The sequence below is a fragment of the Rhodoplanes sp. genome, assembly GCF_013377085.1.
In the GTDB taxonomy this organism is placed as follows: domain Bacteria; phylum Pseudomonadota; class Alphaproteobacteria; order Rhizobiales; family Xanthobacteraceae; genus Rhodoplanes.
The window spans coordinates 1-56,423 of the sequence record NZ_JACAAX010000037.1 but is presented as its reverse complement, the minus strand read 5'-3'; the positions used below and the strand labels follow the sequence as shown (position 1 = coordinate 56,423).

51 protein-coding genes and 1 tRNA gene (1 of these 52 running past the window's edge) are annotated in these 56,423 nt (G+C 68.2%); 13 read left to right on the top strand and 39 right to left on the bottom strand.

What is annotated here, in order from left to right:
• The 17 genes from HXX10_RS22125 to HXX10_RS22045 form a co-directional block, all read right to left on the bottom strand.
• A protein-coding gene (locus HXX10_RS22125; RefSeq protein WP_296525311.1) for a nitrogen fixation protein NifQ crosses the window boundary here: on the bottom strand, positions 1 to 270 show its 5' end (the start). The gene continues 435 nt to the left of window position 1, outside the view; 270 of the gene's 705 nt are visible here — the first part of the coding sequence; the start codon lies at positions 268 to 270; the stop codon falls past the left edge of the window.
• Positions 271 to 274: 4 nt separating this feature from the next.
• Entirely contained in the window at positions 275 to 583 is a 309-nt protein-coding gene (gene fdxB / locus HXX10_RS22120) for a ferredoxin III, nif-specific (protein WP_296525310.1), read from the bottom strand.
• A gap of 41 nt (positions 584 to 624) precedes the next feature.
• Entirely contained in the window at positions 625 to 1,113 is a 489-nt protein-coding gene (locus HXX10_RS22115) for a NifX-associated nitrogen fixation protein (protein WP_296525309.1), read from the bottom strand.
• 14 nt (positions 1,114 to 1,127) lie between these two features.
• Positions 1,128 to 1,616: a nitrogen fixation protein NifX gene (nifX, locus tag HXX10_RS22110; RefSeq protein WP_296525308.1), complete on the bottom strand. Its 489-nt coding sequence runs from the start codon at positions 1,614 to 1,616 to the stop codon at positions 1,128 to 1,130.
• Positions 1,585 to 2,973: a nitrogenase iron-molybdenum cofactor biosynthesis protein NifN gene (nifN, locus tag HXX10_RS22105; protein WP_296525307.1), complete on the bottom strand. Its 1,389-nt coding sequence runs from the start codon at positions 2,971 to 2,973 to the stop codon at positions 1,585 to 1,587. The genes nifX and nifN overlap by 32 nt, the downstream gene beginning before the upstream one ends.
• 1 nt (position 2,974) lies before the next feature.
• Complete coding sequence (nifE, locus tag HXX10_RS22100; RefSeq protein ID WP_296525306.1) at positions 2,975 to 4,585, bottom strand: nitrogenase iron-molybdenum cofactor biosynthesis protein NifE; 1,611 nt, start codon at positions 4,583 to 4,585, stop codon at positions 2,975 to 2,977.
• Positions 4,586 to 4,649: 64 nt separating this feature from the next.
• Positions 4,650 to 6,188, bottom strand: coding sequence for a nitrogenase molybdenum-iron protein subunit beta (gene nifK / locus HXX10_RS22095; RefSeq protein ID WP_296525305.1), 1,539 nt, complete (start codon positions 6,186 to 6,188; stop codon positions 4,650 to 4,652).
• 226 nt (positions 6,189 to 6,414) lie between these two features.
• A complete protein-coding gene (gene nifD, locus HXX10_RS22090; protein ID WP_296525304.1) occupies positions 6,415 to 7,929 on the bottom strand; it encodes a nitrogenase molybdenum-iron protein alpha chain in 1,515 nt (504 codons plus the stop codon).
• 76 nt (positions 7,930 to 8,005) lie between these two features.
• The gene (gene nifH / locus HXX10_RS22085) at positions 8,006 to 8,902 is read right to left on the bottom strand and encodes a nitrogenase iron protein (RefSeq protein ID WP_296525303.1); all 897 of its coding nucleotides are present in this window, start codon (positions 8,900 to 8,902) and stop codon (positions 8,006 to 8,008) included.
• 525 nt (positions 8,903 to 9,427) lie between these two features.
• A complete protein-coding gene (locus tag HXX10_RS22080; RefSeq protein ID WP_296525302.1) occupies positions 9,428 to 10,318 on the bottom strand; it encodes an SIR2 family protein in 891 nt (296 codons plus the stop codon).
• Complete coding sequence (gene nifT / locus HXX10_RS22075) at positions 10,315 to 10,527, bottom strand: putative nitrogen fixation protein NifT (protein ID WP_296525301.1); 213 nt, start codon at positions 10,525 to 10,527, stop codon at positions 10,315 to 10,317. Before nifT ends, HXX10_RS22080 begins: the two co-directional genes overlap by 4 nt.
• Entirely contained in the window at positions 10,524 to 10,841 is a 318-nt protein-coding gene (locus tag HXX10_RS22070; RefSeq protein WP_296525300.1) for a nitrogen fixation protein NifZ, read from the bottom strand. Before HXX10_RS22070 ends, nifT begins: the two co-directional genes overlap by 4 nt.
• On the bottom strand, positions 10,825 to 11,628 hold the full coding sequence (locus HXX10_RS22065) for a 4Fe4S-binding leucine-rich repeat protein (protein ID WP_296525299.1): 804 nt from the start codon (positions 11,626 to 11,628) through the stop codon (positions 10,825 to 10,827). Before HXX10_RS22065 ends, HXX10_RS22070 begins: the two co-directional genes overlap by 17 nt.
• 10 nt (positions 11,629 to 11,638) lie before the next feature.
• The gene (locus tag HXX10_RS22060) at positions 11,639 to 11,827 is read right to left on the bottom strand and encodes a 4Fe-4S dicluster domain-containing protein (RefSeq protein ID WP_296525298.1); all 189 of its coding nucleotides are present in this window, start codon (positions 11,825 to 11,827) and stop codon (positions 11,639 to 11,641) included.
• Between the two features lie 36 nt (positions 11,828 to 11,863).
• Entirely contained in the window at positions 11,864 to 13,345 is a 1,482-nt protein-coding gene (gene nifB, locus HXX10_RS22055; protein ID WP_296525296.1) for a nitrogenase cofactor biosynthesis protein NifB, read from the bottom strand.
• A 270-nt stretch (positions 13,346 to 13,615) separates the two neighbouring features.
• Positions 13,616 to 15,388, bottom strand: a complete 1,773-nt coding sequence (gene nifA, locus HXX10_RS22050; RefSeq protein ID WP_296525294.1) for a nif-specific transcriptional activator NifA — start codon at positions 15,386 to 15,388, stop codon at positions 13,616 to 13,618.
• Between the two features lie 454 nt (positions 15,389 to 15,842).
• The gene (locus HXX10_RS22045) at positions 15,843 to 16,736 is read right to left on the bottom strand and encodes an SDR family NAD(P)-dependent oxidoreductase (RefSeq protein ID WP_296525293.1); all 894 of its coding nucleotides are present in this window, start codon (positions 16,734 to 16,736) and stop codon (positions 15,843 to 15,845) included.
• A 318-nt stretch (positions 16,737 to 17,054) separates the two neighbouring features.
• Between HXX10_RS22045 and HXX10_RS22040 the strand changes: the two genes are divergently transcribed.
• Positions 17,055 to 18,809, top strand: a complete 1,755-nt coding sequence (locus HXX10_RS22040; RefSeq protein WP_296525291.1) for a thiamine pyrophosphate-binding protein — start codon at positions 17,055 to 17,057, stop codon at positions 18,807 to 18,809.
• A gap of 212 nt (positions 18,810 to 19,021) precedes the next feature.
• Positions 19,022 to 20,587 (top strand): alpha/beta fold hydrolase, encoded by a 1,566-nt coding sequence (locus HXX10_RS22035; protein WP_296525289.1) that lies wholly within the window; start codon positions 19,022 to 19,024, stop codon positions 20,585 to 20,587.
• A gap of 141 nt (positions 20,588 to 20,728) precedes the next feature.
• Here HXX10_RS22035 and HXX10_RS22030 read toward each other — a convergent pair whose 3' ends face one another.
• From HXX10_RS22030 to HXX10_RS21980, 11 genes are all read right to left on the bottom strand, one after another.
• Positions 20,729 to 21,715 (bottom strand): isochorismatase family protein, encoded by a 987-nt coding sequence (locus HXX10_RS22030; protein WP_296525287.1) that lies wholly within the window; start codon positions 21,713 to 21,715, stop codon positions 20,729 to 20,731.
• Positions 21,716 to 22,399: a resolvase gene (locus HXX10_RS22025; protein WP_296525285.1), complete on the bottom strand. Its 684-nt coding sequence runs from the start codon at positions 22,397 to 22,399 to the stop codon at positions 21,716 to 21,718.
• 7 nt (positions 22,400 to 22,406) lie between these two features.
• The gene (locus HXX10_RS22020) at positions 22,407 to 23,750 is read right to left on the bottom strand and encodes an amidohydrolase family protein (RefSeq protein ID WP_296525283.1); all 1,344 of its coding nucleotides are present in this window, start codon (positions 23,748 to 23,750) and stop codon (positions 22,407 to 22,409) included.
• A gap of 226 nt (positions 23,751 to 23,976) precedes the next feature.
• Positions 23,977 to 24,786, bottom strand: a complete 810-nt coding sequence (locus HXX10_RS22015) for an ABC transporter ATP-binding protein (protein WP_296525280.1) — start codon at positions 24,784 to 24,786, stop codon at positions 23,977 to 23,979.
• The gene (locus HXX10_RS22010; protein ID WP_296525278.1) at positions 24,783 to 25,574 is read right to left on the bottom strand and encodes an ABC transporter permease; all 792 of its coding nucleotides are present in this window, start codon (positions 25,572 to 25,574) and stop codon (positions 24,783 to 24,785) included. The genes HXX10_RS22015 and HXX10_RS22010 overlap by 4 nt, the downstream gene beginning before the upstream one ends.
• 31 nt (positions 25,575 to 25,605) lie before the next feature.
• Positions 25,606 to 26,604, bottom strand: coding sequence for an ABC transporter substrate-binding protein (locus HXX10_RS22005; RefSeq protein WP_296525275.1), 999 nt, complete (start codon positions 26,602 to 26,604; stop codon positions 25,606 to 25,608).
• A gap of 256 nt (positions 26,605 to 26,860) precedes the next feature.
• On the bottom strand, positions 26,861 to 29,080 hold the full coding sequence (locus HXX10_RS22000) for a ferredoxin (protein ID WP_296525273.1): 2,220 nt from the start codon (positions 29,078 to 29,080) through the stop codon (positions 26,861 to 26,863).
• Between the two features lie 37 nt (positions 29,081 to 29,117).
• On the bottom strand, positions 29,118 to 30,110 hold the full coding sequence (locus HXX10_RS21995; RefSeq protein ID WP_296525270.1) for a thiamine pyrophosphate-dependent enzyme: 993 nt from the start codon (positions 30,108 to 30,110) through the stop codon (positions 29,118 to 29,120).
• Positions 30,111 to 30,123: 13 nt separating this feature from the next.
• Entirely contained in the window at positions 30,124 to 32,037 is a 1,914-nt protein-coding gene (locus tag HXX10_RS21990) for a 2-oxoacid:acceptor oxidoreductase subunit alpha (RefSeq protein ID WP_296525268.1), read from the bottom strand.
• A 52-nt stretch (positions 32,038 to 32,089) separates the two neighbouring features.
• Positions 32,090 to 33,589 (bottom strand): NADPH-dependent glutamate synthase, encoded by a 1,500-nt coding sequence (gltA, locus tag HXX10_RS21985; RefSeq protein ID WP_296525266.1) that lies wholly within the window; start codon positions 33,587 to 33,589, stop codon positions 32,090 to 32,092.
• 44 nt (positions 33,590 to 33,633) lie between these two features.
• On the bottom strand, positions 33,634 to 34,512 hold the full coding sequence (locus tag HXX10_RS21980) for a sulfide/dihydroorotate dehydrogenase-like FAD/NAD-binding protein (RefSeq protein ID WP_296525264.1): 879 nt from the start codon (positions 34,510 to 34,512) through the stop codon (positions 33,634 to 33,636).
• A 477-nt stretch (positions 34,513 to 34,989) separates the two neighbouring features.
• Here HXX10_RS21980 and HXX10_RS21975 point away from each other — a divergent pair, with 477 nt between their 5' ends.
• Positions 34,990 to 35,208 carry a ChaB family protein gene (locus HXX10_RS21975; protein WP_296525263.1) on the top strand — a complete coding sequence of 73 codons (219 nt, stop codon included), beginning with the start codon at positions 34,990 to 34,992 and terminating at the stop codon, positions 35,206 to 35,208.
• A gap of 128 nt (positions 35,209 to 35,336) precedes the next feature.
• On the opposite strand, the gene HXX10_RS21970 is transcribed toward HXX10_RS21975, so the two are convergent.
• From HXX10_RS21970 to HXX10_RS21960, 3 genes are all read right to left on the bottom strand, one after another.
• Positions 35,337 to 35,768 carry a hypothetical protein gene (locus tag HXX10_RS21970; protein ID WP_296525261.1) on the bottom strand — a complete coding sequence of 144 codons (432 nt, stop codon included), beginning with the start codon at positions 35,766 to 35,768 and terminating at the stop codon, positions 35,337 to 35,339.
• Between the two features lie 3 nt (positions 35,769 to 35,771).
• Positions 35,772 to 36,437 (bottom strand): hypothetical protein, encoded by a 666-nt coding sequence (locus HXX10_RS21965; protein WP_296525259.1) that lies wholly within the window; start codon positions 36,435 to 36,437, stop codon positions 35,772 to 35,774.
• Between the two features lie 253 nt (positions 36,438 to 36,690).
• Positions 36,691 to 37,728: an ABC transporter substrate-binding protein gene (locus tag HXX10_RS21960; protein ID WP_296525257.1), complete on the bottom strand. Its 1,038-nt coding sequence runs from the start codon at positions 37,726 to 37,728 to the stop codon at positions 36,691 to 36,693.
• Positions 37,729 to 37,953: 225 nt separating this feature from the next.
• On the opposite strand from HXX10_RS21960, the gene HXX10_RS21955 reads away from it, so the two are divergent.
• The 6 genes from HXX10_RS21955 (at position 37,954) to HXX10_RS21930 (ending at position 43,688) form a co-directional block, all read left to right on the top strand.
• Positions 37,954 to 38,748 carry a TetR/AcrR family transcriptional regulator gene (locus tag HXX10_RS21955; protein ID WP_296525255.1) on the top strand — a complete coding sequence of 265 codons (795 nt, stop codon included), beginning with the start codon at positions 37,954 to 37,956 and terminating at the stop codon, positions 38,746 to 38,748.
• A 102-nt stretch (positions 38,749 to 38,850) separates the two neighbouring features.
• On the top strand, positions 38,851 to 39,735 hold the full coding sequence (locus HXX10_RS21950; protein ID WP_296525253.1) for an ABC transporter permease: 885 nt from the start codon (positions 38,851 to 38,853) through the stop codon (positions 39,733 to 39,735).
• Positions 39,736 to 39,742: 7 nt separating this feature from the next.
• The gene (locus HXX10_RS21945) at positions 39,743 to 40,789 is read left to right on the top strand and encodes an NAD(P)-dependent oxidoreductase (protein ID WP_296525252.1); all 1,047 of its coding nucleotides are present in this window, start codon (positions 39,743 to 39,745) and stop codon (positions 40,787 to 40,789) included.
• Positions 40,776 to 41,621, top strand: coding sequence for a GNAT family N-acetyltransferase (locus HXX10_RS21940; protein WP_296525248.1), 846 nt, complete (start codon positions 40,776 to 40,778; stop codon positions 41,619 to 41,621). The genes HXX10_RS21945 and HXX10_RS21940 overlap by 14 nt, the downstream gene beginning before the upstream one ends.
• Positions 41,622 to 41,862: 241 nt before the next feature.
• Positions 41,863 to 42,918, top strand: coding sequence for a dihydrodipicolinate synthase family protein (locus tag HXX10_RS21935; RefSeq protein ID WP_367142015.1), 1,056 nt, complete (start codon positions 41,863 to 41,865; stop codon positions 42,916 to 42,918).
• Entirely contained in the window at positions 42,906 to 43,688 is a 783-nt protein-coding gene (locus HXX10_RS21930; protein WP_296525244.1) for an ABC transporter ATP-binding protein, read from the top strand. Before HXX10_RS21935 ends, HXX10_RS21930 begins: the two co-directional genes overlap by 13 nt.
• Here HXX10_RS21930 and HXX10_RS21925 read toward each other — a convergent pair.
• From HXX10_RS21925 to HXX10_RS21905, 5 genes are all read right to left on the bottom strand, one after another.
• Positions 43,675 to 44,790, bottom strand: a complete 1,116-nt coding sequence (locus HXX10_RS21925; RefSeq protein ID WP_296525242.1) for an FUSC family protein — start codon at positions 44,788 to 44,790, stop codon at positions 43,675 to 43,677. The genes HXX10_RS21930 and HXX10_RS21925 overlap by 14 nt on opposite strands.
• Before the next feature lie 292 nt (positions 44,791 to 45,082).
• Positions 45,083 to 46,486, bottom strand: a complete 1,404-nt coding sequence (locus HXX10_RS21920) for an ABC transporter substrate-binding protein (RefSeq protein ID WP_296525241.1) — start codon at positions 46,484 to 46,486, stop codon at positions 45,083 to 45,085.
• 143 nt (positions 46,487 to 46,629) lie between these two features.
• The gene (locus HXX10_RS21915; RefSeq protein ID WP_296525239.1) at positions 46,630 to 47,454 is read right to left on the bottom strand and encodes a sugar phosphate isomerase/epimerase; all 825 of its coding nucleotides are present in this window, start codon (positions 47,452 to 47,454) and stop codon (positions 46,630 to 46,632) included.
• Between the two features lie 28 nt (positions 47,455 to 47,482).
• Positions 47,483 to 48,310, bottom strand: coding sequence for a sugar phosphate isomerase/epimerase (locus HXX10_RS21910; protein WP_296525237.1), 828 nt, complete (start codon positions 48,308 to 48,310; stop codon positions 47,483 to 47,485).
• 58 nt (positions 48,311 to 48,368) lie between these two features.
• Positions 48,369 to 49,796, bottom strand: a complete 1,428-nt coding sequence (locus tag HXX10_RS21905) for a mandelate racemase (protein WP_296525235.1) — start codon at positions 49,794 to 49,796, stop codon at positions 48,369 to 48,371.
• Positions 49,797 to 49,978: 182 nt separating this feature from the next.
• On the opposite strand from HXX10_RS21905, the gene HXX10_RS21900 reads away from it, so the two are divergent.
• From HXX10_RS21900 to HXX10_RS21890, 3 genes are all read left to right on the top strand, one after another.
• Positions 49,979 to 50,770 (top strand): ABC transporter permease, encoded by a 792-nt coding sequence (locus HXX10_RS21900; protein ID WP_296525233.1) that lies wholly within the window; start codon positions 49,979 to 49,981, stop codon positions 50,768 to 50,770.
• A gap of 105 nt (positions 50,771 to 50,875) precedes the next feature.
• Positions 50,876 to 51,784, top strand: coding sequence for an ABC transporter substrate-binding protein (locus HXX10_RS21895; RefSeq protein ID WP_296525329.1), 909 nt, complete (start codon positions 50,876 to 50,878; stop codon positions 51,782 to 51,784).
• Positions 51,784 to 52,575 carry an ABC transporter ATP-binding protein gene (locus HXX10_RS21890; protein ID WP_296525232.1) on the top strand — a complete coding sequence of 264 codons (792 nt, stop codon included), beginning with the start codon at positions 51,784 to 51,786 and terminating at the stop codon, positions 52,573 to 52,575. The genes HXX10_RS21895 and HXX10_RS21890 overlap by 1 nt, the downstream gene beginning before the upstream one ends.
• 134 nt (positions 52,576 to 52,709) lie before the next feature.
• Here HXX10_RS21890 and HXX10_RS21885 read toward each other — a convergent pair whose 3' ends face one another.
• From HXX10_RS21885 to HXX10_RS21875, 3 genes are all read right to left on the bottom strand, one after another.
• A complete protein-coding gene (locus HXX10_RS21885; protein WP_296525230.1) occupies positions 52,710 to 53,864 on the bottom strand; it encodes a Gfo/Idh/MocA family oxidoreductase in 1,155 nt (384 codons plus the stop codon).
• A gap of 808 nt (positions 53,865 to 54,672) precedes the next feature.
• The gene (locus HXX10_RS21880) at positions 54,673 to 54,816 is read right to left on the bottom strand and encodes a hypothetical protein (protein WP_296525228.1); all 144 of its coding nucleotides are present in this window, start codon (positions 54,814 to 54,816) and stop codon (positions 54,673 to 54,675) included.
• A 159-nt stretch (positions 54,817 to 54,975) separates the two neighbouring features.
• Positions 54,976 to 55,947: a hypothetical protein gene (locus HXX10_RS21875; RefSeq protein ID WP_296525227.1), complete on the bottom strand. Its 972-nt coding sequence runs from the start codon at positions 55,945 to 55,947 to the stop codon at positions 54,976 to 54,978.
• Positions 55,948 to 56,298: 351 nt separating this feature from the next.
• Here HXX10_RS21875 and HXX10_RS21870 point away from each other — a divergent pair.
• Positions 56,299 to 56,374 (top strand) — tRNA-Ile (locus HXX10_RS21870).
• Positions 56,375 to 56,423 lie beyond the last annotated feature (49 nt).

Genomic DNA, 56,423 nt, shown 5'->3' with positions numbered 1-56,423 from the left:
GCGGCGCGCGATCAGCCGGCGCAGCTCGGCGGCGCCGAGCCCCAGCCGTATGTGCACCGGCCCTCCCTCGGCGGCCGCGACCGCGATCAACGAGGCGAACACATGGGTGTCGAAGTCATCGTCGTCGTCGATGCCGGCCTCGGCCGGCCACCAGCCGGTGAGGCCGCGATAGATCGCGGCGGCGCTGCGAGACGCGCAGCACCGATCGCCGCACAGGCCGGGCACCGGCCTCGACAGGCTCGGCATATCGGCGGGGCCGGCGGGCAACATGGCGTCACACCGCTGCGAGCGCAGTCGCCGGAACGTGGGTCTGGCAATTCTTCGGGCAGACCCGCGCGCAGGCGCCGCAGCCGATGCAGTTGCCGGCCTGGTGCAGCACCATCACCTTGCGGACGAACTCCTCGTCGTCGTCGTCCTCGTCGGCCGCGCAGGCGACCAGCTCGTCGTCCTCGTTGACGCCCATCAGGTGCATGACGTCACGAGCGCAGACCTTGTAGCAGCGGCCGCAGCCGATGCACTTGTTGCCGTCGATCGCCGTGATATAGGCGGGCTCCCAGGGCGTGCCGTCGCGGGTCGTGAACATTCTTGACCTCCTGGCGGCCATGGGCCGCACCGTCGTCACGCTCAGGCGCGCGCGACCTCGGGATACTTCTCGATGATGGCGATACAGGCGGCGACCTGCTTGGTGCCTTCGGCGGCGAGCGCAGCGAGGCTGTCGTAGCCGAACCGGTGCACGTCGCGCAGATGCTTGGTGAGCACCACCAGGCGGCCCGTGGTGAGAATGATGCGGCCGAAGCCCTCGTGATGCATCTTCATCATCGGGCTGGCGACCAATTGGGTGTCCTGCTCGATGGCCAGCCCGATGGCGCCGTAGAACTGCTCGACCCGCCACAGGATGTCGGGATCGGGATCGCCCATGATGGGCAGCGCACGGCGCTGCTCCTTGGTGACGACATAGTCCGACAGAATCTGCGCGTCGGTCTTGTTCTCCCAGTTGCCGTAGCTGTCCTGCGCCCGGATCACCCGGACCAGGCACTGCAGGAAGGGCGTCGCCAGCGCCTCGAGGTCGGCGACCGCCGGGTCGCGAGTGGTCTTCACGGTGGTGTCGGTCATCGGGGGCTCCAGGCTCACTCGTCGTCGACGAAGGAGGGTTTCTCGGGCACGGCGCCGGTGCCGGCCAGCACCTTGCGGAGCCACGGCGGCGGCGCACCGTTCAGCATCACGCGGGTGCGCTCGAGCACCGCCTCGACCGGCTGCTGCGGCATCTTGATCGGATGGATCTTCGCCGCCACCACCTTGGCTGCCGACGGCCCGCCGATGGCGACGCAGAACAGCAGATGGCAGCCCTTCAGCGCATCGACCTTCGGTCCGATGCGATCCTCGCCATCGGCCGCGTGCTTGCCCTGCTCGTCCGACACGGTGTCGCACGTGATCGTCTCGACATGGGTCCAGCCTTCGGCCGTCACGTCGTAGACCGTGAAGCAGCGCGCCGAGCCGAAATGGGCGTTCAGGCTCTTGCGATCCTGCGTGGCAATGGCGATCCGCACGGCGGCGGTCGGCTCCGCCGGCATGGATTCGTCTGGATCAATGATGCGAAGCTTGCGAATGGCCGTCATGGGTCTCTCCACGATCCCGGAACGGGTCGAGACTGTCCGGAGTGTGTATGCGCTGTTGCGCCTGGAACATGTTCGCGGCCTCGATGATCTGGTCGCGGACGCCGTCATAAAGAATGGTGCGCCGGTGCTGGCTGCCGAGTCGGTCGAAGATCGGGAAGCCGACCCGCAACAGCGGAACGCCGAGCCGCTCCGAGGCCTGGCGGCCGTGGCTGTGGGTGACCAGAAGATCGCACCCCGCCTCCCCCGCGCGAGTCTCGAAGTCGTCGAGATCGCCGACCGCCACCTCGGCCGCCGGGACCTTGTCGAGAATGGCCGAATGGCCCGTGGTGGTGACCGCGGTGACGACCTCGGCCCCCATGCCGGTGAAGAAGGCGGCGAGCGCGTAGAGATGGTCGGGCTCGGCCGCGATGGCGACGCGCTTGCCGCCGAAATGGAAGTGCCCGTCCAGCATGGCGTCCTGCAGCCGGCTGCGCGCCCGCCGCAACTTCGACGGCACCGGCCGCCCGGAAAGCCGAGACAACAGAGTGATGAACCGATCGGCCGCCTCCAGCGAGCCGAGCGTCTCGAGCACCGTGCAGGGCACGCCGGCGATCGCGTGGAGCATTTCGGCCGGCCGGCGGACGTGCTCGCCGATGGCGATGCAATGCGCGGCGTCGCCCAGCGCCCGGATCGCCTCGACCGGCGTGCCGCCATAGGTGGTCGGGATCCAGCGGCCCGGCACGGTGCCGTCGAGCGAGCCGGAGATGTCCGGCACGATGACGGGCTCGAGCCCGAAGCTCTCGACGGTGTCGCGCAGCAGGTCGAGGTCGGCGACCGTCAGGTGCCAGCCGGGCAGGATGGCGACCTTGCCAGGGTCGACCCGGCGCGGCTCGACCGGCTGGACCAGCCCCTCGATCAGCGCCAAGACGGCCTTGGAATAGCCCTCCTCGATGGCGCCCTCGAAGTCGGGCGTATGGACCAGGAGAACGTCGGTGCCGGCGAGCTCCGCCTCGCGCTTGCGCTTGATCAGCGTGATGTCACCCAAGAAGTCCTCGCCACGGGTCTCGACCAGTGCCGTCGTGCACACGCCGATCAGCTTCGGCTTGGTGCGGTTCTTGAGGTTGAGCAGCGCCTCCTCGAGATGATCCGCGCCGCCCAGGATGGTCGCAACCTCGTCCATGGCAGTGGTCTGCAGCGGGATCGCCTCCTTGAAATGCCGCACGAACAGAACCAGCGCGAAGGACGTGCAGCCCTGGCTGCCGTGGAACAGCGGCATCGCCTCGGCGACGCCGAGAAACGCCAGCGCGGCGCCGAGCGGCTGCGACGACTTCAGCGGGTTGACGGCAGCGGCCTTCTGGGTGGTGACGATCGCGGCCATGTCAGCACTCGCCCATGTCGTCGGCATCGGTCTTGGCGAATTTTTTCCGATGCCGCGCCAGATACTCCGGATCGGAGTTTTCCACCCGGCTCTCGGAGAACTTTTTTCGATGCCGAGCCGCGAAGGAATCGTCGGGCTGGGCCGCCTCCACAGCACTCTCCTTCACCTCCCCCTGGAGGGGGGAGGGTGAAGTGGCTGCGGCAAGCGCCACCACCGTCTCGATCAGGTTTCCGTCCTCGTCCCACGGCGCCGGCGCGCGCACCTGTGCCCACATCGGATTGTGGAGGGCGAGATCGATCTGCTTCACCAGCTCGACCATGCCATCGTAGCCGGCATAGGGGTGGACGCGCTCCTGGTTGATGTCGAGCCAGGGCGTCTTGGCCTTGAGGGCGATGAACTGGGTGCGGCCGCCCGACAGCATGATGTCGGCCTCGCCGTCGGCCAGCATCTTGTAGAGGTCGCGCGGCGCCATCGATTCGAACATGTGCGGGTCTTCCCGCATCAGGATCTTGATGCGCTCGCGGTCCTCGGGCGTGGACTTCTTCACCGAGGTGCCGACGATCTCCATCCCGATCTCCATCAGGGCGGCGACCACCGACCACGACTTGACGCCGCCGGTGTTGAGCAGCACGCGCTTGCCGGCGAGCTTTTCGCGATAGGGATCGAGCCGGGCGGCGACGCGGGATTCCTCCTCCGTCACCAGTGCCTCGGTGCGGGCGATCAGATCATCGGGGGCCCCGCGCGCGACCAGAAGGCGCGCGACCTGGCGCAGCGACTCCGAAGTGTCGAGCACGCCGTAGAACGAGCCCTCAAAATACGGAATGCCCCAACGCTCCGTCATCTGCCGGGCAAGGCCGACGAGCGCGGTCGAGCACACCACCATGGTGGCGCGCGCCGTGTGGGCGCCGGCGATCTCGGCATAGCGGGCATCGCCGGGGACGCAGGCGCGCACGCGGATGCCGAGCCGGTCGAACAGCGGCTTCACCTGCCAGAATTCGCCGGCGAGATTGAATTCGCCGAGGATGACGATGTCGGTCGGCCCCACGTCGTCCGGCTCGACCGTGCCGATGACGTGGTCGAGCAGCGCCTGGCCGGCGATCTTGTTGCCGAGATTCTTCGAGCCGACGAAGCCGGCGCCGTTCACCGGGATGACCGGCAGGCCGTATTTGGCGCTGGCATGCTTGCACACCGCGTCGATGTCGTCGCCGATCAGCGCGGTGACGCAGGTGGAATAGACGAACACGGCGGCCGGGGCGAAGCGCTGGGCGATCTCGCGGATCCCCCGGTAGAGCTTCTTTTCGCCCTGGCCGGTGACGATATCGAGCTCGGTGAGGTCGGTGGTGAAGCTGCGCCGCCAGAGATCCGAGCCGGACGAGCCGGACCCGCGATTGTCCCAGGAGTTGCCTTCGCAGGCGAGCGGGCCGTGGATGAGATGCGCCGCATCGGTGACCGGCTGCAGGGCGATCTTGGCGCCGTCGAAGGCGCACCCCCCGGCGGCCGCCCCGGGCGTCAGCGGCTTCGAGCAGCCGGCCTTGCGGTCCTTCTCGGACTTGGCCTGGTTGACGCCGCAAGCCGGCTCGTCGAACAGCGCCTTGACCTTGTCCTTCAACATGCGGCTCGCCTCCCGGAGGCTTCCGCCGCGGCACCGCGCCGCGGCGGTCGTCCGTACACGCGCCTCAGCGCGTCAGGTCGAAAGAGATGTCGGTCTTGGCCGGCACCTCGGAGTCGCGGTCGAGCTTGTCGAACACCTTGTCGAGGATGGTGGTCAGCAGCCGCAGCCCGCCCTGATAGCCGACCAGCGGGAAGCGGTGGTGATGGTGCCGGTCGAAGATCGGGAAGGTGAGGCGGATCAGCGGCGTGCCGGTGTCGCGCTCGAGATACTTCCCGTAGGAGCTGCCGATCAGGAAATCGACAGGTTCGGTGAGCATCAGCGAACGCAGCGCCCACAGATCCTTGCCGCCCCACACCTTGGCGTCGCCGCCGAACGGCGAGGAGGCGAGCAGCGTCCGCATCTCCTCCTCCCACGCTTTGGTACCGTTGGTGGCGAGGCAATGCGTCGGCTCGCCACCCGTCTCCATGACGAAGCGCGCCATCGCCTGGACGAAGTCCGGATCGCCGAAGATCGCGTACTTCTTGCCGTGCAGATAGGCCTGGCTGTCGGCCATGGCGTCGATCAGGCGGCCGCGCTCGAGCGTGAGCTGCTCCGGGATCGCGACCCCGGCGAGCGCCGAGATCTTCATCAGCAGCTCGTCGGTCGCGGCGACCCCGAGCGGATAGTGGAAGCTCGCCGTCTCCTGACCGGTCTCGCCGATATAGTCGAGCGTCTTGCGCGTGCACCAGGCCTGCAGCGACACGGTCGCCTTGGCGTTCAGCGCGGCCTCGGTGTCGGCCAGCGTGGTGCCGCCCGAATACATCCGGAAGTGGCCGTCGGAAGGCGTGTCGAACTGATCGGAGGCGTCCTGGATCAGCGTGTACTTCACGCCCATCAGATCGAGGATGCGCTTGTACTCGCGGTTGTTGCCGACGCAGAAGCCGTCGAAGCCCGGAATGATGTTGATGGTGTCGCCGGCCTTGCGCTCCTTGCCGGCCCAGAAGTGATCCAGCACGCCCTTGATCATGTTGTCGTAGCCGTCGACATGGCTGCCGACGAAGGCGGGCGTGTGCGCGAAGGGAACGTCGTATTCCTCCGGCACCGAACCTTTTTTCTTGGCGTTCTGGATGAACGACTTCAAGTCGTCGCCGATGACCTCGGCCATGCAGGTCGTCGAGACGGCGATCATCTTGGGCTCGTAGAGCGAGTAGGTGTTGGCGAGCCCGTCGATCATGTTGTTGAGGCCGCCGAACACCGCCGCATCCTCGGTCATCGAGGAGGAGACCGCCGACGCCGGCTCCTTGAAGTGGCGCGACAGATGCGAGCGGTAGTAGGCGACGCAGCCCTGCGAGCCGTGCACGAACGACATCGTCTTCTCGAAGCCGGCTGCGGCAAACACGGCGCCGAGCGGCTGGCACGCCTTGGCGGGGTTGATCACCGCCGCCTCGCGGGCGAGGTTCTTCTCGCGATAGCCCCAGGTCTTGGTGTACTCGCGCTGAGCCTCGACCGCCTCGGCCGACGCGGGACACTCGAAGGTATCGCGCTTGCGCGCCAGCATCTCCTGGTATTCCGGCTCGTGGAACAGTTTCGCGTGGTCTAGAACCTTTTCGGCCGACTGAGGCATCGTGAGCTCCTGTCATCTCGCGCGGCCGCGCCATACGGCGGCACACGACTGAGAGCGCGTTCAGAAATCAGATCCCGAAGGTGCGTCCGAACGCGCTCCGACGCCGAGAGATCCAGTCAGTGGACGATCCGCGAGGCCCGAACCGGCTCGGGGAGTCCGCGGCGGGAAGGCGAGCCCACCCGCCGCGGTTTCCCCGGCGCGAGTGCCGGGAACCCGCGCGGAGCGTCTATTCGGCGGCTTGCAGAAGAGGCGCCTCGTCCTTCTTCCAGGGCGGGTCGAACAGGCCCCACACCGGATTGTTGATGGCGAGATCCATGTCGCGGGCGAAGATCGCGAAACCGTCGTAGCCGTGATACGGGCCCGAATAGTCCCACGAATGCATCTGCCGGAACGGGATGCCCATCTTCTGGACCGGGTACTTCTCCTTGATGCCGGAGCCGACCAGGTCGGGCCGGATGCGCTCGATGAACTTCTCGAGCTCGTAGCCGGTCACGTCGTCGTAGATCAGCGTGCCCTTGCGGACATAGTGGCCGGTCCGCTGATAGTCGTCGCTGTGGGCGAACTCGTAGCCGGTCCCGGCGATCTCCATGCCCAGATCTTCGTAGGCCGTGATCACGTGGCGCGGGCGCAGACCGCCGACGTAGAGCATGACGCTCTTGCCCTCGAGCCGCGGCCGGTACTTCGCGATCACGGCATCGACCAACGGCTTGTACTTCTCGATCACGGCCTCGGCTTTGGCCTCGATCTCGGGGCCGAAATGCTTGGCGATCTTGCGCAAGCTCACGGCGATCTGCGAGGGACCGAAGAAGTTGTACTCCATCCAGGCGATGCCGTACTTCTCCTCCATGTGCCGGCAAATGTAGTTCATCGACCGGTAGCAGTGGATGAGGTTGAGCTTCGCCTTGGGCGAACGCTCGATCTCGCCGAGCGTCGCATCGCCGGACCAGTTGCCGACCACGCGGAGGCCGATCTCCTCGAGCAGGATGCGCGAGGCCCATGCGTCGCCGCCGATGTTGTAGTCGCCGATGACGTTGACGTCGTAGGGGCCGGCCTCGAAGGCATTGTCCTTCTTGTCGAGCACCCAGTCGCGGATCGTGTCGTTGGCGATGTGGTGGCCGAGCGACTGCGACACGCCGCGGAAGCCCTCGCAGCGGACCGGCACGATGGTCTTGTCGATCTCCTTGGTCTTCTTCTTCGCAACCGCCTCGATGTCGTCGCCGATCAGGCCGATCGGACATTCCGACTGGATCGTGATGCCGTGGCTGAGCGGGAACATCTGCTCCAGCTCGTCGATCACCTTGGTGAGCTTCTTGTCGCCGCCGAACACGATGTCACGCTCCTGGAAGTCGGAGGTGACCTGCATGGTGACGAAGGTGTCGATGCCGGTCGTGCCGACATAGTAGTTGCGGCGCTGCGACCAGGAGTACTGCCCGCAGCCGACCGGGCCGTGGCTGATATGGACCATGTCCTTGATCGGACCCCACACCACGCCTTTGGAGCCGGCATAGGCGCAGCCCCGGACGGTCATCACGCCAGGGATCGACTTGATGTTCGACTTGACGTCGCATTCGGAGAGGACCTGGCCATCCTCGCCCTCGGCTCCGGTGGCGCCTTCCTCGGCGCCCTTGGCGACGCTGAGGTGCTTCTTGCGCCGCTTGGCGAACTTGTCCGGATAGGCCGACAACACCTCCTCGATGACTTTCTCGTGGAGGGCGCCGTCATTCTCGTAATCGAGGCTCATGGCTCGTTCCTCGTTCGTGATCTTTTGGCGGCGGCGGGCCGGACCCGCCGCCTGCTCTCGCGCATGGGTGGCCGGCTCAACCTACGGCGGCAGCCTTCGCGGCTTCCTTGGCAGCGAGCTCGGCGAGCTGCTGCTCCTCGGTCTTCATGATGCCGAAGTCGAGCAGCATCTGCTCGAGCTCGTCCATCGAGATCGGTGTCGGGATGGTGCCCTTGCCGCAGTTGGCGTGGATCTTCTCGGCGAGCGCACGGTACTCCTTCGCCTGGGCGGAGTCGGGCGCGTACTGGATCACGGTCTGGCGGCGCAGCTCGGCGTGCTGCACGATGTTGTCACGTGGCACGAAGTGGATGAGCTTGGTGTTGAGCCGCTTGGCCAGAGCCTCGGACAGGTCGATCTCGCGGTCGGTCTGCCGCTCGTTGCAGATGAGGCCGCCGAGCCGCACGCCGCCCGAGGAGGCGTACTTCAGAATGCCGCGGGAGATGTTGTTGGCGGCATACAGCGCCATCATCTCGCCGGACATGACGATGTAGATTTCCTGCGCCTTGTTCTCGCGGATCGGCATGGCGAAGCCGCCGCACACCACATCGCCCAGCACGTCGTAGGAGACGTAGTCGACGTCGTCGTAGGCGCCGTTCTCCTCGAGGAAGTTGATGGCGGTGATGACGCCGCGGCCGGCACAGCCGACGCCGGGCTCCGGTCCACCGGCCTCGGTGCACTTGATGCCCTTGTAGCCGATCTTCATCACGTCTTCGAGCTCGAGATCCTCCACCGAGCCGGCCTCGGCGGCGAGGCTCAGGACCGTGTCCTGCATCTTGGTGTTGAGGATCAGACGGGTGGAGTCGGCCTTGGGGTCGCAGCCGACGATCAGGATCTTCTGACCCATCTCGACCAGGGCCGCGAGGGTGTTCTGCGAGGTGGTCGACTTGCCGATGCCACCCTTGCCGTAGAAAGCGATCTGCCGAAGAGAGCTCATGCCCGTTCCTTTCGTCTCGCGCCGTTCCCGTCGGAGGTGACATCGGCGCCTTCCCCCCTCTGATGAGCAACGCCCGTGCCAACCGCGCCGAGCGACGCGACGACAGCGAACTTGTTTCGACTGCACAATGGCTTGTTCGGGTGATGTCGTGGCCGGGTCCGGCTTTGTCGCGCTGTTTGGAAACCGACAAAGCTCGACAACCGTGTCGTGGATCGGTGCCCGGTGTGGGGGATGTCGGGAGACGAGCAAAGACGTCCCGTCGCGTGACATCCGGCGTGTCGGATCCGAGAATCAGCGGGCACGGCGCCATCTTCCCTCTCCCCGCATGCGGGGTCGCGCGATAGCGCGACAAGAGGGTGGCTCGCCGCGCAGCGGCGAGCCGGGTGAGGGGGCGCCTCGTGGATACGGAGATGTCCCCTCACCCGACGTCCGCGCTGAACGCGCGAACGTCGACCTCTCCCCGCGCCGCGGAGAGAGGTGAAGACAAGCAGCGGGGAGAATGACGCCGAGGCAGGCGCGGTAGGGTCAGCCCAGCAGCGCTGCGAATTCGTCGGCCGTGGCCGCGACAGGATCGGCGCCGAGGGTGGTGAGAAAGCGCGCCTCGTTGCGGGTGAGCATGACGGAATCGACCAGCGCGGCATGGCCGCTACCGGAACGTTTGGCGATCTGGCCGGCGAAGATGCGCAGCATCTGGTCATGGAAGCGGGTGCCGACAAACAGGAAGCCCCGGCCGCTCCGGCGCTCCTTCACGGCCGGCGGGATCGGCGTCTGGATGTCGATCTCGGTGAGGACCTCGACATAGTCGGAATCCGACACCAGGAAATTCTGCGCCGGAACGACCCCGCCATGCGGCTTGTAGAGCACCGTGGTCCACCCCGCGGCCACCGCCGGGTCGACCTCGGCGCCGGTTGCATCGTAGGTGCGGCTCCAGTTGCCGTCGGTCTGGTGGGCACGGGTGATGCCCTGGATCTCGCCCCAGTCGGTGCGGCCGCTCTCGACCAGGGCCGCGCGCATCGCGCCGTCGTACCAGGTGTCGACGATCAGAGGCAGCGGCAGCGCGGCGAGGGCGCGATGCAGCGCCGTCGGCGGGACGGCCGCACGAAAGATCTCGGCCATCAGGGCCGTCAGGGTCGTTCGGTGCCGCCGGCTTTCGATCGACTGCGCCGTCGTCCACAGATTGCCGCGGATGCGGCTCGACACCGCGACGCGAGCGTGGAGCGCGAGCGCCAGCGCCTCGGGCGTGCGCGGCACGCTCGTCGTGTCCGGCAGGAGGTCGGGGCCGAGATAGGGCACCAGCTTGCCGGCCCGCAGATCGGCGGCGAGCCCGGCGAGGCGTTCCCGCCCGGCCGGCGGCGCAAGCTCCTCGGTCTCGGCCGTGGGCACAGCCGTCTGCGTGATCGCCTGCGGGCTCGTCATGCGTCCTCGCCGAGCCGCTTGGCTTCGACCGTGATGGGGAGCCGGGTCTCCGGCGGCAGATCAGGCAGCGCCAGCACCCAGCCGTTCTTCAGCTTCACCCAGCCGCCCCACAGCGCGTCCTTCTCGAGCTCGACGATGGGCTGCTCGAGATCCTTCTTCGGCACATAGGCGGACAGGCCCTTGTCGGTGCGGCGGATCATGATCTTCACGGCGAAAAGTCCCCGGGCTGAGAGGTGGGCGCCGCCGACTCGGCGACGCGATCGAGGCTGACGAGCTCACGGCCGCGCATACCGACGATGACGGCGCTGTCGACGAACTCCACGGCATAGACGTAGAACTGCTGCAGGAAGGTGCCGACGTCGCGCACATAGCCGACGTCGCCCTTGCGGACCAAAATGTCGCCGATCTCACGGCGCGGATAGGTGCCGTCGTTCTTGACGTACTTGGTCGACTGCACCTTCTCGCCCGGCATGAAGCGGGGCGTGTCGTGGATCTCGACCTCCTGCTCACGCCCGAGGCCCATGGCCGCCCTCCTCCGTGGTCTTCCCGTGCAGGGCGTCGAGGCGATCGCGGGCGCGACCGCGCACCTCTGGATCGGGATCGTCGTGAAGCTGCATCAGTGCCGCCGGGGCGCCGCGGTCAGCGACAATCCAGCGGACGCGCAGATCGGGATCGCCGGTCAGCGCGACGAGCTGGGCCGAATCGAGGCGCTCCGCCGCCACCATGCGCACCAGCGGATCGACGTCGTAGAGCATCGCCGGCAGCACGTCCGGCTTGACCCGGCGGGCGACCTCGCAGCGCACCTGCGGATCGGGATCCTGCATGGCGCCCGGCAGAATGTCGGGGGGCACGTGGCGAACGGCGACGAGCCGCACCGCATAGTCCGGATCCGCCAGCATGGGCACGAGCGCGGCACCCTCCAGGCGTTGCGCCATCACCATGCGGACCTTTCGGTCGGGATCGTCGCGCAGCCGCGCGATGCGCGCGAGCGGCAGGCGTTGCGCCACCACGGCCCGCACGTCTGGCTCAGGATCGTCGATGAGCGGCGGCAGAAGGAACACGCTGGCGCGCCGGGCCGCCAGCACACGGATCTCGAAATAGGGATGCGCCAGATATTGCTCGGCTTCGCCGGGGTTTTCGGCGAAGAAGCGGTCGATGCGGCGCGCTCGGCGATCGCGCACGCAGATGCGGCCGCGGTCGCATCGCCCTTTCGCCCGGATGCCCTCGTGCGGGCAGTCCGCGCACGACACCGGCCGGCCGAGCCAATCGGTCGGCTCCGGCAGGGCGGCGGCACTGCCCGCGCTCGTCATGGCGCGTCGCTCAGGCGGCGATGCAGGTGTTCGGCACCGGGCACACCGCAGCGCATTTCGGATCGTCGCCGTCGCATTCTGTGCATTTGGCCGGGTCGATGATGTAGACGTCGCGCTTCATCTTGATGGCGGCGTTCGGGCATTCGAACTCGCATGCGCCGCACACGGTGCACTGCGATGCCACGATCTTCAAAGCCATGATTGGTCTCCTTCATGTCGGGCCGGGTCGGCTCCGTCAGGCGATCATCGCCTGCATGGGTCGGCCGTAGCGGGTGGCGTAATAGGCCGAGATGGCCGTCTCGATATAGTCGAACGCGAAGGCGTCGCTCGCCACGATGCCGGCGCGCTTCAACTGCTCCTGCGGGCAGTCCCCGATCTTGGCGCACAGCACCGTGTCGATGCCGTCGAGCGTGCGCAGCACGCTGTCGAGCGTCGCATCCTCGCCGAAGCCGCCGTGGCAATAGGCGTCCTCGACCTTACGGTGGCCGATGAAACGCACACCGGCGGCCGAGGCCTCGTAGACCTGAAACTCCTTGGCGTGGCCAAAGTGCTGGTTGACGCGACCGCCGCCGCGGGTCGCCACCGCGATCAGGATGCGAGCCGCGCTGTCGGTCGCGTCGAGCGTCAGCGTCGCCTCCTGCTTGGCGGCGACGTGGTCGTCGCGCTCGCGCGCCACCACCTCGCGATAGGCCTCCCGCGCAGCCGGATCGTAGGCGACGTCCTCCGGAATATGATCGAGCATGAACTCCTGGCCGCGGTCCTCGCCGAGAAGACCGACGGCGTCGGCGCGGCACTGGCGGCAATGCCGCATCAGGTTGACGCCGCCCGAGCAGGCGTCCTGCACGGCGGTGAGCTCGGCGTGGCTCGGGCCGCGTTGGCCGGTGAGGCCGAAATGCGTGCCGTGCGCCGGATCGGAGATCAGCGGCATGATGTTGTGCAGGAAGGCGCCGCGCGCCTTCACGGCGGCGTTGACGGCGGCGAGATGCTCGTCGTTGATGCCGGGGATCAGCACCGAGTTGACCTTCACCAGAATGCCGCGCTCGGCCAGCATCTCGAGGCCGAGCATCTGCCGCTCGTGCAGGATCTGCGAGGCGACGAGGCCCGTCCAGCGTTTGTGCTCGAAATAGATCCACGGATAGATCTTCGTTCCGATCAGCGGATCGACCATGTTGATCGTGATGGTGACGTGGTCGACGTTCATGTCGGCCAGCTCGTCGACATGGTCGGGCAGCGCCAGCCCGTTGGTCGAGATGCACAGCTTGATGTCGGGAATTTCGCGCGCCACCAGCGCGAACGTCGCCTTGGTCTTCTTCCAGTCGAAGCAGGCGTCGCCCGGGCCGGCGATGCCGAGCACCGAGAGCTGCGGCACCTCGTTGGCGACCGTCACGACCTTGCGGAAGGCCTGGTCGGGCGTCAGCTTCTCGGAGACGACGCCGGGCCGGCTCTCGTTGGCGCAGTCGTACTTCCGATTGCAGTAGTTGCACTGGATGTTGCAGGCCGGCGCCACGGCGACATGCATGCGCGCGAAATAGTGGTGCGCTTCCTCCGAGTAGCACGGATGGTCCTTGATCCGGTTCCACAGCTCGGTCGGCATGTCGGTCGCGCTGCCGCTCGCCCCGCAGGCGGAGGACTTGCAACCCGAGGAGCTCAGGGCCTGGCGCATGGCGTCGGCCGAGGTCGGTTCGGAGAGGCTGTCGAGCGACACGAAGCTTGCCATCGGGGGTCCTCGCGAGGCGTAGTGACGGGCTCTCCTTATTCAAGCCCCGTGCCATGCGAGGAAATGCCGGTTTTGCAAGGCTTTCTGCCATCCCTCCGGCGTCGGCCCTGTCGCGCGTGCGACAAGGTGACGACAACACGATCCCCCCGTGTCGCATCCCCGACAGGGATGTCGGACGCTGTTCTGGTGTCGCTCTGGGAGAATTATGACAGTCGTTCCGGGCTCGCAGGCTTACAGCCCGCGCCCCGAAACGACGGAAGCTCGCACCCGTCAGAACCGCTTCAGCTCGACGCCGTGCTTCTTGAGGGCGTAGCCGATCTGGCGTGGTGTGAGGCCGAGCAGGCGCGCCGCCTTGGCCTGCACCCACCCGGCCCGCTCCATCGCCTCGATCAGGCGCTCGCGCTCGGAGGCGCGACCGCCGCGCATCACCGCGTCGACCTCCGGCCGGGGATCGAAAGCGGCGCCGAGCGGCTCGCCGGCGGGGTGAATCGGCGGCAATGCCGCGGGCATGTGCGGGCTCGGCTGCGTCGCCGGCATCGATGTCGCCGGCGGAGCCAGCGGCACGTGCAGGCTGACCGGCGGCGACCCGACGGCCTGCGGATTGCGGCCCTTCCAGAGAATCGCCGAGACGCACTGGTCGTTGTGGCAAGCGAAGTCGCCGGCCGCGATGGTCGGGCCTTCGGCCAGCGTCGCGGCGTGGCGGACGCAGTTCTCCAGCTCGCGCACATTGCCCGGGAAGCAACAGGCCGACAGCACCTCGACGGCGCCTTCGCCCAGCTCGAGCATGCGCCCGTTCTCGGTGTTGAAGCGGGCGAGGAACTCGCGGCTCAGCAGTGGGATGTCGCTCTTGCGATCGCGCAGCGGCGGCAGGATCACGGGCACGACATTGATGCGATAGTAGAGATCGGCGCGGAACTCGCCCTTTGACACCGCCTCCTCGAGATTGCGGTTGGTGGCGGTGACGAGCCGCACCGAGACCTTGACGGTCTTGGTGCCGCCGACCCGCTCGAACTCGCTCTCCTGCAGAACGCGCAGCAGCTTGGCCTGGAACACCGGCGACATCTCGCCGATCTCGTCGAGAAACAGCGTGCCGCCATGGGCGAGCTCGAAGCGCCCCTTGCGCGACTGGATGGCGCCCGTAAAGGCGCCTTTCTCGTGGCCAAACAGCTCGGACTCGAGCACCGACTCGGGCAATGCCGCACAGTTGACCTTGATGAACGGCCCGCCGGCGCAGGGCGACAGATCATGAATCGCGCGTGCAAACAGCTCCTTGCCGGTGCCGGATTCGCCGCGCAGCAGCACCGGCGAGCGCGAGCGCGCCACCACGGCGACCTTGTCGAGCAGCGTGCGGATGGCCGGACTGTTGCCGACGATGCCGGCCACCGCCGCCTTGGTAGCGCGCGGCTTGTAGCCGTCGAGCTCTTTTTGCAGGCGATGGCTTTCGGTGATCAGCCGCTCGCGATCGCGCAGCAGCACGCGATGAAGCTGCACGGTCTGGCCGATCAGGTTGGCGATCATCACCAGGAAGCGGACGTCGAAGTCCAGCCGCACCAGCGACTGCGCGTCGTTGGCGCGGTCGATCGTCAGGGTGCCGACCACCTTCGGGCCGATGCGGATCGGCACGCCGATGAACGACACGGTGTCGTCGGAGCCGTCCGCCAGCCGCGCCACGTCGTCCGGCTCGAACAGCGGATGGCTGGCGATGTTCGGCACCACCAGCGGCATGCTGGTGGCGATCACCTGGCCGACCGCCTTCTGGGGCAGGTTGGCGTGGAACCGATCGGCCGAGCCTTCGGACCAGCCGGCGCCGACCGCGATGTCCGGGATGCCGTCGTCGTCGAGCAGCGCGATGACGCCATGGCGCATCTGCATGAACGAGGCCAGCAGATTCACCACGTTCGACAGCATCGTCTCGAGCCGGCTCGCCGAGGTCAGAATCTTCGAGATCTCGTAGACGCCGGTCAGGGCGATGTCGCTGCGCGCGGCCGAAGGGCTCGCGGTTACCGCCGCTCGTGGCGGGCGTTCAGGATCTGTATGAAGCATTCCGCACGCTCCATCGTCCTCGTTGCTCCGTCCCACAGTCATCGTTCTCGATCATAACTATGCGTGTGAATCGGGACTCTGTCGCGCCTATATTTGTCGCCACGACATGCTCAAAAATCGGAATCATTGCGTAAATTTTACCTCCGCTCGGCGGCTCGGCCAAAAATCGAATCTCGCCGCGGCCGACGTCCATTCCCCGGAATCGCTGGAGAATTCGGAACCGCGAGCAACAACACGCAGGTCGTCATTCAATTTTCCGCAACAAACAAGAACCGACCGAGTGCCGACCGAGTCATACCTGATACAGTCTTTACGAACTCCGACCCGTCATGCGCGGGCTCGACCCGCGCATCCATCGCTCAAAAAAGAGCTTTTTCGAAGGTCGATGGATTGCCGGGTCAAGCCCGGCAATGACGGTGAAGGTCGAAGCCAACGAAGACTGTTATGAGTCATCTCAGAGAGTCTGGCCGCCGTTGATATGAATCTCCTCGCCCGTGACATAGCTCGCCGAGTCGGAGCAGAGGAAGAACAACACCTTCGCGACCTCCATGGGCGAGCCGACCCGCCGCATCGGAATGAGCGGGGCGAGCCGCTCTTCGGTCTCGGGCGACAGAATGTCGGTCTTGATCTCACCCGGCGCGATGGCGTTGACGCGGATGCCGTGTGGGGCGAGATCGTGCGCCATCTCGCGGGTCAGGCAGGCGAGCGCCGCCTTCGAGGTGGCATAGGCGGTGCCGGCGAAGGGGTGCACCCGAGAGCCGACGATCGACGTGACGTTGACGACGGTGCCCTGGCCGGCCTTCAGCTCGTCGAACAGCCCACGCGCCAGCAACACCGGCGCCAGGAAGTTGACGTTGTAGACCTCCATCCAGGTCGCGACCGGGGTCGTCAGCGACGACAGCCGGCCGCCGTCGTCGGACTTGGGCGAGATGCCCGCATTGTTGATCAGCGCATTCAGCGGACGGCCGGCGAGACGCGCCTTGATGTCGTGGATCGCCAGCGCCAGCGCGCGGTGATCGTTCAGGTCGACCTGGACGTGGTCGTCCGGCCCCTCCTCCCACGGACAGCGGTCGCGGTTGAAGGGCTGGCGCGAGCAGGTGATGATCCGCCAGCCCGACTCGGCGAACAGCCGCACGGTGGCATGGCCGATGCCGCGCGAGGCGCCGGTGAGCACCATGGTCTTGGGCCCGGCTGCGACGTCCGGCGTCGGGATCGGGGCCGCGACCGGGCCGGCGCCGTGGAACGGGCAGCGCGCCTCAGCCGACGCACCGGCCGGGGTCGGCTCGGCGACAACGTCTGCGGCCAACTCGGCCACCTCCCCGTCGCTCGCGATCGTGCTCTCGCTCATGGCTGGCCCCTTACACCGCAACATCCGCAACTTTGAGGTTAGCAGGAATCGCGCCACGGCCGCCGTCAGGGCAACCGCGGATTTCGGCTCGGAATTGTGCAGGTTTTCGTGGTTATCAGCGGCAACACTGTCGGAATTTGCGCTTGATGGCAGTTTTGAAATTGTCGGAAAGACGACAAAAACACGCGCCTGTAGCAATCCCGGCCGTTGCTACCTTTAAGTTTATTGATCATAATAGCAATCTTAACGTGTATATGGCCGACGGCGCCCCGCAGCCGCCGTCCAGAGTGGTTCGCCCTGAATTATCTGGAGGGATGGATGGCGACCTCGATCACAGGCACGGGCCGCTTCGCCTTCCTGCGCCAGCTCGTCGCCGACGGCATCCCCTGTATTTTCGGCAATCCGGGCAGCTCGGAGGAGAATCTCCTCGACGCGCTGAGCAGCCCGGAGTTTTCAGGGCTGCGTTATTATCTGGCGCTGCACGAGGGGCCGGCGGTGGCGATCGCCGACGCTTACGGGCGTGCCGCACCGGCCGTGCAGCGCGACGGCGACGCGCGGCCCTGGCGACGGCCGGCCATCGTCCAGCTCCACTCCTATGCGGGCCTCGCGAACGGCCTCGGCATGATGTACTACGCGCGCCGCGGCTACACCCCCATGGTGGTGTTCGCCGGCGAGGCGGGGCTGCGCTACGAGGCGCTGGACGGCCAGATGGCCGCCGATCTGCCGTCGATCGCGCGGCCCTTCGTGAAGTCCGACCACAACGGCCCCTGCGCCTGGCGGGTGGTCGATCCGGGTTCGCTGCTGCGGCTCACGCGACGCGCCATCAAGACGGCCGCGACACCGCCGATGGGGCCGGTGTTCCTCGCCTTGCCGATGGACGTGCTCGACCAGCCCTGCCTCGAGACCGCGGAGCCGACCCGGCTGGTCGACACCCGCGTCGCGCCGAGCGACGAGACCATCAAGGCGGCAGCCGCGCTTCTGCGCGGCGGTGAGCGTCCGCTGATCCTGATGGGCGACGGCATCGCGGCGTCGGACGCCCAGGCCGAGCTGACCGCGGTCGCCGATCTGCTCGGCGCCACCGTGTGGGGCGCGAACTGCTCCGAGGTCGACATGCCGGCCTCGCATCCGCTGTTCGGCGGCTTTCTCGGCCACATGTTCGGTGCGGCGAGCCGGCCCGTGACGGCGGCGGCCGACGTGGTGCTGATCGTCGGCACGACTGTGCTGCCCGAAGTGTTCCCGGCGCTCGACGGGGTGTTCGCGCCGGGCGCCCGGCTCGTGCAATTCGATCTCGGCGTTTCCGAGATCGGCAAGAACGAGAGCGTCGACATCGGCGCGCTCGCCGACCCCAAGCTGGCGCTCGGCCGCCTCGCCGACGTCCTCTATGCGACCATGACGGACCAGGAACGCGCCGCGGCTCAGGCGCGTCGCGGGCGCCAGGCCGCCGCCAAGGGGGCGACGCTGCGCACGGCGCTGGCGGCCGACGCCAAGCTTCGCGACGCCGTGCCGATGCGCGCGTCGCGCTTCATGGCGGAGCTGGCGATCCGCCTGAAGGCGCTGCCGGAGCCGGCGCTGATCTTCGACGAGGCACTCACCAACGCGCCCGACCTGCTGCGCTACCTGCCGCCGGACACACCCGGCACCTGGTTCCAGACCCGCTGCGGCATGCTGGGCACCGGCCTGCCCGGCGCCGTGGGGCTGAAGATCGCGCGGCCCGACCGCGTGGTGTTCGGCTTCGCCGGCGACGGCGGCGGCGTGAGCACCATCCAGGCGCTGGCGACGGCGGCGCGCTACCGGATCGGCGCCAAGTTCGTCGTCCTCAACAATCGCAGCTACCGCATCCTCAAATACAATCTGCAGGCCTATTGGCGCGACCTCGGCCAGCGCGACGACCAGCCGTTCCCCGACAGCTTCGACCTCGCGGCCCAGAACCTGCGCTTCGATCTTCTCGCCCAGGGCTTCGGCGTGCCGGCCGTGCGGGTCGAGCGCCCCGACGATATCGCCCCGGCGCTCGACCGTGCGCTCGCCGACGACGCCCCCTTCCTGATCGAGCTGATGCTCGACGCGGCGCTGTAGGCCAAACACCAAAGAGTCCGTCATGGCCGGGCTCGTCCCGGCCATCCACGATCTTTCTGTCGAAACGCCTCGAGACGTGGATGCCCGGCACAAGGCCGGGCATGACGAGTCGGAGTGTCAGGGCTGACCACCCGGCCCGCGACATGCGGCCGCTTGCGCGGGCGTCTCGGCGCGGGCGATATCACGAGGCATTGTCGTATCCGCGAGGCTCCGTGACCCGCTCCCGCCTTCTCGATCTCGTCCTCGGCCTCGTGGCCGCCACCGCCGTCGCGATCTCGCTGTGGCAGCTCACCGCGACGACGGCCGGGCTCGACATCGAGCGGACCCATGTCGGCCCGACGCCCGTGACGGTGTATCGCCCGGCCGGCGGCGCACCGGCGCCCGTGGTCATCATCGCGCACGGCTTCGCCGGCTCGCAGCAGCTCATGCAGCCCTTCGCCGTGACGCTCGCCCGCAACGGCTATGTCGCCGTGACGTTCGACTTCCTCGGCCATGGCCGCAACGGCGAAAAGCTCGGCGGCGACATCACCCGGGTGCAGGGCACGACGACGTTCCTGGTCGACGAGGTGGCCCGCGTCGCCGCCTTCGCCAAGACGCTGCCCGGCACCGACGGTCGCCTCGCCATGCTGGGCCACTCGATGGCCTCCGACATCGTGGTCCGCTACGCGCAGTCCGATCCCGCCGTAGCCGCCACCGTCGCCCTCTCGATGTTCTCGCCGGCCGTGACGGGCGAGACGCCAAGAAATCTGCTGGTGGTGGTCGGCGACTGGGAGCGCCGCCTGAAGGAGGAGGCGCTGAAGGCTGTCGGCCTGTCGGTCGGCGGGCCGGTCGAGCCGGGCGTCACCTACGGCCGCTTCGAGGACGGCACGGCGCGCCGCGCCGCCTTCTCGCCGAACGTCGAGCACATCGCCGTGCTGTACAGCGCGGCGAGCAGCCGCGAGGCGCTGACCTGGCTCGACGCCGTCTTCGAGCGCCACGGCTCCGGCTATGTCGACGACCGCGGCTCATGGATCGCGCTGCTGATCGCCGGCATCGTGCTGCTGGCGAAGCCGCTCGCCGGCCTGCTGCCACGGGTGAGTGAATTTCCACGCGGTGCCGGCTTGCCGTGGCGCGTGCTGTGGCCGGTCGCGGTCGCGCCTGCTGTGCTCACCCCGCTGATCCTGTGGAAGGCGCCGACCGAGTTCCTGCCCGTGCTGGTCGGCGACTATCTGGCGGCGCATTTCGCCGTCTACGGTCTTCTGACGGCGTTCATGCTGGTTCTCGTCAAGAGATGGTCAATCCGGGACGGCGCGGAACGGCGGGCGCGGAATGAACAACCAGATCGGTTGCAGTCACGACAGATCGTCGCCCTGGCGCTCGCCGCGACTGCGGTCGCGCTCTACAGCATCGCTGTACTGGGGGGCGCCATCGACTGGTTCGTCACATCCTTCGTGCCGGTCGCGACGCGCTGGCCCCTGGTGCTGGCGCTGTTCGCCGGCACCCTGCCCTACTTTCTCGCCGACGAATGGGTCGCGCGCGGACCCGGCGCCGCCCGCGGCGCCTATGCGGCGACCAAGCTCCTGTTCCTGCTCTCGCTCGCTGCCGCTGTCGCGTTGAACCTGCAGAAACTGTTCTTCTTGATTTTGATCGTGCCCGTGATCCTGGCGTTCTTCGTCGTCTACGGCCTGTTCAGCCGCTGGACCTTTGCGCGCACCGGCCACCCCTGGGTCGGCGGCCTCGCCAACGCGCTCGCCTTCGCCTGGGCCATCGCCGTGACGTTTCCGCTGCTGGTGCGGTGAAGGCCCGCTCTGCCGTCATTCCGGGGCGCTGCGAAGCAGCGAGCCCGGACTCCATACTCACAGACAGGGATTATGGATTCCGGACAGCGTCGCTAAGCGACGCTTCCGGAATGACGGAACAAAATCGCTCGCGATCGACGATCACATCGTCGCGCCCGGCTCGAAGAACTCGACCTTGTTGCCGTCCGGATCGGCGACATAGATGGTCAGCCCGTAGATGCCGTCGTGCAGCGGCGTCAAGAATTTGACCGCGGCCGCCTCCAGCCGCGCGGCGAGCGCGCGGACGTCCTTCACGCGGAACGCCATGTGGTCGATCTGCCGCCCGCCGGCGCCGCCCGAGGTGAGCGCGAGGCCTTGCATGAACGGCACGAAGGGGCGCCCGTCCGGCAGCGGCTTTGCCACGCGCGGCGTGAAGCCGGCGAGATCCGCATAAAAGCGTTTCGACGCCTCGATGTCGCCGACCTGCAGCAGCATGTGGGCAAACTCGACGATCCGCGGCCCCAGCTTCGCGTCGAGCCAGCCCGCCACCTCGCCCGAGGAGGCGAGCACGCAGAAGTACTGCGCCCACACCTTCTGGGCCGTCTCCTCCCACGCCGCGTTGACGCCCGAGATGCAGTCGGTGACCGCCACCACGTCGTAGTCGCGCAGATACGCCTCACGGATCGAGGTCTCGACGCAGGCATTGGTCGTCGTGCCGATGATGAACAGCGTCGTGACGCCGAGCTGGCGGAGCAGAATCTCCAGCCGCGTCTCGTGAAAGGCGCCGAAGCGATGCTTGCGCAGCACGAAGGTCGGGTTCCTGGCGGCGAGCGCCTTCAGCTCGTCGACGATCTCGGCGTCCCAGCTTCCGGCCAGGCACGACACCTGCTTGCGCCGCGCCGTATGAGCAGCGAGCTTCTTTCGCGCCCGGCTCGCATCGACCGCGAAATGCTCCTGCACGGTCCAGATCACCGGGACACCGGCGGCCTGGAATTTTTCCACCAGCGCCTTGGTCGGCTCGACGATCGTCTTCAGCCGGCCGACATCGACGCCGGAAACGCCGAGCGTCCCCTTCTCGTGCAGAAAGCCGTTCTGCATGTCGATGACCAGCAGCGCGGCACTCTCGATCTCGATCGCATCCAGCGGCATTCAAGACTCCTCGGGAATTTCGCGCCCGGTTCCCTGCGCGTGCGGTGAGGTGATGCCGGCCCATTGTGCCGCCGGCAGAGAAAATCCGGTCGCGAAGTCGTTGCCGGCCCGGTCCTCGCCGCGCACCAGCCAGATCGGCTGTTTCGCGTGATTCACCAGGACCCGGACCTCGGCGCCGTGAAGATTTGGTGCGGCGCGGTCGTCGCGCAGATAGCGCGACGTCGCCGGCATGTAGCGAAGCACGTAGAGCGGGCCGGCCGGCAGCGTCGCGCGCAGCGCGGCGAGTCGCGCGATGTCGACGAGCCGCATGGCGCCGTCGCCGAGCGCGATCACCACCAGCGTGCCGGCCAGCGGCTCGACCGGCCAACAGCGCGCCTCGTCGGCGGACAGCAATGCGCCGTCGGGCAAGATCTCGCTGTCCCAAAACACGAGGTCGGGACCGAGCACGGCCTCCAGCGGATCGAGCACGGCACCGCTTTCTGCGACGTCGAGAAAGGCCCAGGCATCGGGCACGCAGGCATGGCGACCGAACGGGTTGTGCACGCCGCACAGCAGTTCCGGCCAGGGTGTCTTCTCCAGTGCCGCAGTCGCGGCAGCCCGCACCGGCGCGAGCAGATTTTCGGGCAGCGCCGACGCCGCCGTCCAGCCGGCGTCGCGATAAGCGACCGCGATCGTGGCCGGCACCGCCATCTCAGGCCGGGCGAACGACGCAGCGGCCGCGCCCATAGGCGTCCGCGACCTGCCCGTTCTCGTAAAGAACATCGCCGCGCGACACGGTGAGCACGGGCCAGCCCTTGAGAGTCCAACCCTCGTAAATGCAATGGCCGTGGCCGGTGTGGTGCACGGTGCGCTCCTGGTCGAGATCGACCAGCACGAGGTCGGCGTCGGCGCCCGCCTGCAGAGACCCCTTGCGCGGCCACAGGCCGAAGCGGCGCGCCGGATGGTAGGAGTTGAGCTGCACCAGGCGCGACAGCGGCAGGCCGCGCTGATGCACGCCGAAGTGCAGGAGCAGCGACAGCTCCCACGGGAAGCTGACGACGCCGGGCACCTCCTTCCACAGATCCTCGCCCTTCTTCGGCACGAAGGGCACGTGGTCGGTGCCGAGGCTGAACACGGAGCCGTCCAAAACGCCGCGCCAAAGCCCTTCCAGCTCGGTGCGGTCGCGCAGCGGCGGCGAGATCTTCGCCTTCATGTCGAGGTCGGGATCGTAGCAGGTGCGGGTGAGGTAATGCGGGCAGGTCTCGACCGTGACGTCGATGCCGCGGCCGCGCGCCTCGGCGGCCAGCACCGGCCCTTGGCCCACCGAGGTGTGGACGAGATGCAGCGGGCACTTCGTGCGCTCGGCCAGGAAGAGCATCCGCTTGATGGTCTCTTCCTCGCAGAAGGCGGGGCGCGATTCGGTGTAGGCGCCCAGATCCTGGCGGCCCGTCGCCTTCATCTCGTCCTTCAGCCAGGTGGCGATGCCGGTGTTCTCGCAATGCACGCTGATGACGCCGCCCGGGATCTTCACCAGGTGCCGCATGGTGGCGTAGACCCAGCCGTCGGTCGCCGGGACGATGCCGATCGGATTGTCGGGCTCGTAGCCGAAATAGCACTTGAAGGAGCGCACGCCGGTCTCCCGTACGATGTCGGGGATCTCGTGGATGTGCTCCTCGCGCTGGATGCCGAAATGAAAGCCGAAGTCGACCAGGCTGTTGGCCTCGCCGATGGCGCGGCGCTCCTTGTAGAACGGCACGTACGGGCCACTCTTGTTGCGGATGTACAAGAGCACCGTGGTGACGCCACCGCTCGCCGCGGCGGCCGTCTCGGTGCGCATGTCCTGGTCGTAAGGGTAATTCACGCCGAGATGGCAGTGCGGGTCGATGACGCCGGGCATCAGCACGCGGCCTTCCGCGTCGATGACGTGGGTCGCATCGGGCAGCGCGTCGTTGGTGCCGGTGAGCGCGATGCGCCCGTTCGCCACCGCGACGCCGCCCTCGAACTCGCCGTCGTGATCGACGACGCGGGCGTTCTTGATGACCAGATCGGCCTTCATGGCGGGCTCTTTCGATGGGGGTCGGTCGGAAGCGGTGTGCCGCGGATGCGGCGGCGATTCAAGGTGGAGTCACGGCAGGTCGGCAGCGACCCCTCGCTCCGTCATCCCGGGGCGCGGGCGCAAGCCCGCGAGCCCGGGATCCATAATCCCTGTCCGTGAGTATGGATTCCGGGCTCGCCGCTGCGCGGCGCCCCGGAATGACCGGTTTGGATGCGGCCCCATCCCCTTACGCCTTCAGCACGCCGCGGGTTTCGAAGATGCCACGGATCTCCGACATGTACTCGATGAACTTCGCGTCGGTGCGGCTGCGCCAACTGCGCGGCCGAGGAATCTCGATGGTGCGGTCGAGGTCGATGCGCCCCGGGCGCGGCGACATCACCAGCACGCGGTCGGCGAGGAACACGGCCTCCTCGATCGAATGGGTGATGAACAGCACCGTGCTGCCGACCGACAGCCACATGGCCTGCAGGTCGATGATCATCTGCTCGCGGGTGAGCGCGTCGAGTGCCCCGAAAGGCTCGTCCATCAGGAGAAGTCCCGGCTCCTGCACCAGCGCGCGGCAGATCGCGGTGCGCTGGCGCATGCCGCCGGAGAGCTCGCTCGGATACTTGCTCTCGAAGCCGGCGAGACCGACCTGCTCGAGCAGGCGCGCGGCCCTGGGCAGATAGTCCCGGCGGCGCCAGCCCTTGATCTCGATCGGCAGCATGATGTTGTCCATCACGCTGCGCCAGTAGAGCAACAGGTCGGTCTGGAACACCACGCCGACCTTGGCGTGCGGCCGCCGCACCTCCTCACCGTCGATCAGGATCTTACCCGTCGACACCGGCACGAGGCCGGCGACCAGCGACAGCAGAGTGCTCTTTCCGCAACCGCTGGGACCGACGATGGAGACGAACTCGCCCGGCGCGATGGTCAGGTCCACCCGGTCGAGAGCCAAGAGGTCGCCGCCGTCGCGCAGCTCGTAGGTCTTGGTGACGTTCTCGATGGCGACCGAGACGCCGTGCAGGCGCGCCGTCACCGGAGCCGGCTCCTTCATCGTGCGGCCTCGCGCTCGAACACCGCGCGCTTCTCCAGCGCCTCGAGGCTCCAGAAGGTGACGACACCGAGCGCCGCGATGACGATCATCGCGGCGAAGCTCAGCGTCGTGTCGAATTGCGAGCTCGCCTGCAGCTGCAGGTAGCCGAGACCGCGCTCGGCTGCGACATACTCGCCGATCACGGCGCCGATCACGGCGAGGCTGATGCCGACCTTGAGGCCCCCGAACAGGCTCGGCAGCGCCGAGGGCAGCCGCACCTTGAAGAAGGTCTGCCACTCGCTGGCGCCCATCGAGCGAACCAGGTTCACCATCGCCTTGTCGAGCCCGTTGAGGCCGACCACGGTGGCGATGACGATCGGGAAGAAGGCGAGCAGGAAGGCGAGGAACAGTTTCGGGGCGAAGCCGTAACCGAGATAGAGCACGAGGAGCGGCGCCAGCGCCACCTTCGGGATCGTCTGCAGCGCCACCAGCAGCGGATAGATGGCCCGCTCGAACAGCCGCGAGTAGAAGATCATCAGCGCCGTGCCGACGCCCGTCACGGCGGCGAGCGCGAAACCCGCCAACGTCTCCAGCAGGGTGACGCCCGCATGGGTCGCCATCAGCCGGTGGTCGACCACGATGCGGCGCAGAATCTGCCATGGCGTCGGCAGGATGAAGTCGGAGATGCCGGCGAGCGGAACCCCCACCTGCCACACGGCCAGGATGATCAGCGCCAGCACGGGCGCCGCCGCCGTCTCGGTGATGGCGCGCACGAGGTTGCGCTTGCGCCTGCTTTGCTTGTCGTCCACGCCCTGCCCCCCGGCCGCCGTCACGCCCCGCTCAGGGCGCCAGCAGCACATTGGTGAAATAGGTCTCGGTCGGCTTCGGTGCGTCGATCTCGCCGGCGGACTTCAGAAGCTCCAGCGCGTCCGAGATCGTCTTTTCGTCGATCCAGCCGATCTCGTGGCCCTGCGGCACCGGAATCGCGCCGACCGTCGCCTTGACCTGCTCCAGCACCGCGGTCTCGCTCGGCGGCGACGGCCAGGCCTTGCGGATCGCCTGGGTGGCCACCATCGGATCGGCCTTGGCGTCGCGTATGGCGGCCGCCGAGGCTTTCAGGAAGCGCTTCAGCGCATCGGCCTTCTTGGTGATGTTCTGGTCGCTGGTCACCAGCGCCATGCCGGGCACCGAGAGGCCGAACTCGACCATGTCAATCACGACGAAATCGGTACCCTTGTGCTGCTCGCGGATGATCGGCAGATCGTTCGTCTGATAAACGCTGACCACGTCTACCTGCTTCTGGATGAAGGCGGGCACGCGGGCCTGCGCGTTCATCATCGTTCGCTTCACCGACGCGGGATCGACCTTGTTGAGCCGCAGGAAGGCGTCGAGATAGCTGGTGCCGGTCTCGCCCACCGAATGGGCGACCGTCATGCCGCCCAGATCCTTCGGGGTCTTGGCCGCCTTGTCAGGCCAGGTGATCAGTGCCACGGGCGTCTTCGGGTGGTAGAGCGCGATGATCTTGACCGGGATGCCCTTCTGGATCGCGCTCAACGCGAACACGCCGGGCAGAATGACGATGTCCTCCTGGCCCTGGATCAGCGCGCCCAGCGCGGCCTGCGCGCCGGCGCCTTCGCCGAGCTTGACGTCGAGGTTCGCGGCCTTGAACAGCCCCTTGTCCTGCGCGAGAAAATAGGTGGCGTATTCACCCTTCATCTTCCACGAGAAGCGGACATTGAGCTGGTCTTCCGCGGCGGCCGACGAAAGCGGGGCGAGAAGCGCCGAGGCGGCGAGCGCAAGCATAGCGAGGCAGGCCCGTGACGAACGAGATCCGAGCATGTCGAGGTCTCCGTTTGGCGTGTCGGGCGACGCCGGGAAAGGATCGTCGATCGGCGGTCCGGCACGAAATGGCGAGCGCCATTGTAATGCAAGAACCGCGCCGCAACTGGTCATACAAACTACGACGAGTGTGAGATTGCCGGTGCAGGCTGTCAAGAAACAGCGCGGGCCGCAGACCGTGCCACGGCATGGCGCGCGGGTGCAGCCGATCGCCGCACCCGCGCACAAACACAAGACCGGAAAATAGGACGGCGGCTCAGCGGAACGGCTTGGCGCGGCCGCGCAACTCGTCGAGGTCCGGCTCGTTCGGGTTGCGCGGCTCGCCCGGATGGATGATGCCGACCGGGCAGCTTTCCGCGGCTTCGACGAGCTGACGGTACGTGCCTGCCGACGCATCGGCGATGACGGCCTGCTTGTTGCCATCGTACTGGAACAGGCGGGCGTTGACCTGCAGGCAGGCGTTGCAGCTCGTGCAGCGCGGCGTCTCGATAAAGGCCTCGCCGCTCGGCGTCGCCGGTTCGGCCGCCGCAGGAACCTCCGGCTTCGCGGCTTCCTTGGCCGCAGCCTTCGCCTTGGCGGGCGCAGGCGCGGGTGCCGGCGCAGCGCTCTCGCCCGCCTCTTCGGCAGCCAGCTCGGCCGCCTCGCGCGCCGCCTCCTCGCGGGCGAGCCGCTCGGCCTCGGAGCGCCGTTCCGCCCACGAATTGTGGATGTCGCCGAGCTCCTGCAGGCGATGCCACGCCTCGCGGCAGCGCCGCGCCGCGGCGATCACCGGCTCGCTCGCCACCGCCCGATAGAGGCGGTCGCCATCGTCCACCACCGGCACATAGGGCACGGCGCCTGCCGCGGTCGGCGGCTCGCGCAGCCACACGTCGACCGGCACCATGGTGTCGGACCAGTGTTCGCTCGCGACCAGCGAGAACAGGCCGGCATGGCGCGGATCGGCTACGATGACATCGGCCGCCGTGAAGGCGAGATCCGTGGTGATGCGCAGGTGCGCGGCATCCTCGCAGGCGAACGGATGCACGCTCCACACCTGGTCGGGCTGCGGGTTGTCGGCGACGTCCCAGCGCGCCGCGAGCCCGACGCCTGCCGACGGATCGTAGGTGAAGGACGGGAAGACGCGCGCCTGCATGGCCGCGGCGGCGCGCAGATAGGTCGGCATGCCGTCGTCGACGCTGGCCGCCCCGGTGTAGACGGAGACCAGTGCCGGCCCGGCATAGGCGAGGCCGCGGGCAATGCGCGCCCCGCAGCGCCCGAGCGACGCGACGGTGGACTGCAGCACGAACACGTCGTCGAGCCCGGTCGCCATGGTGGCGAGCCTCGTGCCCGACAGCGTCGGGCCGCCGGGCTCGGTGACCGGATCGCCGAGCAGGTCGTTCGTCAGCACCAGCACCTTCACGGGGACGCCGGCGGACAAGAGCTCCAGCACCTCGGCACGGCGCAGCGCGCCGACATCCTCGATGCAGACCAGCATGTCGGGCCCGAGCGCGAGGTCGGAGGCGCCGAGCGACGCCTCGTTGAACGCCGCGAAGAAGCCGTCGTGCTCGGCCTCCGAATAGCGGCCCTCGATCTCCAGCTCGGCGATGGCGATCGCCTTGACGAGCGAGACCAGGGCCGGACGCCGCTCGCGCCAGGCCTTCAGCGCCGTGGCGCAGTCCCCGAAGACGAGATCGGCGAGCGCGCGCTCCTCGGCGGCGCGGTCACGAGCGCGCAGCGCGGTGAGCAGCGGCTGCGCCTCCAGCACGGCGAGCACCTCCTCGATGCGCCGGCGACGGCGCTTCGACACCGGGCCGGCCGCCGAGACCGAGCCGAGCAGCTCGGACATGGCGCCGAAATCGAACAGTTGCGAAAAGCCGGGCCCGACGGCGGCGGCGAGGGCGTCGGGCGCGCGGCCCGCCTCGGAGCGCACATGGTCGGCCATCAGCACGTCGGTGAGCTTCAGCACGAGCTTTTCGACGCGGTCGACCAGGCCGGCGAGCTTCTGCTCCTGCACCAGCCGCCAGACATGGCGGACGATTCGCACCGGCGTCTCGGCCGTGCAGTCGACGAGATCGCCGTCGACCGCGAGCGCGGCCCGGGCGGCCGCGACGCTTTCGGCGAAGCCGGCATCGGCCTGCGCGGCGAGCGTAACCGCCGCGTCGTCCCACACGGCGGAGAGCGAACCACCCTGCGCCGCCCGCTCCCGGATGGCGCGCTCGAGCCGCAGCACCTGGCGACGCTTGCGCTCGCCCGCCGCACCGCGCGGCGCGACCTTCTGCAGGATGGCGTTGACGATGCTCGTGAGCGTCTGCACCGCCTCGCCGGGCGCCGCGTCACGCACCAGCACCAAAGGATAGTCGTGCCGCAACGTCGCGAGATCGCGGAAGGCGGCGAGCAGGGCTGGACGCAGCCGCCCGACGCTGCCGGCGGGCTTCGCACCGGCCGGATTGCGGCCGAGCACGTGGAAGGCGAGCTGGGTCTTGACGTCGGCGTCCATGGGTCACGTCCCGCTTACGGCGGGCCTCCAAGCAGTCTCAGGCGGTCGCGCGGGGGTCCGGCTCTTCGGCGTCCGGCCACACCGTGAACTTGTCGAGCTCCGCCTCCAGGCCGGTCCGGACCATCTCGACCGGTCGCGGCTTGCCTGCCTCGCGGATCTCCTCGTAGCAGGGCACGCTGTCGTCGCGGTACAGGATGCCGACCGGGATCGGATCGATGCTGGAGGCGATCTCGCGCGCCTTGTGGATGTCGGCCGGGTCGTGCGCCTGGCGGTTCTTGTAGATCTTCTGCAGGCCGGCGCTGTAGCCGACGCCGTCCTCGTGCTCCAGGAGAAGCGTCTTCTGCGGATCGTGCAGCCACGGCTCCCACATCTTCGGCAGGAACTCGGGGCAACGCTGGATGATGCGCACGAAGGAGAAGCCCTTGTGATGGAACGCCGCCTGGATGACGGCGTGCACCACCTCCGGGATCCAGTCCACCGCCTGCGCCACGAACGACACGTTGGTGACGCCGAGCGTCACGGTCAGCGGGTTGAGCGCATCGAGATAGGAGCCGTGCGGCGTCGTGTTGCTGCGCAGGCCCTTGGGCGAGGTCGGCGAGGCCTGCATCTTGGTGAGGCCGTAGACGTGGTTGTCGTGCAGCACCACGGTCATGTTCATGTTGTAGCGGATCGCGTGCAGCCAGTGCGCTGCGCCGATGCTGCAGCAGTCGCCGTCGCCCATGTTGACGAAGACGTGGAGGTCCGGGCGCGCCATCTTGACGCCCTCGGCGATCGGCAGCGCGCGGCCGTGGATGCCGTGGAACCCGTAGGTGCGCATGTAGTGCGGAAAGCGGCTGGCACAGCCGATGCCCGACACGAAGGCGAGCTTCTCGGGCCGCAGATTTTCGTCGCGGCACAGGCGCTGCACCGCCGCCAGCACGGCGTTGTCGCCGCAGCCGCTGCACCAGCGCGGCATGCCGCTCTGGTAGTCCTCGAGGACGTGCTCGTCCTCGACCATCTGCATCAGGCAATCATGCATCGGCATCGACATGGCGTTCTCCCCGTCACGCGAGCCGCGTGCGGATGATCTCGTGGATCGTGCCGGGCTTGATCGGCTGGCCCATCACCTCGCCCCAGCAGTCGACATCGACGAGGAAGCGGCTGCGCAGCATCATGGCGAGCGCCGAGAAGCGGCGGTTGTTCTCGTCGATCATCAGGTCCTCGGGGCGGTCGCACCAGTTGGCCTCGATGCAGAGCACCTTCTTGAACCGCTGCATGATCTCCTTGATGCCGGGCTGCAGCGGCTGGAGGAAATGCAGGTGCGTCGAGGAGACCTTCAGGCCCTCGGCGCGGGCCCGCGCCACCGCCTCCTCGATGGCGCCGCGGGTCGATCCCCAACCGACGATCAAGAGATCGCCTTCGGGATCGCCGAACACCGGCGGCGGCTTCAAGGTCTTCTGCAGGGCGGCGAGCTTGAGGCTGCGGGCCCGGATCGCCTCCTGATTGATCGTCGGATCGTAGGCGACGTGGCCGTCGCGGTCGTGGGCGAGACCCGTGATGGTGTGCATGCCGTTCGGCTGGCCGGGCACGATGCGGCGGAACAGGCCGGTGTCGGCGTTCCAGTCGTAGGGCTTGGTGCCGAACGGCACCGGGCTCTGATCGATCGGCGGCGCCAGCCACGCCTCGTCGAATTTCGGCCGCCGGAACGGCTGCTGCGAGGTGGCGAGGTTGGAGTCGGAGAGCACCACCACGACCATGTTGAACGCCTCGGCGATCTTGCGCGCCGTGACGATCGAATAGAAGCAGTCCTCGATCGTGCTCGCCGCCATCACCACCTTGGGGGCGTCGCCATGGCTGCCGTAGATCGCGGTCAGCAGGTCGCCCTGCTCGCCCTTGGTGGGCTGTCCGGTGGACGGCCCGCCGCGCTGGACGTTGACCACGACCAGCGGGATCTCGCACATCACGGCCAGCCCGATCGCCTCCTGCTTGAGCGAGAAGCCCGGGCCCGACGTGATCGTGACGGCGCACTTGCCGGCGTAGGACGCGCCGATCGCGAAGGTGCAGGCGGCGATCTCGTCCTCGGCCTGGTGGACGATCCCGCCGACCCGCTCGAACACCTCGCTGAGATAATGCGAGGCCGAGGTCGCCGGCGTGATCGGGTACATGGCGCAGATTTCCATGCCCGAGGCGAGCACGCCGAGCGCGATCGCCGTGTTGCCGTTGACGACGATCTGCGCCTCCTTGGCGCGCACCGCCGGGATGCGGTACTTGACGTCGAGATTGGCCTCGGCCCATCCGGCCCCTGCCTCGAGGAGCGCCAGGTTCGAGCGCACGACCGCATCGGACTTCTTGCGGAAGGCGAGCCGCACCTGCTCGCGGCCGAGCTTGAGGTCGAGGCTGAACAGGCTGCACAGGAGCCCGAGCACGAACATGTTCTTGCCGCGGCGCGGATCCGGCACGATCGGCTTGCACAGCCGCTCGAACGGGATCTCGACGACGATGTAGCCGAGCGAGAGGAGCTCCTCGTAGGTCTCGCGATAGGCGGCTGCGACGCGCGGGTCGCTGTGGGTCCGCCACATGCTCTCGAGGAAGATCGTGCAGCCCGGCTTCAGCTCGCCGGCCCGCACGCGCCCGAGCAGCACCTGCTCGTTGAACGCCACCACGAAATCGACGCCGTCGCCGCCATTGGCGATGCGGTTGGAGCCGAGCCGGACGCGGTTGCCGCTGGCGCCCGCGATGCTGCGCGCCGGCGGCTGGATCTCGGCCGGGATGATCTCGACCGTCCACACCCCGTTGCCCATGCGGGCCGCAATGGCGCCGAGCGACTGGCCGCAGCGCTGCGCGCCCTCGCCCGAGTCGCTGACGATCTCGACAACGCATTCGTCGAGGGTGGTCACCGCCGTCTTGCCGGTCGGAGTCCGCGGGGGCGATTCGACGTCCACCTCGTCACCACGCACCGGCTTCAGCCTCTCGTTCATGACCGTCTCGTGTTCTTCTGTCGTTCGGCCCGCCGCCGGGCGGGCCCGGGCCTCATGCCGTCCGCACGCGGACGAAATTGTGTTCGCCTGGATCGAGGCCGAACAGTGCGGCCTCGGCCGACGCCGGCGCACGGTAGACCGCGTCGGTGTCGCGCAGGCCCAGATAGGCGATCATGCTGCTCGCCGCCTTGCGGCCGGCGCCCATCGCCTGGATCACGGTGGCGGCGCCCGTCACGATGTCGCCGCCCGCATAGACGCCGGCCAGCGAGGTCGCGAGGGTCTCGTCGGTGGCGATGTAGCCGCGCTTGTCGAGCTTGATCTTCGAGGTCTGGCCGATGATCGGATTGGCGTTGGTGCCGATCGCCACCACCACGAGGTCGCAGGCGAACTCGTACTCGCTGCCCTTGACGGCGACCGGGCGGCGCCGGCCGGAGGCATCGGGCTCGCCGAGCTCCATGCGGATGCAGCGCATGCCGCGCACGCCGCCCTTGCCGTCGTCGAGAATCGCGACCGGCGCGGTGAGCCAATGAAAGTCGATGCCCTCCTGCTCGGCGTGATGCACCTCTTCGAGCCGGGCGGGCGCCTCGGCGCGGCTGCGCCGATATATGCAATGGACTTCCTCGGCACCGAGCCGCCGGCACACTCGCATGGCGTCCATGGCGGTGTTCCCGGAGCCGATCACGGCGACGCGGGCGCCGATCGGCAACGGCGTATCGAAGCCGCGGTCCTTCGCCTGCATCATGTTGCAGCGGGTGAGCAGCTCGTTCGCCGAGAGGACGCCGTTGAGCGAATCGCCCGGGATCCCGAGGAAGCTCGGATAGCCGGCACCGGTGCCGATGAACACCGCGTCGAAGCCCAGCTCGCCGACCATCTGCTCGATGGTGAACAGGCGGCCGACCAGCGTGTTGCATTCGAAGCGCACGCCGAGCTTTTCGAGATTGGCGATCTCGGCATCGACCACGACATTGGGCAGGCGGAAGTCCGGGATGCCGTAGCGCAGCACGCCGCCGGGGACGTGGAAGGCCTCGTAGACCGTCACGTCGCAGCCGGCCTTCGCCATGTCGGCCGCGCAGGCCATGCCGGCCGGGCCGGAGCCGATGATGCCGATGCGCAAGCCGTTCGGCTCGATATACGGGATGTTGCTCCACCCCTCCGCGATGGCAGTGTCGCCGACAAACCGCTCGAGCCGGCCGATGGCGACGGGGGCGAGCGTGTTGCCGATCACGCAACTGCCCTCGCACTGGTTCTCCTGCGGGCAGACGCGGCCGCACACGGCGGGCAGCAGATTGGTCTCGGTGATGATGTCGTAGGCGCCACGCAGATCGTTCGCCGCGATCTTGGCGATGAACCCCTTGATGTCGACGCCGACCGGGCAACCCGGCGTGCACACCGGCTTCGCGCACTCGATGCAGCGGCTCGCCTCATGCTGCGCCTGCTCGGGCGTGAAGCGGAGCGTCACCTCGCCGAAATTGCGGATGCGGGCCTGCGGATCCTGCTCTCCCACCGGCGCCCGCTCGCGCGGAATCGTCCGGATCGTCTTTCTCTTCGCCATCGCTCACCGCGCTCGTTGCAGGCGTCCGCTCTCTCGCGAGTCCGTCAACGCCCCGCCGTCCGGCCGATCCGGCAGCTCTCCTCGAAGCGATCCAGGGCCGCCTTCTCGGCGGTCTTGAAACGCTTCAGTCGGATCATCAGATCGTCGAAGTCGACCTGATGGGCGTCGAAGTCCGGGCCGTCGACGCAGGCGAACTTGATGCCCGAGCCGATCTTCACCCGGCAACCGCCGCACATGCCGGTGCCGTCCACCATGATGGGATTGAGGCTGACCATCGTCTTGATGCCGTGCGGCCGGGTCGCCTCGGCGCAGGCCTTCATCATCACGGGCGGGCCGATCGCCACCACCTCGTCGATGTCGGGATGCGCCGCGATGGCCTGCCGCAGGCCCTCGGTGACGTTGCCCTTGATGCCGGCCGAGCCGTCGTCCGTGCAGACGATGACCTCGTCGCAGCAGGCGCGGAACTTGTCCTCCCAGAACACCAGATCCTTGTTGCGGAAGCCGACCACGGCCGTGACCTGGGCGCCGCTCTCCTTGTAGGCGCGGGCCTGCGGATAGATCGGCGCCACCCCGAGGCCGCCGCCGACGCAGACCACCCGGCGCTGGCCGCCGATATGGCTCGGCTCGCCCATCGGGCCGGTGAGCGCGAACAGATGGGTGCCGACCGTGCAGGCCCGCTGCATCTCGCGCGTCGTCTTGCCGACCGCCTGGATCACCAGCGTGATGGTGCCACGCTCGCGGTCGAAGTCGGCGATGGTCAGGGGGATGCGCTCGCCGTGGTCGTGCAGCATCACGATCACGAATTGGCCGGCCCGCGCGGCCTTGGCCATCAGCGGGTGACGCACCTCGAGCAGATAGGTGACGTCCGAGAAGTCTTGGCGGGCGACGATCTCGAAGCCGCGAGAGTCCGGTTGGCTCGGCATGGGCACGTCGCCTGCGAGGATTGAACCGAAAGCACCCCACCCGGCGAAGAACCAGGACAATGAGCGCTTCCCTCCGACGTTTCTTGTCAGCATGTCACATGAGCTTTCGGGGCCTGGAGGGCATTGACCTCGCTCAAATCATGAGCAGGCGTTCTGTCTGCCGAACCACTCAGATCAAGGCCTTAGGCTGGAATTGCCGCAATGCAGCACACCCGCTTGCCCTACGGGCATAGGGTTTTGCTTCGCTGTCCGAAAGCTGCACAGCGCGCCGCACGCGCCTGGACGTTCGTCGAAGCAGGGCCGGCATTCGCATGGCGTATGACTAATGCAGGGTTGCCGGCCTGCGCCAGATACCGCCGATCACGCGAGTTGGGTACCTCGGATGGGCCTCGGCAGTCCGAATCGCCGGGTCGCCACCGCGGTTGCCGCATCCCGGGCCACATGGTGGAATTCGCGGGCGAGTGAGGAGCCCTGGCCGTGCCCTATGGCAGCAACGACGATCTGCCGCCCTCGGTGCGGTCACACCTGCCGCCGCACGCCCAGGACATATTCCGGGCGGCGTTCAATGCGGCCTATGCGGCCCACGCCGCCGATCCCCGCCAGGAGGAGGCCGCGTTCCGCATCGCCTGGGCGGCGGTGAAACGCGTCTACATGAAGATCGGCGACACCTGGATCGCCAGGGCCGAGCTGCGCTGAGATCGCGGTGGCGATGATCGCCGTTCTGCCGCGGCGCCTTGCCCACGCCGCCCGGAACGCGGTCGAAAGCTCGGTCGGCTTCGCTCCTCTGATCCGGACCACCCTCAGGCTGGTGACCGAAACGGCCTCTACCCCGAGCAGGACTTGTTGGACGCGGCGTCCGTGCCGGTCGAGGCGCGGCACTGGCAGCGCGGCGGACGGTCGAGCAGCGATACCGTCACGGTGGTGATGCGGTCCTTCTTGACCACCAGCTCGCACAGCGTGGTCGGATCGCCCGCGGTGGCGAAGCCGAGCTTGTGGGTGCCGACGTTCTGGCGCAGCACCACGGCCCCCTTCTTCAGCGGCTCGAGCTTCACGGCGTCGACATAGAGCGTCATCTGGGGCGGCGGCGTCGCCGGCACGGTGCGGATCTCGACATAGCCGGTCGACTTTTCCAACGTGCAGGCGGCCATCGCGACCACGGCGGCCGCGACCACCAGCACGGGCACGAGTGCCCGCACGACGCGCGGTCCAGACAGGCGCGCCCCTGGCGTGCGGGCCGGCGGCCCGAGCTCGCGCATCACTCAAACTCCCGGCGGCTTCAGGCCCCCGATCAGCGACTTGAGCTTGGTCGAGGCGTCGCGGATCTCGCGGGTGAGGTTGCGGATCACCGCAAGGGCCTCGGAGGCGCGGCGCACCTGCATCAGCTCGTCGATGAAGTCCTCGCGGGTCTGCAGCGTGCGCAGCAGATCGGCGAACTCCTTGCGGGCGCCCTCGAGGTCCTCGGTCGCCCGCTCGGTCTCGGCCACCAGCTTGCGCCACTGGTCGAGCAGGAACTCCCGCTCCTCGGGCTTGAAGCGGGCGTCCTGCTCGATCGACTTGAGCTTGCTGCGGCCGTGCGCCAGCGCCTTGGCGCCGAGCTGCGAGACGGTGCCGTTGTCCGAGACGGCACCGAGCAGCCCGGCGACCACCGAGCGCAGCTCCTCGATCTCCTTGCGCGCCTTGTCGACGTCGTTCATCTCGTCGATCGAGCGGGCGCTGTCCTCGATGCGCTTGCCGAGATCGGGGTAGCTCTTTTTCAGCTCCTCCACCTGCTTGGCGTACTCCTCCACCGGAGTGACGGAATCGGCACCGCTGCGCTCCTGGGCGCGGGCAGCCGGGCCGGCGAGCGCAACGGCGGCCAGCAGGACAATGACGGACAGCAATGCGATGGGCCGCGGGCAAAACGCGGCAGCAAAGGATCGGAGCATGGCGCGGGCCTTGCGACAGGGCTGATGGAAACGGCGCGACCTTCGGCTGAACTTGGGGCGGATCTGCGGCGCCCGCAAGCCTTCGGCCGGCGCTGTCCGCGCCCCGGGCCGGAATGCTGCTGAAGCGACCGCCCTCGATTCACCCTCCCCTGGAGGGGGAGGGTCGGGCGTCCGCGACGCGGACGACCGGGGTGGGGTGAAGCCGCGCTGCCCAGGGGGAGGTGAAGAAGCGGCCTCGCTTACGGCTGCCCCCTCAGTTCTTGACCTTGGAGGCGTCCATCTTGACGGCGGGATCGAGGAACTTGGTGGTGAACACGGTCGCCGGGTCGAACGGCTTCTCCAGCCCGATATAGGTCTGCACCAGATCGTAGTCGGTCTTCAACCGGGCGGCATCGATCCAGCCGAGCCCCTTCTCGGTGGTGAAATTGTCGGTCATCAGCCACTTGATGCGCTCCCACTGGCGAAGCTGGGTCGCCTCGTCGAGACCGGAGACGCCCTCGGTCAGTGCCTTCAGGCAGGGCGCGAAATCGGCGACGCACTGCGCGAAAGCGGCCTGCGAGATCTTGACGAAGCTCTCCACCACGGCCGGCTTGGCCTGCAGGAAGGCGCCGTTGACCACGACGGCATTGCCATAAAGGTTGATGCCGACCTGCTTCCACGGGAGATGGACGAGATCGTCGCCCATCTCGATCACCTTGGTGTCGTGCTCGTTGAAGAAGTCGCTGATGATGTCGACCGTGCGGCTCTTCAGCGCGGCGTTCTTGGCCTGCGGCGTGATGTTGACGAAGGTGGCCGCGCCCGGATCGATGCCGACCGCCTTGGCGAAGGCCGGCCACATGATGCGCGCGGCGTCGCCCGGCGGGTTGCCGATCTTTCGACCCGGAAAATCCTTCGGGCCCGTGATCCCCGAGCTCTTCAGCCAATAAAACCCCTGCGGCGAGTTGGCGTAGACCACCATCACGGCGACCAGATCTGCACCCTTGCCCTTGGCGACCATCGAGGTGGCGAGATCCGAGATGCCGAAGGCGGCGCCGCCGGATCCGACCTTCTGGGCGGAGAGCGCCGAACCGCGACCGACATCGATGGAGAGATCGATGCCGGCCTTGGCATAGAGGCCCTGCTGCTTGGCGAAATAGTAGGGGGCATGATCCGCGGTCGGCACCCAGTTGAGCACCAGCGTGACCTTCTCGGGCGCCGGCGTTTGGGCCTGGGCCGGCACGACACCCGCCGCAGCGATCAGGAGGCCGCCGACGACGCCGGAAAGCCTGCCGGACAGGAAACGCTTCGCCATCGTGAAAACTCCCGCTGCTCGGGCGGCGGCGCGGAGGCCGGGCCGACCCTGGTGACGGCCCGCAGGCCCGGACGCGCGAAACCGACGGCAGGAGGCGGCGACCCGCACCGGAGCGCCGTCGTGTCCGGCACGGCTTGTGAAAGCGACGCAAAATCGGTACCAACGCGACGAGGATGCGTCAACAAACATTCAACCGGTTGGTTGGTTCGAACAGGCTGGTTCGACATGGCGACGGGAACCCGCGGAGCGACACGACGCGGCGGCAAGGCTCTCGGAGGCGCGCAGTGCGACGGCGGCAACGCGGCGCGACGGGCGGCGCCGTCTCGAACCAAGCCGGCAGCAACGACGCTGTCGGCGGCGCAGCCCGTGCCGGCGAAGCCGAAATCGGCGTCGGCGCCGAAGCGTCGTACCCGCGATCCCGCCGCGACGCGGCGCGCCCTGCTCACCGCCGCCCGCGCCGAATTCGCCGCCAAAGGGCTGGCCGGCGCCCGGGTCGACGAGATCGCGACGCGCGCCGGGGTCAACAAGCAGCTCGTCTACCACCACTTCGGCGACAAGGACGCACTCTATCTCGCGGTTCTGGAATGGCTCTACGACGAGATCCGCGCCGCCGAGCGCAAGGTCGACCTCGCCGGCATGGCGCCCGAGGAGGCGATCGCCCATCTGGTCGGCATCTCGTTCGACCATCTCGCGGCGCATCCCGATTTCGTCGCACTCCTGACCGACGAGAACCGTCACGGCGCGGCGCATGTGCGGCGCTCGCCGAAGCTGCCCACCATGCACTCGCCGCTGATCGCCCTGATCGCCGCGACGCTCGACAAGGGCGCCGAGACCGGCGCGTTCCGCCACGGCATCGATCCGATGCAACTCTACGTCTCGATCGCGGCGCTCGGCTATTTCTACTTCTCCAACGCGGCCACCCTCTCGACCATCTTCAAGCGCAGACTCGACAGCCGACCCGCTGTCGCGGCGCGCCGCGCCCACGTGGTCGACCTGGTGATGAACGCGCTGCGGCCGTGAGCCGTTATCAACTGGATGGTTGATTCCGGCCTTCGGCCGCGGTACACCTGAGGCTCCGCACCCGGTCGCACCGGGCCGATGCAACGGGACGAGGGACGCCCGGTGACCACAAGCGACGAGAGCGGACGAACCGACGGGGCGCGTCCCGGCACGTCTGTGCCGGAGGCGCCCGCCCCGGACATGATCGGCGCCGGCCAGCCCGGCCCCGACCCCTCGCGCGCCGCTGCGACCCGCGCCGCGCTCGCCAACGCCGCGACCATCGTCGCCGTGCATCTCGCCGTCGTGCTGGTGTGGCAACTCGCCGTCGACCTGTTCGCCATCCCCGCCTTCGTGCTGCCCTCGCCGCGCGCCACGCTGGCGACGCTGGCGCAGCCGCACTATGCATGGCTGCCGAACGTCTCGGTGACGGCGCTGGAGATTTTCGGCGGCTACCTGCTCGGCGTGACCGTCGGCGTCGTCTGCGCCGTCGCCTTCTCCTGGTTCCGGCTGATCGCCGCGATCCTGCTGCCGCTGTTCGTCACCCTCAACATGGTGCCGAAGGTCGCGCTCGGTCCGCTGATCATCGTCTGGTTCAGCTACGGCATCGTGCCGAACATCCTGATCGCCTTCTCGATCTGCTTCTTCCCGATCCTGCTCACCACGGCCCGCGGCCTGAGCGAGGTCGACCCCGACCTCCTCGATCTGGTGCGTTCTCTCAAAGGCTCGCGCTGGCAACTCTTCCAGAAAATCCAGCTTCCCGGCGCCCTGCCCTACTTGTTCTCGGGCATGAAGGTCGGCGCCATTCTGGCGGTCGCCGGCGCGACGGTCGGCGAGTTCATCGCCTCCGAGCGCGGCCTCGGCTACCTGATGATCCAGGTGCAGGCCGGGCTCGACACGGCCGGCATGCTGATGGCCGTCATCCTGCTCACGCTGCTCGGCGTCGCGCTGTACGGACTGGTGCTCGGGCTCGAGCGCCTGGTCGTCGTGCGCGACGCCCGCATCCAATGAGGCCCGCATGACCGCGACCATGACGCTCGACGCCGATCTGCCCGATCGCATCGCCGATCTCGACGCGCTCGACGCGTTGCTTTGCCGGCCGACCAAGGCATTGATCGACGATCTCGCCGCCGTCGAGGGCGACATCCTGGTGCTCGGCGTCGGCGGCAAGATGGGGCCGACGGTGGCCGGCCTCGCCAAGGCGGCGGCCCCCGGCAAGCGGGTGATCGGCGTGGCGCGCTTCAGCGAGCCGGGCCTTCGCGAGACGCTGGAGGCGCGGGGCATCGAGACGATCGCCTGCGATCTCCTCGACGAGGCCGCGATCGCGACGCTGCCGGACGCCGCCAATGTGATCTTCATGGCGGGCCGCAAATTCGGCGCCGAGGGCGACCTGGCCTTGACCTGGGCCATGAACGTGCTCAGCCCGGCGCTCGTCGCGCGCTGCTTTTCGCGCGCCCGCATCGTCGCCTTCTCGACCGGCTGCGTCTATCCGTTCGTACCGGTGGACAGCGGCGGCGCGGCCGAGGACATGGCGCTCGATCCACCCGGCGAATATGCGCAGTCCTGCGTCGGCCGCGAGCGCATGTTCTCCTACTTCTCGCAGTTGCACGGCACGCCCGGAAAGCTGTTCCGCCTCAATTACGCGATCGACATGCGCTACGGCGTGCTGCACGACATCGCCGGCAAGCTCGCAGCCGGCAAGCCGATCGATCTCACCATGGGGCACGTCAACGTGATCTGGCAGGGTGACGCCGCCGCGCAGGCGCTGCGCTGCCTGCGCCACGCGACGACGCCGACCAGCCCGCTCAATGTCAGCGGACCGGACACATTGTCGGTGCGGGCGCTCGCCGAAGGCCTCGGTCGCCGGCTCGGCCGTGCCCCGGCGTTCACCGGCAGCGAGGCGCCGACCGCCTGGCTCAGCGACACGCGCGAGGCGCAAGGCCTGTTCGGCAAGCCGGTCGTCGACATCGAGCGCATGCTCGACTGGACGGCCGACTGGGTCGGCCGCGCCATGCCGAGCCTGGGCAAGGCGACCAAGTTCGAGGTCCGCGATGGCCGCTATTGATCTCGCCGCGGCCGAGCCGCTCGGCGCGCACGAGACCCGGGCGGCGCTCGCGCTCTCGGACGAGGCGCGCTGGAATCAGACGGCGGACGACTGGACGTTCTTCCGGACCCAGGGGCACGTCTTCGCGGTCCGCAAGGACGACCGGCTGGTCGCCACCGCGGCGCTGCTGCCCTACGCGCCGCTCGGCGCGGCACCCGGCATCGCCTGGATCAGCATGGTGCTGGTGACGGCTACATGGCGGCGCCACGGGCTGGCGAAGACGCTGCTGAAGCGCTGCATCGACGAGGCCGACGCGGCCGGCGTGATTCCGTTTCTCGATGCGACGCCGGCTGGCGCCGCCGTCTATGTGCCGCTCGGCTTCAAGCCGGTCGCCGACATCGTCCGGCTGCGCCGCAAGCGGCCCAATACGCCGGAACGGACCACAGCAATCGAGGCCACGGCCGGCGACCGCGACGCGCTGCTCGCGTTCGACCGGCGCGCCACGGCGGCCGACCGCTCGAGTCTGCTCGACGACATGCTGTCGCGGCCCGGCACGATGCTGCACGCCCAGGCGAGCGCCGTCTGCCTGGTTCGAAACGGCCGCTGCGCCCGCCACATCGGCCCGCTCTATGCCGAGAGCGAGGACGCCGCCTGCGCGCTGCTCGACCGCGCCATCGCCGACGAGCCGGACTCCCTGATCATCGATCTGATGGCGCGCAATGCCGGCCTGCGGGCGCGCCTCGCCGACCACGGGTTCGTCGAGGAGCGGCCGCTCCAGCGCATGGTGCGGGGCTACGCGGCGCTGGGCGACACCGACATTGCCTTTGCGACGGCAGGGCCGGAGTTCGGGTGAGCTCGATGAATGGACGAAGGAAGAAAGAACCCCCCACCCCCGACCCCTCCCCGCCACGAGCTTCGCTCGCGGGGGGAGGGTAGTCGAGGCGCTGCGGCTCCCCTCCCCCCATTCGCGTCAGCGAATGGCGGGGAGGGGTCGGGGGTGGGGGGCTCTTTCTTGACCACCAAACTCTCCTGATCACGTGATCACGACACGACCACAAAACGGACGAGGTTAAGGAGCGACGGCAAGAATGGGCCTGCACCGGAGCGAGCTGAGCGCCGACGTCCTGCGCCTGCTGATGGAGGGCACAGTCATCCCGGCCCATCCGCTGGCGCTGACGGCGGAGCGCGACCTCGATGCGCGACGCCAGCGGGCGCTGACCCGCTATTATGTCGACGCCGGCGCCGGCGGGCTCGCGGTCGGGGTCCACACCACCCAGTTCGCGATCCGCGACGTCGGCCTCTACGAGCCGGTGCTGAGCCTCGCCGCCGAGTCGGCGCGCGCCTGGACCGCGCGCCCGCTCGTGATGGTGGCGGGTCTCGCCGGCCGCACCGCGCAGGCCGTCGCCGAGGCCCGCACCGCCGTGCGGCTCGGCTATCACGCCGGCCTCCTCAGCCTCGCGGCTCTCAAGGGCCGCAGCGAGGACGAAATCGTCGCCCATTGCGAGGCGGTCGCGGCGGAGATCCCGCTGGTCGGCTTCTATCTCCAGGTCGCGGTCGGCGGACTGCCGTTGAGCGCGAATTTCTGGCGGCGTTTTGCGCAAATCGACAATGTCGTCGCGATCAAGATGGCGCCGTTCAATCGCTACCGTACCCTCGACGTGATCCGCGGCGTCGCCGAGGCCGGCGCGCTCGACCGCGTCGCCCTCTACACCGGCAACGACGACCACATCGTGCTCGATCTGGTGCTGCCCTTCGACCTGCGCATCGGCGGCAAGGCCGTGCGGACCTCGATCAAGGGCGGGCTGCTCGGCCACTGGTCGGTGTGGACGGCGAGCGCGGTAAAACTGTTCGATCGCTGCAAGGTGGTGCGCGGCGCCGCCGCGATCGACGCCGACCTGCTGGCGCTCGATGCCCGGGTCACCGATTGCAACGCGGCCTTCTTCGACGTCGCCAACGATTTTCACGGCTGTATCGCCGGCTGCCACGAGGTGCTGCGGCGGCAGGGCCTGCTGGCCGGCATCTGGTGCCTCGATCGCAACGAGGGCCTGGGACCGGGTCAAACCGCCGCCATCGACCGCGTGCTGCGCGAGCACGCCGACCTCTCGGACGACGCCTTCGTGCGCGCCAATCTGGAGCGGTGGCTCGCATGACGGAGCCGTTCATCAGCCTGCACAATGTCCGCAAGGTCTACGGGAGCGGCGCGAGCGCCCATCTCGCCGTCTCCGACGTGACCATGGAGATCGCCGAGGGCGAACTCGTGTCGCTGGTCGGGCCGTCCGGCTGCGGCAAGTCGACGGTGCTGAAGATCCTCGCCGGCCTGCACGGCCACGAGGGCGGCACCGTGACGATCGGCAACAGCACGACGCGGTTCGATCCGGGCCGCGATATCGGCATGATCTTCCAGCAGGCGCTGCTGCTGAAGTGGCGCACCGTGATCGAGAACGTGCTGCTGCCGGCCGAGATCATCGGGCTGCCGCGCAAGGCGAGCCGCGAGCGCGCCCGCGATCTCCTCGCCATGGTCGGGCTCGCCGGCGCCGAGGACAAGTATCCGCAGCAGCTCTCGGGCGGCATGCAGCAGCGCTGCGCCATCGCCCGCGCCCTCATCCACGATCCCAAGCTGATCCTCGCCGACGAGCCGTTCGGTGCGCTCGACGCCATCACGCGCGAGCAGATGCAGCTCGAGCTGCAGCGCATCTGGCTGCAGAGCCGCAAGACCATCGTGTTCGTGACGCACGACATCGCCGAGGCGATCTTCCTCGGCACGCATGTCGCCGTGCTCACCGCGCGGCCGGCCCGCATGGCCGAGTTCTTTCCGATCGACCTGACGCAGCCGCGACCCTTCGACGTCAAGACCAGCGACGCCTTCGCGCAGTATTCGCGCCGCATCTACGAGCAGCTCGGCTTCTTCAACGGGCGGTGAGGCGCGGCCGCGCGACGGCGGCGTCCTCCGCCGCGCGATCGGGCGATCGACCGAAGGCCAGCACGGCGCCGACCAGGGCCAGGCCGCAGCCGAGCAGAATGTCCTCCAGCCGCTCGACGATCAGGGCCGAGACCGACCTTGGATCGGGCAATGCGAGGCGGAAGGCGATCAGCAGCATCACGGCGATCAGCGCGGTCTGCAGCCAGAACCGGCGCGGCATCTGCAGCGGGATGAGCGGCGCGATCGCCACCACGGCGACGATCGAGACGAGCGGCGCGTGCAGCGTATGGATCAGCACCCAGGCGACCACGACGCCGACCGTGGTGCCGAACATGAACTCGACGATCCGCCGATAGGTCGCCTGCGCGCCCGGCAGCATCACCACCAGGGGCGCGACCGTGATCCAGATGGCGCGCGTCATGCCGAGCTCGATGCCGATCCACAGGCCGAGCGCCGCGACCGCCGCATAGGCGGCGGCGAAGCGCAGCCATTCGTGGTGATGCTCCAGCCGCGGCGGCGGCTTGAAGCCGGGGAGTGCCGGCATCGGCCCGAAGAGCAGGTGATCGATGGTGCGAGCGATCCCCGCGACCACGAAAGCGAGCAGCACGAACGAGAAGTCGGAGGGCGCAAAGCCCGGCATGCCGGCCGTGAGCCCGAGCGCGATGGCACCGAAGCGGGTGCCGAGATGCGGACCCTTGCCGTATTTGTTGAGCCATCCGGCCGCGAACAGCGCGACGCCGAACAGGAACCAGAACGGGTTCTGATAGCCGTCGAGCAGCGTGCCGAGCATGCCGCCTGCCACCATGCCGAGTGCGACCTGGATCAGCACCAGCCAGCGGGCGCCGAGTCCGCGCTGATCCTCGTCGCCGAAGCACGTCATCATCCCGATCAGCGCGCCGAGCAGCGCACCGCCCGGCTGCTCCAAGAGGGTGCCGGTGACGAACGGGATCCCGATACAGACGAGAAAGAGCCACGAGCGCCGCAGCCCGGCGGTATCCGGCACGGCGCGGCGCGAGAGATCGCGCGCCGCCCGCCAGGCCCGCACAGAGGGGCGAAGCCGCGCGCCGAAGCGCCACGGCGACGGCCGCAGCGGGAGCGGCACACGGTCGATCGACGAACGATGGGCAGAATTCGAGTGGCTTCGCATGGTTCTCTTCTGACGTCGGCTCAGGCCTCGTCGAGAGACACAGCGAGCACGCAAGACAAGAGCGGAGACGACGACGGCGGCCCTCCGGCGGGCCGCCGCTGTCGCCTCCGAGATCGGATGATGCTGTCTTATGCCACCCGATCGGGGCAGGATTATGAACCCTGCTTGGCCGCCGTCCGGTCTCGCCGCCGGACGGACGGCCTCACGCGGGAGGATGCCGGAGCGAGTCGGCCCGGCACCGACGCCGTCACTTGACCGGGCAGAGCGGATGCTGCGGGTCGCAGCGATAGAGCTCGCGCTCGACGAACTTGCCGTTCTCCACGACCCAGTGCACCAGCGGCGGATACATGTCGCCGGCGGCGTCCCAGTCGATGGAATGATAGGCGCCTTCGTAGTTGATCGGCTTGCCGCGGCCGAGCGCCTTCACGGCGGCCGTGTAGTCCTCGACGGTCGGCCGGATGGTCTTGCCGCCGCTGGCATTGATCTTGGCGAGGCCGTCGCGGATAGCCGCCGGCGTCACGTCCTTCGGGTGCTTGGGATCGCCGGCCGCCGAGAGCGCCGCGAGCAGCAGCGTGGCGGTGGCATCATAGGCGCCGGACGCCGTCATCTCGGGCGCCTGCCCGGCCGCCGCCTGGAAGGCCTTGAGAAACGCCTTTCCGGAGGCGCTCTTGTCCACCTGCGTCACCGAGCTGCCTTCGAGCCCGTTCGCGACCGCGCCGAGATCCTTGAGGATGTAGTCGCGCCGGAAGCTGTTGTTGGACAGGATCGGGATGGTGTGGCCGGCCTTCCGGTAGGCCTCGATCGCCTTCGCGGCCTGCTCGGGCAGCATGGCGACGATCACGACGTCGGGAGCCCCTTCGGTCGCCCCGGACTCGCTCTTGTCGTCGACCACCTTGGCCCAGCCGGCGGAGAGATCGGCCGGGTTCGTCAGGTAGACGATCTCGGTCGTCGCCTTGCCCTTGTAGAAGGACGCGACCAGCGGCGGAATACTGGTGGCGAGCGCGCGATGGCCATTGTCGGCGTAAATCGCGATCTTGAAGGTGCCGTCGCCGTTGCCCTTGCCGTCGGCGGTCCGCTTGAGGGCGATCTGCACCAGCGCGGCGGCCTCGTATTTGGCGACGTAGAAGACGCGGAACAGCCAGTTGTCGGCGTCGCGCTGCGCCGCCTGGTTCACCGCGTCGGCGTCCGTGAAGGCCGGATCGTTGATGAAGCTCGACGAGCACTGGAAGCAGGTGATCGGAACCTTCTGCTTCGCCTGGGTCGCCGGATCGTAGTTGAGCTTGTTGACCGCGACCGTGACGCCGCTCGAATCGGTCACCAGCGCCTTGACGCCGTCCTGGTTGATCAGCCGCAACGCCTCGGACTGGGCGAAGGGCGGATTGCTCTTGGAGTCGCCGAGCACGAGGTCGAACCGCACCTCGCTGCCGGCTTTCTCCAGAGCCTGATTCATCTGCCGCACGGCGAGCTCGACGGCCGCCTTGTATAGCAGCGTCGTGCTGCCGCCGGTCTGGTCGATGACGGCGCCGACCTTGATCACCTGACGCTCGGTGCCCGATCCGGCCGCGAACGTGGTGGGGCTGACGACGGCCGTACCGGCCAACACCAGCGAAGACGCCAGCAGCAGCCGGACGGGTCGGAACAAAAACGACATGGCGCATCTCCCGATGTGACGGTGATGGATGGATCACGGTCTCGCAGGCGTTGCGCGCACAGTCCCGTCGCGGACGGGGCCGTCCACGTTTCGCCCGTTCGGACGTTTCTTGCGGCAGCGCGGGGGTCGCCGCCGGAGAGCCTTCAGCAGGCCGAAGCGAATCGCTCCAGGCAGGTGGCCAAGACCTCGTCGCCCGGCTTTTTCCACCAGGTTTCGGCGGAGAAAATTTCGACCTCGTGGAAGCCCGTGTAGCCGGCGTCCTCGATCATTCCGGCAATGGCCGGCAGATCGATCACCCCGTCGCCCATCATGCCGCGGTCGAGCAGCATGTCGCGGGTCGGCACAAGCCAATCGCAGATGTGATAGGCGAAGATCCGTTTCTCGCGCCCGGCGCGGGCGATCTGGGCGGCCAGATCCGGATCCCACCAGACGTGATAGGCGTCGATGGCCACGCCGACGTCCGGCCCCAGCCGCGCGCAGAGATCGAGCGACTGGCCCAACGTGTTCACGCAGGCGCGGTCGCCCGCATACATCGGATGCAGCGGCTCGATGGCGAGCGGCACTTTTGCCGCACGCGCGTGCGGCAGGACCGCGGCGAGGCCCTCGGCCACCATCTCGCGCGCCGCGACGATGTCGCGCGAGCCCTTCGGCAGTCCGCCGACCACCAGAACCAGACACTCGGCCCCGATGGTCGCCGCCTCGTCGATGGCACGGCGGTTGTCGTCGATCGCGGCCTGGCGGCCCGCCGCGTCGACGGCAGGAAACATGCCGCCGCGGCAATAGCCGGTCACCCGCATGCCGTGATCCTCGATGACCTTCGCGGACTCGGCGAGCCCGAACGCGGCAACCTGATCGCGCCACGGATCGATGGCGCGGATGCCATGGCGGGCGCAGGCTTCCACGGCCTGCCCGACGTTCCACTGCTGACGCACGGTGGCGAGATTGATCGACAGGCCTTCGTTGGGCATCGCTGGTCCTGGTTTCTTGTTTCGGCTTTCAGGGAATCGCTTCGAGAAGGCCGCGGACATAACCGATCGCGCGGGCCGCACAGGTGGGTCCGTCGGGCTCGTAGACGAAGGGCTCGACGCCGACGACGTCGCGCCAGCCGACGTCGCGCAGGGCCGTGACGATCGGCGCGAACTCGAGCTCGCCCTCGCCCGGGCCGCGGCGATTCGGATCGTTGAAGTGGACGTGGCCGATCAGGCCAGCCGGAACCCAATGCCGAACGAGATCCGGGATCGGCTCGGCCTCGGTCACGGCCGACGACGAGCAGTCGATCATGGTCCTGAGCGCCGGGTTGCCGACCGCGCGGACGATCTCGGCCGCCTGCGCGACCGTGTTGATGCAGTTGGTCTGGCGCCGCGACAGCGGCTCGATGCAGTAGACGACACCGGCCGCGGCGGCCGCTTCGGCGACGGCCGCGAAGGCGTCGGCGGCGCGCTTGCGCCCCTCCTCCTCCTCACCGGGATCGAGCCGGCGCTGATCGGGCGAGCCGTGCACCAGCACGCTCGCGCCGAGGTCGTGGGCGAGCCCGCACAGCCGCCGCATCACGTCGATGCTGCGCTGTCGCACCGGAGCATCCGCCGAGGTGATCGACAGGCCAGCCGGCGCCCGCATCAGGTAATGCAGGCCCGTGATGGCGATGCCGGCCTCTGCCGCGGCGTGCCGTATGGCAGTGCGCTCGGCCGCCGGCATCAGATGCGGCGCATCCGAGACCGTGTAGGGCGCGAGCTCGAGCCCGTCATAGCCGACCGCGCGGGCGAACCCGCACTGGGCCGCGAAGGGCAGCGCCGCGATCACCTCGTTGCACAAAGAAACCCGCATGTCCGTCATCCGGCCAGAGTGATCGGCATCGTCAGTGTGCTCTCGTTCCGCCGGGTGCTCACAGCCGCATCGGCTGCATCGAGGCCCAGTCCGGCATCGTTCCGACCGCGAGGCCCGGGGCCTGCGCGATCGAGCCGAGCGCCACCGCGCCGCCCGTTATGGCCAGCCGCACGCGGCCGTTGCTGCGCCGGTAGAGATCGCCATGGGCGGCGAGAAAACGCGCCTGCTCCTCCTCCGATGCGCCGGCCATGCCGTCGACGTAATGGTGGCCGTTGCGCTCGACATGCTTGACGCCGACCAGGGTCGCCAGCGCGAGATCCTGCTGCACCGCGATGCCGGCCTGGGTGGTGAGATCCTCGGCGGACATGAAGAAGCGGCCCGCCCCTGCTTCCCCCGCCTGCGCGTTCCAATGGTCGACGCGGGCGCGGTTGAGCAGCGCGCGGTAGATGCCCTTGCAGGATTTTGCCGACACGCCGCGATAGCCGAGCTCGCGCGCCTTGGGGAAAACGTCGAGATCACAGTCCGATTCGTCGACCTCGAGCGGGATCAGGCCGGCGAGCGCATGCACGGGCTCGTTCAGCGCGCGGGCGCGGCCGATCGGCTGCTCGATATGCAGGGTCGAGGCGACGAGGCGCTTCAGGCGCGGCGCCTCGCCCATGCGTCGCCACAACTCCACCACGGCCTCGATAGTGTCGTACTGCTCGTTGCCGTCGAGCGTGACGACATAGGGTTCCGACAACCGATCGATGACGGCGGCGATGCCGGACAAGCGCGCGACATCGGCGTCCGCGTCGCCCGACACTTTGAGCTTGAAGTGACGGTGCCCGTAGGCTTCGATCACCTCCTCGAGGCTTTCGGGCAGGCCGTCGTCGAGCCGATGGCCTGCCGTGTCGGCGCGGGTGAGCGCATCGACCATGCCGACCGTGTGGCGCACGAAGATGGACAGCGCCGGGGCGAGTCGGGCCAGGAAGCGATCGAGATCGAAACCGGCGAGGTCGGGCGCGGCGTGTGCCGTCAGGCCGACACGGTTTTGCGATACCAGGGCGAAGGCTGGAATGCCTTCGAGCCGGGCCAGCGCGTCGAGAATGGCGCGGTCGAGCTCGGCGAGGCCGAAGGACGCGACGAGACCGTTGAGGCCCGCAGCCGCGCAGGCGGCGCGATGCGCCGGTTCGACGGCGGCCGAAAGGCCGGCGGCGGTGTGCGGCCCAGCCGCGAGATAGTGGTCCCGCGCGATCGCAAGCGCGCGGCGGAGCTGGTCGAAATTCTGCTCGTTGGAAAGGTCCGGCGACTTGTCGAACCATTTGGGAACCAGGAGCTCGGCCGAGACGCCCTCGCCCTCCCGCCCGTCGGCGAGGCGGATGCGCACCCGAATGAACGCCTGCGGCGCCTCCCGCAGGGTGACCACCCCGAACCGGAACGGCAGGCGCAGCCGTACCGGCCGCTCGAAAAAGCTCGCCTCGACCAAGCTCAGGCGCGGCACCGTCATGCCCGCCCCCGGCGGTTCGGCCGCGGCTGCGCGTGGGACGCGGACCTCGCGCGAGTGCGACACATGCGCCGACGACTTGACCCGGTCACGGCCAGCTCCTTAAATCACTAATAACTGGATGGTTACATCCGCGGCGATGGTGTCGCAAGGTCCCGCAGTGGGGACGAGTCATGAGGTCGGCCATGCAACGACTGCAGAAGATGATTCAGGCGCCGTGGCTCAGGCCCTTGATTTTCCTCGTTATCCTGATCGCCCTCTGGGATTTTGCGATCCGTATTTTCCACATCCCGCCCTACCAGGTCCCGGCCCCGATCGATGTGGTGATCACCCTGTGGCAGGAATGGCCGAAGCTGATGTCAGAGGCGGTGCCGACCACCGTCGCCACCGTCTACGGGTTCCTGCTGTCGGCCGTGTTCGGCATCCCGATCGCCATGCTGATCGCCGGCTCGCGCACCATCGAGAGCTACGTCTATCCGCTGCTCGTCTTCTCGCAGTCGATCCCGAAGATCGCCATCGCGCCCCTGTTCGTCGTGTGGTTCGGCTTCGGCATGACGCCGAAGGTCCTCTCGGCCTTCCTGCTCGGCTTCTTCCCCGTGGTGGTGTCGGCCGTGCAGGGATTCAAGTCGGTCGAGCCCGACCTCTTGGACCTCGCCCGCGCCATGGAGGCGAGCCGGCTGCAGATTTTCCGCATGGTGAGCCTGCCCTACGCGATGCCGGCGATCTTCTCGGGCCTGAAGGTGTCGATCACGCTCGCCGTCGTCGGCGCCGTGGTCGGCGAGTTCGTCGGGTCCAATTCGGGGATCGGCTACGTACTTCAACGAAGTATCGGAAATTTCGAGTTGCCTACGATGTTCGCTGCTCTCGTCATCCTCGCTCTCATCGGGGTGATTTTGTTCTGGATTCTCGACCTGATCGAACGTCTTGTGATTCCTTGGCACGCCAGCCAGCGCCAGGACGTCATCGTCGCTGCGTGATCGAGCCAACAAACAATGGGAGGTAAGATCGTGATCCGGATTCTGACGACGCTTTTTGCCGTGCTCCTCGCCGGCCCCGCCCTGGCGGCCGACAAAGTCACGCTGATGATCAACTGGTACGTCTACGGCGAGCATGCGCCGTTCTACTACGGCAAGGAGAAGGGCTATTACGCGGCCGAGGGGATCGACCTCGACATCCAGGAAGGCCGCGGCTCCGGCACGGTGACGCAGGTCGTCGCCGCCCGCAGCCTCCAGTTCGGCTATGTCGACGTACCGACCATGATGCGTGCCACCATCAAGGGTGCGCCCGTCATCTCGACCGGCGTGCTGCTGCAGACCAGCCCGATGTCCGTGATGGGCTTCGTCGACAAGAACATCCGCAAGCCCGAGGACATCAAGGGCAAGACGGTCGCCACCACGCCGGGCGATTCGATGTCGCAGATCTGGCCGCTCTTCCTCAAGAAAGCCAACCTGAAGGAGAGCGACTTCAAGACCGTGTCGGGCGACGCGACCACCAAGCTCAACGCCGTCATCAACAACCAGGCCGACCTGCTGCTCGGTTACGTGATGGACCAGAGCATGAAGATCAAGGACGCCACCGGCAAGGACGTCTATCCGATCAAGTTCTCGGACTACGGTGTCCATCTGGTGAGCTCGGGCATCATCGCCAACACCGAGTACGTCAAGGAGAACCCCGACCTGGTGCGGCGTTTCATGCGGGCCAGCATCAAGTCCGTCGAGGAGGCGGTGAAGGATCCGAAGGCCGCCGCGCAGTCGATCCTCAACGCCAACCCGAAGGGCGGCAAGATCGGCACGCTGACCGAGGGCTTCGAGCTGACCATCCCGCTCTACAAGGATCCGACCGGCCAGTCGAAGCAGCCGTTCCGGGTCAGCGACACCAACATGAAGGACTCGGTCGACCTGATGGTCGAGTACGGCGGCCTCGAGGCCACCGCGAAGGACAAGCTGAAGAGCTTCTACACCAACGAATTCCTGCCTGCGCCTGGTCTCTGATGCTCGCCATCGATGAAACGGCGGCCGCGCGCGCGATGATTCAAATCTCGCGCGTGGCCAAGACGTACCGGACCACGGACGGAGAAATCCCGTCCCTGCGTCCGATCGACCTCTCGATCGCCGACGGCGAGTTCGTCGTCGTGGTCGGCCCATCGGGTTGCGGCAAGACCACGCTGCTGCGCATGATCGCCGGCCTGATGCCACCGAGCGAAGGCGAGATCCGGGTCGGCGACCGCATCGTCACCAGCCCGCACAGCGACGTCGGCATCGTCTTCCAGTCGGCACTGCTGCTGCCATGGCGCACCGTGCTCGCCAACGTGATGATGCCGGTCGAGGTCAAGGGGCTGCCGCGCGAGATCTATCAGCCGCGCGCGGAAGCGCTGCTCAAGATGGCGGGCCTCGGCGGCTTCGAGACCAAGCATCCGTGGCAGCTCTCCGGCGGCATGCAGCAGCGCGTCGCGATCTGCCGGGCGCTGGTGCACGACCCGAAGATTCTTCTGATGGACGAGCCGTTCGGCGCGCTGGACGCGATGACGCGTGAGCGCATGAACGCCGAGCTGCAACGCATCCAGCGCGAGACCAAGAAGACCGCGCTGCTGATCACCCACTCGATTCCCGAGGCCGTGTTCCTGGCCGACCGCATCGTCGTGCTGTCGGAGCGTCCGGGCGCGATCGCCGCGATCTACACGGTCGACCTACCGCGCCCGCGCCAGCTCGACGTGCTCGGCATGCCCGAATTCGTGCGGCTGACCACGACCATCCGGGCGCATTTCAACGCGCAGCTCGATTGAGGAACGCTGTCATTCCGGGGCGCCGCGCAGCGGCGAACCCGGAATCCAGTCACATTTGCAAGCCCCGCTGCAGGGCTGGATTCCGGGTTCGCGGGCTTTCAGCCCGCGCCCCGGAACGACGAAACCGCCCTGCCTCAAATCTCCAGCTTCGGCACGTCGATCCAGCGCCGCTCGGCCCAGCTCTTCAGGCCGAGCTCGGCGAGCTGCACGCCCTTGACGCCTTCCATCAGGTCGTGGCTCCACGGCCCGTCGGCGACCACGTGGCGGATGAAGTTCTCCCACTGGATCTTGAAGCCGTTGTCGTAGTCGAAATTGTCCGGAACCTCCTCCCACTGATCGAGGAAGTTCATGGTCTGCGGGACGTCGGGATTCCAGATCGGGCGCGGCGTGTTGACCCGGTGCTGCGTCCAGCATTTGGTCAGGCCGGCGACCGCCGAGCCGTGAGTGCCGTCGACCTGGAAGGTGACGAGATCGTCGCGGCGCACCCGCACGCACCAGGACGAGTTCATGTGTGCGATGACGCCGCCTTCGAGCTCGAAGGTCGCGTAGGCGGCGTCGTCGGCATCGGCCACATAGGTCTTGCCGTTCTCGTCGACCCGGCTCGGGATGTGGGTGGCGCCGAGGCAGCTCACCGCCTTGACGTTGCCGAACAGGTTGTCGAGCACGTAGCGCCAGTGGCACAGCATGTCGAGCATGATGCCGCCACCCTCGGCGAGCTTGTAGTTCCAGCTCGGCCGCTGCGCCGGCTGGCCCCAGTCGCCCTCGAACACCCAGTAGCCGAACTCGCCCCGGACCGAGAACATGCGGCCAAAGAAGCCGGCCTCGCGCAGCTTGGCGATCTTGCGCAAGCCCGGCAGGAACAGCTTGTCCTGGACGACGCCGTTCTTGATGCCGCGCTGCTTGGCGAGCTTGGCGACGGCGAGCGCCTTGTCGAGCGTGTCGGCGATCGGCTTCTCGCAATAGACATGCTTACCGGCCTCGATGGCGCGGCTGACGAGGTCGGCCCGCGCCTGCGTGGTGGCAGCGTCGAAGAACACGGTGTCGTCCGGGTTCTTCAGCGCCGCATCGAGGTCCGAGGTGGTGCGCTCGATCCCGTACTGGCGGCCGAGCGCCGCGACCTTCTCGGCATTGCGCCCGACCAGGATCGGTTCCGGCATCACGCGATCGCCATTGGCGAGCGGCACGCCCCCTGCGCTGCGGATGGCGACGATCGAACGGACCAGGTGCTGGTTGAGCCCCATGCGTCCGGTGACGCCGTGCATGATGATGCCGAGCTTCTTGGTGGCCATTTGCATGCCTCGCGTGATGTGAAAAAACTGGACCGACGGACTACTCGGTCGCTGGGCCAAGTAACCGCTTGGTTACAAATTTCCACGACGGCGAGGCGACCGTCAAGGCTCTTGTCGTGCCCGAAACGCAGTTCCGGAACGCGCCGTGGCATGGCTCGCACCCGGCCATCAGCCGTTGTTTCTCCGCTCGTCCCGCTTTCGAGCGCGTGACGGACTCGGGGGATCCAGGCTTGCGAGGTCTCGCGGTCGTGCGGCGGGGATATCCGGTCCGGCTCGGTGTGGGCAGGCGTCGTCTCTGGAGGCCCCGATCGTCGCCGGCGGGCATGCGGGCTCTGCTGGTCGATCGGGAGAGGCGACCGGGTGTCCGGCCGCAGCCTCTGCTCGCAGGCGATGCGCCGCCATCTGGTTGCCGGCGAGCGCGTGCCACATCGGCACCGCCGTGGGCTTGATCAGGCTGCGGACCGGCGTGAAGCCGAACCCGTGGTCATCGAGGTTGGCGTTGATCTGCTCGATGAGCTTGCGATACGCGGCAGGTCTTCCGGCCGGCCGCGGTCGCCATCCGGCGGCGCCACGCCTTCACGCTCTCGGGCCTTTCGGGCTCTCGCGCCGGCTCGCGCTTGCGGGCCGGCCAGCGGGGCGATGTCAAGCCAGACCCGCATCGTCACGCCGGTCCCTCACGCGCTCTCGCGGGAACGAGTCGTCATGGGCGGCTGCGCACCCTGATGGACGACACAGCGTTCGTTGATCCGTATGGGCTTTTCGGATCATGTTTCTGGGTTGCGGACGACGAGTGTTCGCTTCTCCCGCCTCACCAGGCGCCGACCCAGCGACCGACGTCGAAGACGGCCGCTGCGCCCACACAGACGATGAGGCCGCTCCAGACCAGCCCGAGGGCGAGCGTCCGGTTGGCGCGGATGAGCGTGTCCTTCTCGACCAGATGATGGTGGGCCATGGAGATGCCCTCCGAGGCTCGGGGTTCAGGCAAAGGATAACGTCCGGTTTCAATGATCGTTCCAATATAACGTCGCATATCGTGCGACGTCCGGCAGAGCAATCCGCAGTTGCGCGAAGCAGCACCCACCTTCCATCGCGATACTCGGACGGTCGGTGGTTACCGCCGAGCGCCCGTGGCCGGCGCCGCACCCGTCGGGGTCGCCTGAACCGGGCCGCCGAAGGGCGAATAGGTCTGATAGGTCGGATAGACGACGCTCTTCGCCTGGGGCGCCGGGGCCGGCGCCGAGCGGAGGACGGCGCGGCGCGGCGCGCTGTGGACCACCCTCGGCTTCTTGCGAATCACCGGCTTGGCGGCGCGCTTGGCCTTGGGCTGAGCGGCCTTGGCGGCCGGAGGCTGCGGCGTCGCGGCGCTGGGGGCCGCGGACGTCACGGCGGCGACGGCGGGACCGGACGGCGGGGCGACGGCCGGGACCTCGGCGGGAGCCGCAGGGGCGCCGGTCTCGGCCGAGACTGGCGCCGGGTCGGTTTCGAGGGGAAGCGCGATGCGAGGGCGCGCCGGCTCTGCCGCAAAGCCCAACGCCGGCGCGACCGGCGCTGCGGCGGCCGCGGCAACGGGCGCTCCCGGGTCGGGAACCGCGGTGGTCAGCATGTGGCCGTGCTCGGCGGGCGGCGGCGTCTCGTCGGCAACCATCGTCTCGCGCGGCGCGGGCTCGGGCGTCTCGGAAATGACGGCGCGGATGAGATCGCCGAGCGGATCGGCCGACGGAGCCTTCGGTGGACCGGCCGCCCGGCTGCGCTCGTCGGCGGCGACCAGCGGCAGGGTCGGCGCATCAGCGCCGCCATCCGCAGGCCGGGCCCCGGACTCCGCCACCGGCGCGAAAGCGGTGACGCCGGACGAGGCGTCCGCCGCGTCGGCGAGCGCGGTGCGCAGGGCCGTGGCGGTCAGCAGAAGGCGCTGCGCATCATCCATCGGCACCTGCGAGAGCCGCACCAGCGTGCGCCCGAGAATCGGCACCTCGCCGATGCGGGTCACGGCGTCCGGCGCCGGCACGAGCCCGCGCGCCAGCACCATGGCGGCCACCACCACGGCCGCGATCGCGACCAGCATCGACCGGAACGTTGGAAGCATGACGGCCCCGCCTCACGCCATCCGCGGCGCATCCCGTCCGCCCGAGATGGCCGCGGATTGATTCGGTCAGGCTATCAGAGTCGGCGACTCCGGTGAAACGGTCGGGTCGCAAACGTGATGCGGGAACGGCGTGCGGCATGACTCGTTTTTCGGCAACGGCAGCGCCTCGTCTTTCGGCAGACGCCGCAGCGCGTGTCTCGCCGAGCCGATTTCGTCGGTTGCGGCAATTGTGCACTCCCGCCGGGCGACGCGTGTTGCCCGCCGACACGGCGGGCGGCCGTTGTCTGGGCTTGCCGCCGCTGCTACGGTCGCGCCGCCTCGGGCCGCACCCGCAAGACCCGGGGACAGCGCGGGCCCGTAGCTCAATGGTCAGAGCCGGCGGCTCATAACCGCTTGGTTGCAGGTTCGAGTCCTGCCGGGCCCACCACGCACTCTGGTCGAACCGCAGGAAAGTCGGGCGTTCGTGGAAACGCCGA

Bases quoted from the DNA above. Each gene is read 5' to 3' on its own strand.
- fdxB (WP_296525310.1), bottom strand. From the start codon at position 583: ATGTTCACGACCCGCGACGGCACGCCCTGGGAGCCCGCCTATATCACG.
- HXX10_RS22115 (WP_296525309.1), bottom strand. From the start codon at position 1,113: ATGACCGACACCACCGTGAAGACCACTCGCGACCCGGCGGTCGCCGAC.
- nifX (WP_296525308.1), bottom strand. From the start codon at position 1,616: ATGACGGCCATTCGCAAGCTTCGCATCATTGATCCAGACGAATCCATG.
- nifN (WP_296525307.1), bottom strand. From the start codon at position 2,973: ATGGCCGCGATCGTCACCACCCAGAAGGCCGCTGCCGTCAACCCGCTG.
- nifE (WP_296525306.1), bottom strand. From the start codon at position 4,585: ATGTTGAAGGACAAGGTCAAGGCGCTGTTCGACGAGCCGGCTTGCGGC.
- nifK (WP_296525305.1), bottom strand. From the start codon at position 6,188: ATGCCTCAGTCGGCCGAAAAGGTTCTAGACCACGCGAAACTGTTCCAC.
- nifD (WP_296525304.1), bottom strand. From the start codon at position 7,929: ATGAGCCTCGATTACGAGAATGACGGCGCCCTCCACGAGAAAGTCATC.
- nifH (WP_296525303.1), bottom strand. From the start codon at position 8,902: ATGAGCTCTCTTCGGCAGATCGCTTTCTACGGCAAGGGTGGCATCGGC.
- HXX10_RS22080 (WP_296525302.1), bottom strand. From the start codon at position 10,318: ATGACGAGCCCGCAGGCGATCACGCAGACGGCTGTGCCCACGGCCGAG.
- HXX10_RS22070 (WP_296525300.1), bottom strand. From the start codon at position 10,841: ATGGGCCTCGGGCGTGAGCAGGAGGTCGAGATCCACGACACGCCCCGC.
- HXX10_RS22065 (WP_296525299.1), bottom strand. From the start codon at position 11,628: ATGACGAGCGCGGGCAGTGCCGCCGCCCTGCCGGAGCCGACCGATTGG.
- HXX10_RS22060 (WP_296525298.1), bottom strand. From the start codon at position 11,827: ATGGCTTTGAAGATCGTGGCATCGCAGTGCACCGTGTGCGGCGCATGC.
- nifB (WP_296525296.1), bottom strand. From the start codon at position 13,345: ATGGCAAGCTTCGTGTCGCTCGACAGCCTCTCCGAACCGACCTCGGCC.
- nifA (WP_296525294.1), bottom strand. From the start codon at position 15,388: ATGCTTCATACAGATCCTGAACGCCCGCCACGAGCGGCGGTAACCGCG.
- HXX10_RS22045 (WP_296525293.1), bottom strand. From the start codon at position 16,736: ATGAGCGAGAGCACGATCGCGAGCGACGGGGAGGTGGCCGAGTTGGCC.
- HXX10_RS22040 (WP_296525291.1), top strand. From the start codon at position 17,055: ATGGCGACCTCGATCACAGGCACGGGCCGCTTCGCCTTCCTGCGCCAG.
- HXX10_RS22030 (WP_296525287.1), bottom strand. From the start codon at position 21,715: ATGCCGCTGGATGCGATCGAGATCGAGAGTGCCGCGCTGCTGGTCATC.
- HXX10_RS22020 (WP_296525283.1), bottom strand. From the start codon at position 23,750: ATGAAGGCCGATCTGGTCATCAAGAACGCCCGCGTCGTCGATCACGAC.
- HXX10_RS22015 (WP_296525280.1), bottom strand. From the start codon at position 24,786: ATGAAGGAGCCGGCTCCGGTGACGGCGCGCCTGCACGGCGTCTCGGTC.
- HXX10_RS22005 (WP_296525275.1), bottom strand. From the start codon at position 26,604: ATGCTCGGATCTCGTTCGTCACGGGCCTGCCTCGCTATGCTTGCGCTC.
- HXX10_RS22000 (WP_296525273.1), bottom strand. From the start codon at position 29,080: ATGGACGCCGACGTCAAGACCCAGCTCGCCTTCCACGTGCTCGGCCGC.
- HXX10_RS21995 (WP_296525270.1), bottom strand. From the start codon at position 30,110: ATGTCGATGCCGATGCATGATTGCCTGATGCAGATGGTCGAGGACGAG.
- HXX10_RS21990 (WP_296525268.1), bottom strand. From the start codon at position 32,037: ATGAACGAGAGGCTGAAGCCGGTGCGTGGTGACGAGGTGGACGTCGAA.
- gltA (WP_296525266.1), bottom strand. From the start codon at position 33,589: ATGGCGAAGAGAAAGACGATCCGGACGATTCCGCGCGAGCGGGCGCCG.
- HXX10_RS21980 (WP_296525264.1), bottom strand. From the start codon at position 34,512: ATGCCGAGCCAACCGGACTCTCGCGGCTTCGAGATCGTCGCCCGCCAA.
- HXX10_RS21970 (WP_296525261.1), bottom strand. From the start codon at position 35,768: ATGCGCGAGCTCGGGCCGCCGGCCCGCACGCCAGGGGCGCGCCTGTCT.
- HXX10_RS21965 (WP_296525259.1), bottom strand. From the start codon at position 36,437: ATGCTCCGATCCTTTGCTGCCGCGTTTTGCCCGCGGCCCATCGCATTG.
- HXX10_RS21960 (WP_296525257.1), bottom strand. From the start codon at position 37,728: ATGGCGAAGCGTTTCCTGTCCGGCAGGCTTTCCGGCGTCGTCGGCGGC.
- HXX10_RS21955 (WP_296525255.1), top strand. From the start codon at position 37,954: ATGGCGACGGGAACCCGCGGAGCGACACGACGCGGCGGCAAGGCTCTC.
- HXX10_RS21945 (WP_296525252.1), top strand. From the start codon at position 39,743: ATGACCGCGACCATGACGCTCGACGCCGATCTGCCCGATCGCATCGCC.
- HXX10_RS21940 (WP_296525248.1), top strand. From the start codon at position 40,776: ATGGCCGCTATTGATCTCGCCGCGGCCGAGCCGCTCGGCGCGCACGAG.
- HXX10_RS21920 (WP_296525241.1), bottom strand. From the start codon at position 46,486: ATGTCGTTTTTGTTCCGACCCGTCCGGCTGCTGCTGGCGTCTTCGCTG.
- HXX10_RS21915 (WP_296525239.1), bottom strand. From the start codon at position 47,454: ATGCCCAACGAAGGCCTGTCGATCAATCTCGCCACCGTGCGTCAGCAG.
- HXX10_RS21910 (WP_296525237.1), bottom strand. From the start codon at position 48,310: ATGCGGGTTTCTTTGTGCAACGAGGTGATCGCGGCGCTGCCCTTCGCG.
- HXX10_RS21905 (WP_296525235.1), bottom strand. From the start codon at position 49,796: ATGACGGTGCCGCGCCTGAGCTTGGTCGAGGCGAGCTTTTTCGAGCGG.
- HXX10_RS21900 (WP_296525233.1), top strand. From the start codon at position 49,979: ATGCAACGACTGCAGAAGATGATTCAGGCGCCGTGGCTCAGGCCCTTG.
- HXX10_RS21895 (WP_296525329.1), top strand. From the start codon at position 50,876: ATGATCAACTGGTACGTCTACGGCGAGCATGCGCCGTTCTACTACGGC.
- HXX10_RS21890 (WP_296525232.1), top strand. From the start codon at position 51,784: ATGCTCGCCATCGATGAAACGGCGGCCGCGCGCGCGATGATTCAAATC.
- HXX10_RS21885 (WP_296525230.1), bottom strand. From the start codon at position 53,864: ATGGCCACCAAGAAGCTCGGCATCATCATGCACGGCGTCACCGGACGC.
- HXX10_RS21880 (WP_296525228.1), bottom strand. From the start codon at position 54,816: ATGGCCCACCATCATCTGGTCGAGAAGGACACGCTCATCCGCGCCAAC.
- HXX10_RS21875 (WP_296525227.1), bottom strand. From the start codon at position 55,947: ATGCTTCCAACGTTCCGGTCGATGCTGGTCGCGATCGCGGCCGTGGTG.